Consider the following 57,671-nt stretch of genomic DNA (forward strand, 5'->3'; position numbering starts at 1 on the left):
TCCGCCCCCGGCCCCCGGGGGCCCCCGCGCGCGGGATCGTGACGCCCGGGGGGGGGGGGGGGCCCCCCCGCGCCCCCCCCCCCCGGGGGGGCCCCCCGGGGGGGGGGGGGCCCCCCCCGCGGCCGGGGCCGGGTCTTGTGGTGCTCAGGGGATCAGGGTTCCGGCGTACGGGTCCCAGTCCTCGGGCAGCGGCTCCGGGGCCCGACAGCGGCTCTCCACGACCACCGGCTGGGAGGCGTCCGCCGCGGTGCTGATCGCCTCCATCACGTCGAGGACGTGCAGGGCGAGTTCACACGAGGCCCGGTGCGGCACACCCGCCCGGATCGAGCGCGCCATGTCCACCACGCCGATCCCCCTTCCCGCCACCGCGCCGGCCGCCTTCTCCTGACGGCTCGGGCCTCCGTCCTCGATGCGGGTGGCGCCGTCGAAGTGGTTCGGGTCGGGCATGACCAGCGTGGCGTCCATGCCGGTGATCTCGACGAATCCGAGCCGGAGCTGCGGCGACTCGAAACTGAAGACGGTGGTGGCGGAGCGGGAACCGCCGAACTCGAGCAGGGCCGAGACATGGGTCGGCACGGTGACCTCGAAGTCGGTTCCCGCCCGCGGCCCGGAGCCGATGACCCGGCGTTCCCGGGAACGGGTGGCGACCGCGCTCACCCGGTGCACCGGTCCGAAGACGTTGACCAAGGCGGTCAGGTAGTAGGGGCCCATGTCGAAGAGCGGGCCGCCGCCGGCCCGGAACAGGAACTCCGGGCTGGGATGCCAGGCTTCGGGGCCGGCGGTCTGCATCAGGCTCAGCGCCGAGAGGGGAGCGCCGATCGCGTCCTGGCGGATCAGCCGCAGCGACGTCTGCACACCCGCGCCGAGGAACGTGTCGGGGGCGCCGCCGACCCGCACGCCTGTCGCGGCGGCGGCCTCCAGCAGCTCACGGGCGCTGTCGGTGTCGCCGGTGAGCGGCTTCTCGTTCCACACGTGTCGGCCGGCGGCGACCGCCGCGCGTGCGACCTCGGCGTGCGCGGCCGGGACCGTGAGGTTCACGACCAGTTCGACGTCGGGGTGGCCGAGCGCTTCGGCGACGCCTCCCGAGGCCGGAACGCCGTACCGCTCGGCCTGGGCGCGTGCCCGGTCCTCGTCCAGATCGGCGCATATCAGGACGCGCAGGTCGGGGAAGGCCGTGAGAGCGGTGAGGTACTGGTCGCTGATGACGCCGCACCCGATGACGGCCACGCCCATCGGTCCGCTGCGGTCGCGGGGGTGCTGGTTCACCGGACACCGTCCGAGGTCAGGTAGGCGAGGCTCTGCGCCATCGCGTCGAAGAGGTCGGTCGCGCACTGGTCGAGCTCGACGATGTGCCACTCCGCGGCGGGCGCGGCGGCGAGGATCTCCGGTACCGGCATCCGTCCGCTGCCGACGGCCACCTGCGGGTCGTCCTTGTTGACGGGACCGTCCTTGACGTGGAGGTGGCGCACGCGGTCGCCGAGGCGGCGCAGCAGGCCGGGGACGTCCTGGCCGCCGGTCGCGGCCCAGTAGGTGTCCACCTCCAGCAGCACGTCGGTGTCAAGGAGATCGGCCAGGACCTCCAGCGCCGGCCGGCCGCCGTGCAGGGTGGAGAGCTCGAAGTCGTGGTTGTGGTAGCCGATCCGCAGACCGTGGTCGGCGGCGGCACGGGCGGCCGCGTTGATCTCGGCCGCCACCGCGGCGATCGACTCCCGGTCGGCGAAGCGTTCCGGGGCGACGTACGGCAGGATCGCGGTGTCGGTGCCGACGACGGTGAGCGCCCTGAAGATCTCGGTCTGCCGCTCGCCCGTGACCCAGGCATGCGCGCTGCATGCCTTCAGGCCGAACTCGTCGAGTTCCGCGCGCAGTCCGTGAGGGTCGCCGAGTACGTCGTACGGCTCGACGCCGGGGTATCCCATCTCGGCGAGGCGGCGCAGGGTGCCGCGCCGGTCGGCGGTCATGGCCTTGTCGAGGCCGTAGAGCTGGACGGCCAGCGGGGTGGTCGCGGTCAAGTCGGTGTCTCCTCGGGTGCGGTGGCGACGCGGGTCTGGGTGACGGTGGTGGCGGACGGACGGCCGCCGACCGGGGAGGACGGTCGGGGGCCGGCCGGAGGCAGGGGCCCGACGGATCAGGCCGGAGCATCTCCGAAGTCCCGGACGTGCAGCTGAGCGCCGCCTTCGAGGGCGGAGCGGTGCGCGACCAGCCCGGGGAGCGTGTAGCGCGCGGCGGTCCAGGCGTTGACCGGCGGCAGATTCCCGCTCAGGCAGGCGGAGACGAAGTCGTCGGCGAGGAACTGGTGCGAGCCCTCATGGCCGTTGGGACGTCCGGCGAACTCGGCGGGCAGCCGGCCGATGTCGTGGACGGGCGCGAAACCGCTGACGAACGCGTCGCGCAGCGACGGGTCGATGTCGGCGAGCGAGGCGTCGTCCAGCCGGGCGGTCGGGACCGTACGCATCAACTCCTCGATGTCCTCCGCCTTTTCGCGGTCCTGCCACAGGGTGCTGGTGGCGAGCTGCTCGAAGCTGCCCTCGGTGCCGAAGAACCGGAACCGGGATTCGCGCAGCGGCGAGGGGTAGCCGACACGGCGCATCTCGTTGGTGCGTACGACGCCGCCGTCGGCGGTACGGAACAGGGCGGTGGCGTTGGAGAAGTCGTTGCCCCAGCGGCTGACCGCGCGGTCGAAGACGCCGTCGCCGCGGGTGTCGCTCACGCCGAGGCAGGACACCGACGTGACGTGCGAGCCGGTGACCGCCAGCACTCCGCCCAGGGCGTGGGTCGGGTAGTACATGGGCGGGAAGCTCGCGGTCTCCTTCCAGCGGTCGCCGCCGCTGAAGCGGTAGGCGTCGTAGAAGCCGAGGTCCATGTCGTGGACGTAGTCGCCCTCGGCGTAGAAGATGTCGCCGAACGCGCCCTCGGCCCGGCGCCCCCGGCAGTACACGGCGGCCGGGTTGTAGTAGCTGGTCTCGCCCATCATGTAGGTGAGCCCGGTGCGGCGCACCGCGTCGACGATGGCTTCGATCTCTTGCTCGGAGACGGCCATCGGAACGCTGGAGTAGACGTGTTTGCCCGCCTCCAGGGCCTGGACGACGAGCGGGCCGTGCGTCCAGCGCTGTGTGAAGACGGCGACGGCGTCGACGTCCGAGGACAGCATGTCCTCGTAGGACGCGTAGGTGGTGGCGACGGAGTGGCGCGCGGCCTCGCTCGCCAGGCGCTCGGGCACGGCCTCGGTGAGGCGGACGTCGTGGACGCCGGGGTGGGCCTGGAAGAGGGGGATGAACGCGCGGGCGAACTGCCCGGCGCCGACGACGCCGATGCTGATGGTCACGGTGTTGACTCCTGCGAGGGGATGTGCGGGCTGCGTGCGGTGCGGCCGGGGGTCAGCTCTTCTTGGCCAGGGCCTTCTCGTACTCGTCGCGCATCTGGTCGCCGCCCTGCTTCTTCCAGTCGCTGCGTGCTTCGGCGAGGGCACCGATGGGCTTGCGACCGGTGACGACGGCGATCATGAGGTCGTCGATGATCTGCTTGAGCACGGGGGTCTTGGAGATGGAGGTTTCGGAGTAGAGGTTGACCACCGGGTTGGGCTCACTGACCGGCATGGCGTCGTTCAGGAAGGACTGGGCGTCCCGGGCGACCTGGGCGGGCCGGCCGGCGAAGAAGAAGTTGAGTTCGGAGGGCTGGCACATGTAGGCCATGCTCAGCTCGGACAGCCGGTGCGCGTCGGTGGTCGGCTTCGGGGATCCGTCCTGGGTGTAGGTGAAGTGGTAGTTCTCGACGCCGTAGTTGACGAAGGTGTACTCCTTGCTGCCGAACGGAGCCGCGAAGTAGTCGCACACCCGCAGGATCTCGCGGACCTTGTCCTTGTCGCCGCTCAGCTTCGAGGGAATGCTGTAGTACCCCCAGTAGCCGGTGTCCTGGGAGATCAGCGGCTTGCCTCCGTCGAAGCCGGGCGGCAGCATCGGCTGGAGGTCGGCGCCGGGGCTGTTGCGCTGGATGACACCGAGGTCGCCGCCGACGGCGACCATGCCGTTGAAGCCTTCCGCGTGCATGCCGATCGAGCCGTCCAGGAACTTCTGGCGCTGCTGGTCCCAGGGCATGGTGGGGGCGTCGGGGTGGAAGGCGCCGCCGATCCAGAGCTTGCGCATGTACGCGAGCATCGCCTCCCACTCGTCGGTCTCGTGGTCCTTGACGAGCTTGCCGCTCTTCTGCAAACGCCAGGTGGACGGTACGCGGTACATCGCGGCGAAGAAGCCGCTGTTCAGGTCGGAGAGGCCCCACGTCTTGCCGCCGGAGCCGGCCGGGTGGGACTTGGTGAACGCGGTGAGCAGCGTGTACACGTCGTCGGCGTTCTTCGGCATGTCCATACCGAGCTTCTTGCGCCAGTCCTCCCGGTAGAAGGCGACGTTGTTGACGAGCGGGGTCGGACGGGGCACGCCGAATATGCCCCCGTTGATGGAGCTGTTGCGCCAGGCCCACGCGGGCAGCCGGGCGAGGTTCGGGTAGTCGAGGATGGCCTTCCCGCCGACGTAGTCGGAGAGTTCGGTGAACGCGCCCTGCTTGACGCTGCGGTCGATCGCCGGCGAGTAGTAGTGGTTGACGTTGAACAGGTCGGGCATGTCGCCGCTGGCGATGATGGTCTGGGCGCGGTCGCCGATGTCGGCGCCGCCGACGAGGGTCGGCTTCCAGGTGACGCCGAGCCGCTTCTCCAGCTCCTGCCACCAGCGGTTGCTGCCGTGGCCGGGGGGCTGGGTGGTGGCGAGTTGCGTCAGCGCCGTCATCGTGCCGCCGCGGCCCGGGGCCTTGGCGACCGAGGTGAACTGCTCGGCGGCCGAGGGGTAATGGTCGTACGCGGCGGGGACCCCGACGACGGGGACGCGGTGCTCGCCCGGGATCGGGCTGGGGGACGGGCCGGCGGCCGGGGTTCTGAACGCCTCGCCGGGGGCGTGGCTCGTGCCACCGCCACCGCTGCCGCAGGCGCTGAGGGTGAGTCCGGCACCGATGCCGAGCACGCCGGTCAGCACGGCGCGACGGGAGGGTCCGGAGGACGCGGAGGGTACGTTCGGCAGACTCATGCGCGTGGTCCTTCGTGGTCGGTGAGCGGATGGGTGGACGTGAGAGGTTCGGCGCATGCCGGACCTCGCCGCCGGGTGGGCTGCGTCGTGGAGTGCGGGAGATCCGGGGCCTGCGAGGGGTGTGGTCGGGCTCAGCCCTTGACCGCGCCGACGAGGATTCCCTTGGTGAAGAAGCGCTGCACGAACGGATAGACGATCAGGATCGGCAAGGTCGCCACGACGGTGATCGCCATCTGCAGGGTCTGCGGCTGCGGCAGCGGCTGGTTCGGGTTGGACGCCAGTTGCGTCATCGACTCGCCCTGGAGCACGAACTGGCGCAGCACCAGCTGGATCGGCCACTTGGCCGTGTCGTTGAGATAGATCATGGCGCTGAAGAAGTCGCTCCAGAGCGCGACGGCGTAGAACAGCGAGACCACGGCGATCACGGCCTTGGAGAGGGGCAGCACGATCCGCCAGAGGATCTGCCATTCACTCGCGCCGTCGATGCGCGCCGAGTCGAAGAGCTCGGCGGGCAGGTCCATGAACGCGTTGCGGACCACGACGAGGTTGAAGGCGTTGACGGCGTTCGGGATGATCAGCGACCAGTAACTGTCGAGCATGCCCAACTGCTTCACCAGAAGGTAGTTGGGGATGATGCCGGCGCTGAAGAACATCGTCCCGAGGACGAGCCAGAGGACGAAACGGGATCCCGGAACGTCGCGGGTGCGGGACAGCGAGTAGGCGGTGAGCACGGTCAGCGCCATCGACACGACCGTACCGACGGCGGTGACCAGGATGCTGACGATCAGCGCCCGGGTGACCAGCCCGCCCGCCAGGATGGTCCGGTAGGACTCCAGCGACCAGTGCTTGGGCCACAGGAGCAGGCCGTTGCCCGCCACGTCGTTCTGGTCGCTGAGGCTGACGGCCAGGATGTAGACCATCGGGTAGAGCACGACCAGGCATATCACGGCCAGGACGAGGCCCTTGGCGATCGCCGCGGGCAGCGAGGGCCGCTCGGACCAGGCGGGGCGTTCGGCGCCACCGCGTCGCGGACGCGTGGTGCGGCGGGGCTTGTCGGTCTGCGGGAGGGTGACCGCCGGGCGGGGGCGTGTCGTGGTGCCGGCCATCAGAAGGCCCCTTCCGAACCGGTGCGCTTGACGAGTTTGTTGGCGACGACGACGAGGACGGTGCAGATGGCCCCCTTGAGAAGGCCGGCCGCGGTGGCGAGCCCCCAGTCGCCGCCGACGACGCCCCGGGTGTAGACGAAGGTGTCCAGGACCTGTGCGGTGGCGGCGCCGACGGTCTTCTGCTGGAGCAGGATCTGCTCGAAACCGACGGTCAGGACGTTGCCCAGGCGCAGGATCAGCATCAGGACGAGGACGGCCCGCAGGCCGGGCAGCGTGACGTGCCACATGCGCCGCCAGGGTCCGGCGCCGTCGGCGGCCGCAGACTCGTAGAGCTGGGAGTCGATACGGGTGATCGCGGCCAGGAAGATGATGGTGTTCCAGCCGGTCTCCTTCCAGATCACCTGCGCGGTGATCAGGGACTTGAACCAGTGCGGATCGTTCATGATCGCGAGCGACTGCGTCCCGTGAGCGGTCATCAGGTCGGTCAGCAGGCCGTCACCGCCGAGGAGTTGCTGGAAGATCGCGATGACGATCACCCAGCTGATGAAGTGCGGCAGGTAGACCACGGCCTGGACCCAGCGCTTGATCCGTTCGCTCATGAGGCTGTTGAGCAGGATCGCCAGGGCGATCGGCGCGGGGAAGGCGAAGACGATCTGGAGGAAGCTGAGGACGACGGTGTTCTGTGCCGCGGTGATCAGCTGCGGGTCGCTGAACATCGAGGTGAAGTTGTGGAACCCGACCCACTGACTCCCGGAGAACCCGAGGAAGGGCGAGTAGTCCTGGAACGCCGCGACGTTGCCCAGCAGCGGGACATAGCGGAAGACCACGAAGTACAGCAGGCCGGGCAGCATCATCAGGTACATCATCCGCGCCCGCCACATGCGGGCGGCCAGTGATGTCGCCGGGCGGCCGGGCCGTCGGCGGCCCTTCGCGGACCGCTCGGTGCCGACCGGTTCTCCTTCGGTGGCGACCGGTTGTATGGACATCGTGTTCCTTCCCTGCCTGCCGTGTCCCGGAGGCGTCCGGGTGCGGCGTGAGGTGCGCAGGACCGGCATCACCGGCCCGTCCGAACCAGCGGTCCGACGGTGCCGAGCTGGTTTCGGCGTGGGGCCGAAAGAGTTCTGCGGGTGGACGGGTGCGGCGGAGACGGCTCCGTGCAGCCATGTCCGGAGAGGTGTCCGCCGGTCAGCGTGTGATCTCGACGGCAGTGAGGCTCCGCCCGGCCGCCCCTGCCTGTCAAGGCATCGCGCACAGGTTTCGCCTTGTTTCCGAAAATCAATCCGGTGAGAGGCCGTGGCGGCTGGCGGATCGTGCCGCCGGCGGACGATCGTCCATGTCACGTTCCGTCAAGTCATCGCCACCGGCACCGAGTCGGCGAGACCGTGGGAGACGCACTCAGCCGGCGGGCGGTGCGGTGCTCCCCCGCACGATGAGCTTGGTCGCCAGTTCCATCCGCTGGGGTTCCGAGGAGGTGCGGTCGCGCTGCATGAGGATGCGCACCGCCGTCTCGGCCATCGCGGCGAGCGGCTGACGCACCGTCGTCAGGGGCGGCGCCGTCCACTGCGTGAAGGGCACGTCGTCGAAGCCGACCACGCTCAGGTCGTACGGGACGGCCAGGCCGTGCTCGGCGGCCGCCTTGATCGCACCCATGGCCAGCACGTCGTCGCAGGCGAACACCGCGGTGGGCGGCTCGGGCAGGTCCAGCAGTTCGGCCATGAGGCGGTGCCCCGATTCCTCCTGGAACTCCCCGGTGCGCACCAGCTCGGGCCGGACCGGCACGCCGTTGCGGGCTAGCGCCGCGTAGTACCCGTCCAGGCGCGCCCTGGCACACCAGTGCTCCGGCGGACCGCCCAGACAGGCGATGGCCCGGTGTCCCAGTTCGACCAGGTGCAGCGTGGCGTCGAGCCCGCCCTGCCAGTTGGTCGCGCCCACCATGTGGAATCCGGGCTGCGGTTCGCCCACGGGGTCCAGCAGGACGCACGGGATGCCCGCGTCCAGCAGTTCGCGCTCGGCCGCGGTGAGTGAGTCGAGCACGACGATCAGCCCGTCGGTGCCGCGCCGCAGCACCTGGTCGATCCAGCCGGACTCCGCCGTCCCGCGCAGCTGCCGGGTCGTGATGGCCACGCTGACCGCGTGCTCGGCTGCGGCCTCGACGGCGCCGCGGGCCAGCTCCGCCGACCACGAGCTGGACATGTTGTCGATCAGCATGTCGACGATGCCGACGCGTCGCCGGGTCGACGCCGGCTGGTAGCCGTGGCGGACCAGGAGGCTCTGGACTTTGCTCCGGGTCTGGGCGGAGATGTCACCGCGTCCGTTGAGGACCTTGGAGACGGTGGCCACCGAGACTCCCGCGTCCGCCGCGACCGCGGCGAGGGTAGTCCGGCCCGCCCGGCCGGTGCTCGGCGTGTCGTCTGTCATGTGGCAGTTCCTCTCCTGTGGGCGCGCCGGGATCGCCCGTCCCCGTGGACCTGTCGTCCCGCGCCGCGGTCGGCGCGACGAGTGCCGCTCAGCGTCGCACGGATGTTGACCGTCCCCAACGGGGCTCCTAGACTCCCGTCGGCAACGTTACCGAAACTTTTCCTACATCGGGTGAGCCGAACACGGCGTGACCGTGCCAGAGTTGGCCGAGCGTCGGCACCGGAAGGTGCCGCGGGCCGCCGGCAGTCGAGCACGGGCCGGCCCTCCCCGAAATCAGCTGCGCAGCCCGTGAACGGGTCCGGGTTTGGGAGGTATCACGTGTCCATGGTCCCAGCAGCACCGACCCCGGCCCGGGTCACGGCCGACCGGGCCGTCGCCCTGCCGATCCTCAAGTCCGGCCCGGGTGTTCGACCGGCCCGCGACCCGCGCACCAGACACCCGGCGGATCGGCCGAGACAGTCCGAACGCTTCGTCCACGGCAGGCCGTTCCACGTCGGCCCCCGCACGACCGCAGTCGGCCCCCGCACGGCCGCGGAGACCGGCCAGAAGCGCTTCCGGACCTCTCGAGGAACCGAGGGCGGCTCGCCTCCTGCGGGTGAGCGGGTCTGGCGGCTGGTCTGGTCGATCGGGACGGCGCAGCCGCCACGGTCGGCCGGACCGGCCGACGCCGATCACCGGCCGCTGCTCCCGGCGGGCGCCGTGGCCCTGGTGCCTCCCCACCGCATGGACTGGATCGAGGCGGCGTCGGCCGCCGGCACGCTCGGAGAGGTGGCGTTCTGCTGGCCCGGCACTCCCCCGGAGCAGGCGCAGCCCTGGGTCCGGCTGCCCCGCTCCCCCGATCCCTCGCCGGTGCTTCTGGACTACCTGCTGTGGCTGGGCAAGGCCCGCACCGGACGCTGGCAGGAGATGGCCGCGCAGTCTCTGTGGATGGTGCTGTCGCTCCTGCTGGAGGGTGGCGCGCAGGCGGGCCCGAGCGGCGCTGAGCCGGTGGACGAACCGGCGCTGCGCACGCCTGCCGGGAGCCTCCCCGGCCGTCCGCCCGTGCTCACGGTGCGCGCATCCGACTCCGTCCCCGGTGACGCCGAGGAGCATGCCACGGACCTGGCGAAGGCCGGGCTCGCCAGGGCCAGACCGGAGCTCGCCGCGGCCCTCGGATACGTCCGCGAGGCGTGGAGCCTGGGCCCGCGTCCGCTGACTCTGGCAGAACTGGCCGGCGCCGCGTCCGTGTCCCGGGGGCATTTCGCACGGATGTTCCAGGCGCACTTCGGCATCGGTGCCGTCACCGCCCTGGAGCAGGTCAGGCTCGCCCGTGCCGAAAGCCTGCTGCTCGCAGGAGACCTGAATGTCTCTCAAGTGGCACGGGCCTGCGGGTTCGCCGATCCACTGCACTTCTCGCGGCGCTTCCGCGCCACCCACGGTCTCGCTCCGCAGGTCTTCCGGAAGGATCCCCTGGCGGCGGCGCAGCGGTGCGACGGGCCGGCCGTGCAGACCCTGCTGCGGCTCGTCGGCCTCTGAGCCGGCACGCGCGAAGGCCGCCGCCCGCCAGCACGGCGGACGGCGGCCTTGGCGCCGCCGCGGGCGTCAGTAGACGTCGACGGCGTAGTTCGAGGTCGTGGTCGTGCCCGAGCCGCGCCAGATCTCGTGGCCTGCCTGGACGCTGACGAGATAGAGGTTCCGGTCGAGCCAGCCGACGTTCGCCGAGTAGTCCATGAAGTCACGCAGGCTCAGGTTGCTGACACTGGAGGTCTGCTGGGTCCGCACGAAGCTGATGACCTGCCATGAGCCGTAGCTGCGGTAGACGTCCCAGCCGGCACCGCCCAGGTCGACGGTGGCGACCTTGTCGGCGGAGGAGGGAATGGCGCCGTCGCTGTAGTTGAGGAAGACCATCACCTCGTTCTGCGGCTGGCCGGTCGGGTTCTGGGAGGGATCGATCCACATGTCGTAGATCGAGTCGCCCTTCCAGTCGCTCGCGTTCACGGAGAAGTCCCAGCTCGTCAGGATCTCGTGCTCGTCGCCCAGGCGTACCGGGAATCCTCCGTGGTCGGGGTTGGCGTACCCCCACTGCCAGCCGCTCACGACCGAGGGGAAGGCCTTGATGTGCCACTCGTCGTCCGAGATCGACCCGTTGTTGTACCAGTTGAAGCTGGACGCCCAGTTGCTGCCGCCCTGAGCGTCGTCGTGGGAGACGCACTGGTTGCCGTAGCCCCAGCCGTTGTAGGTGTTGCCCCATTCGCTGTTGTGCGCGTAGTACTTGCCGTACATGACGGTGCCCTCGACGTCGCAGTTCTGCTGGGTGGCGGCCTGCGCCGGGGTGGTGGCCGCGCCCGCGAGCAGGAGGCCCGCGAAGGCGGCGGCGGTCAGACCGGTGCGAAGTCCGGCGGCTCGGCGGAAGAGGTTCACTGGTCGGCTCCCTCGGTTCATGGACTCGGAGTGAGGCGGGAGACGGGCGTGCGCGGCTGCGACCGCCCCGGGACGCTGTGCCGGGCGGCCTACGAGGCCCGTCGGTGTTCCGCTGTCCAGGATGACCGCGCCCCGGACGTCCTCCCATGACGAATGGGCGCGGCCACATGGACGATGGTGTGCCGGTGGGCAGGGGTGTTCAGCGCTCCGAGAGCCAGACGACGGCCGTGACACCACGCGGGTAGTAACGGCTGCCGGCGGCCACACCGGCGATCATCTGGTCGCTCCAGGACCAGCGCGACTCGGTGGGATGACGCAGCCACGCGGCATGCGCGCGGTCCGCCGCGGCCATGTCCTCGTCGTCGGGCAGACCGAGCAGGGCACGGGCGGCGAACTGGCACAGGTAGATCTTCGACAGCCACGAGTTGTCGCTGGTCTCGGAGAGCTTCCAGCCGCCGTCGTCGAAGCGGCAGCGGCCTGAGTCCAGTACGGCCCGAAGATGGTCGCGCAGGACGGTGGCCAGCCGGGGTTCGGACCGGATGTCGGTTCCGGTCAGGTGGGCCAGGGCAAGGCCTTCCACCACCGGGATGATCCGGGCCCCCTCCGGATCGTCCAGCAGCGCGGGCAGGGTGCCGTCCGCGCCGACCGACGCGGTCAGCGTCTTGACCGCGCGGTCGGCCCGGAAGCGGGCCTCCTCGGCCGCGGGGGTGTCGCCGAGCGCGCGCAGCGCGCGCTCCAGCCACCGGTAGGCGGCCCAGCCCTTGACGGCCATGTACGCACTGGAACGGGCCTGTCCGAGCGAGGTGTCGAGGCTGTCGTAGGTGGTGATCTCTGCGCCGCCCGCCACGCGGTCGGAGTCGACAGTCTGCACACCGGTGGCGCCGGGGTCGCGGGCGAGCATGCTGTCCAGGCAGTCGCGCAGCGCCGAGGCCCGTCGGGTGCGCCATTCGATGTCGCCGGTGCCGGTGTAGACAGCGGCGGCCAGCACCCAGTTGAGTAGTTGCTCGCCCGTCATATAGGAGAAGCAGTCGGTGAGGCCGGGGCGTTCGTAGGAGGAACTTCCGGGTGGCGACCAGACGTTGGCGACACCCATGTCGTGGGTGAAGCTGATGCCGTACCGGTCGCTGTAGCTGTACAGCTCCAACTGCCGGTCCACAACGTTGCGCAGCGTCCAAGGGTGCTGGCGGACCTCGAAGAATGAGTGGTCGACGGTGAGGTCGAGGGTGTTCATCATCCGGAACTCCCCCTCGTTGACGACCCAGACGGGTCGCCCTTCGGTGTCCTCCAGCAGTTCGGTGCTGCCGTAATAGCTGCGGATCGCGAGGGCCAGCATCCAGGCGCGGTCCTCGCTGAGCGACGTCGCGCCGAGGTCGTCGGCGGCCCTTCGCCAACGGGCCAGCAACGTCTCGAAGTTGCCGAGCGCCGCGGAAGCCACCGCGTCCAGGTCCGCGTAGTAGCGGTTGTACAGGTAACGGCAGCGGTCGGGGGCGGTGACGTGGTCGGCTTCGTGGAAGCACACCGCGAGTCGGTGGGTGCGGCGTTGTCCGGCCGGTACCTCGAAGACGAGCAGGCCGGTCTGGCCGAGTCCGAATCCTGCCTGCTGGGAGTGTCCGTCGCCGAGGAGGAAGGGGATGTCGAAGCCGATCGCGGCGCGTGCGTCCGGGGCATCGGTGACGATCGCCGTGCGGATGCCTTCACCGACACCGGTGAGGCCCGGTGCCTGCAGGTGGCGCATGCCGGAGTACGGGTCGGATCCCGCGTAACCGACGAACGCACGGAGCGGGGCGGCGCCGGAGGTGTTGTCGACGGTGAACTCGGCGAGCACGGCGGGCAGTACGGCCAGCCGCAGTTCCGGTTCGGCGTCGCGTTGCCCCGCGTCGGGATCGCCGGGGCCGGGGGGTTCGGGCAGGGCCCCGAGCGGCGAGTGGACGGCGAAGTCGAGCGGGCCGGCCGTCCAGCGGTCGGTGACCGCGTCCAGTGTGCGCCGGACGCGGTCGGCGGGCAGCGCGCTGAGCGGGCCCGTCGGCTGGGCGGTGCGCCCGTCTTCGCCGCCCTGGAAACGCGCCAGGGGATCACCGTCGTCGGTGGCGAAGAAGGGCAGCGCGCTGAAGCTGCCGGAGCCTGGCGCGTCCTCCACGGCGATGTACACGTTCTGGCCGGCGGGACCGGCGAGGCCGAGACCGAGACCGCCGCTCGCGCCGGGGTGGCCGAGCGTGAAGGAGGCATGGGCCCCCATCGGGCTGTGCTGGACGTTGGTGAGGTCCACGGTGGTGCGCTCCTGGGGAGAAGGCCGGTCCCACAGACGCGGTGCGCGCGCGTGGCGCGGCAGGCGCACCGCCGGCGGGGTGCCGGAGGGGGTGAAGAGGTTGCCCGGGCGCCGGACTTGTCAGCCGACGATCAGCGGGGCCGGGGTTCGGCGGGCGATCTCGAGGCCGGCCTCGGTGCGGGGCCGGTCACCGGACCGGATCCTCGTGCTCCACCGAGAGGACGCCGTCGTAACCGCCTTCGCACGATGTCCCTGGCCTGAGCGTGGGTCGTAGCGGTCACCGTGCGCGCTGGGAAGGTCCGGGTCGTGCAGCACGGTGGTGACGCGGGTGCGCCCGCCCACTCTCAGCAGTTCCGGTCCATACTGGTCGAACGAGTACGAGCCCGCGGGGCCGTCGAAGGGGAACCCGAGGCGGTTCTTGCGTCCGGTGCCGGCGTGGCTGACGACGAGGGAGCCGAGCGTGTCGCGGTCGGTCTCGAACGACACGGCGGCGCCGTCGTCGGTGTGCACGGCACCGCGGGATTTCTCGAGGCCGCGGATGTCGAGGGCGCGGCCGAATCGGGCGGGGACTTGGGTGATGCGGTGGTCGGTGACGTGTTCCGTCAGGTCGCGCCGGTGGGCGCCGAGGGCGCGGGTGCCGCAGCCGAGCCGGGGATCAACCCGCCGACTTCCCGAGGTGCCATCCCCCATCAAGCCCTGGAGGTAGGGACCGTGCAAGGGCCACAGCCCGGCGTCCGGGTCCGGGGCGATATTGATGACGGCATACACCGCACGGTTCATGCTCTCTTTCAGATGGTCCAGCCCGTGGTCGCGGACCAGCCGGTCGAGCCAGTCGTGCGCCCACACGGAGATCTCGGGCCGCTCGAAGTCAAGGACGAGCTGGTTGCACGGTTCGGCGCTGGGGCGGCCCGGTTCGTTCAGCGCCCAATCGGGGTCGGCCCGGTACAGGTCGCTGTCCGGATCAGCCATCTCGGGTGCACCCCCGACGCCGAAGCTCCTCGCCTCCCCGGAGTGGGTCCGCTCTGCTGTGACGCGCCGACTGCCGCTCCGGGCGGCCGCGCTGCTCCACACCTCGCCCCGGTCCTCGCCCACCTCATCCGCGTCGACAGCCGGCCAGGGGTTCGCCTGGCGGCCGGTAATCCCGAGCCGACTGATGAGCACGGTCTCGGCCCGTGCCAGGGGCTCCCGCGCCGACCGATTCTCTGCACTCAACCCTCCGATCAGGTGGCTGATGCGGTGATCGGACAGCAGGGGCAGAGACCAGCGGGCCGCGGCAAGACGCTGAACCCGGACGAGTTCGTCCTCGCGGCCTTGGTGGCGCATCTCCGCCCAGCGCTCGATGGCGTCACAGTCGTCGCGGAGGCGGTGGTGCGGGCCCAGTTCCAGAGGGGTGAACCGCTCGCCGAGTACCAAGTTCAGCAGGCCCCGGACGACCGTGCGGCCGGTGTGGTCCCACCGTGTGGTGCGGCTGCCGTCGGAGTGGCGCAGCCGAAGGGCCGGGACCCCGAAGCGGGCGCCGCCCTCGGCCGGGTACTCCTCGGCGAGTTCGCCGTCGAAGTTGGTGGCGACCTCCATGACGTACGGCAGGGTCGCGGCCCGCTCCCGGGTGAGTCGGGCGCCCCAGTGCAGGTACCGAAGCCGCCTCTCCTCGTGGAGACGGACGATGTGGGAGCCGGCGGGGGCGCTGGGCATCCACAGACGGGCGGCCGCGTCGTGGTGGACCTCGGTCATGAAGTCCCTCCTTGATGATCGACACCTCGAGCCTAGGTTTCCCGGCGGTGGGGCAGCATGGTGGATCGTGACCGATGGCCGCCGGTGGGAGAGGGTGTGACGGATCGCCGGGTCGGCTGACGGGGTCGGCCGGCCGGTCATTCGGCGGGCGGGTCGGCGTGCCGTCCGATCGCCGCGAGTTCCTCGTCGGTGAAGGAGGTGTTGCCGAGGGCGGCCACATTGTTCTCGAGCTGGGCCACGCTGCTCGCACCGACGAGGGCGGAGGTGACCCTTCCGCCGCGCAGTACCCAGGCAATGGCCATCTGGGCGAGGCTCTGGCCGCGTTCGCGGGCGATGGCGGTCAGTGCGGCGATCCTGACCCGGGTCTCGTCCTTGATCTGGGTCGCGGAGAGAAACGGGCTCGGCCCGGCTGCTCGGGAGCCGGCCGGGACCTCCTTCAGGTAGCGGTCGGTCAGCAGTCCCTGAGCCAGCGGCGAGAACGCGACGGATCCGACACCGAGTTCTTCCAGCGCGTCGAGCAGCCCCTCTTCCGCCCATCGGTTGAAGATCGAGTACGAGGGCTGGTGCACGAGCAGCGGCACGCCGCGGTCGGCGAGGGCACGGGCGGCGGCCCTGGTCTGCTCCGGAGAGTAGTTGGACACGCCCACGTAGAGCGCCTTGCCCTGGTGCACGGCTGTGGCCAGCGCCCCCATGGTCTCCTCGATGGGGGTCTCGGGATCGGGGCGGTGCGAGTAGAAGATGTCGACGTGGTCGAGGCCGGTGCGCCGCAAGCTCTGGTCGAGCGAGGCGAGCATGTGCTTGCGCGAGCCCCACTCGCCGTAGGGACCGGGCCACATGTCGAACCCCGCCTTGGTCGAGATCAGCAGTTCGTCACGGTGCGGGCGGAGGTCGGCCGCGACGATCCGGCCGAGCGACTCCTCAGCGGCGCCCGGCTCGGGGCCATAGTTGTCCGCGAGGTCGAAGTGCGTGATGCCGAGGTCGAAGGCTCTGCGAATGATGGCGCGTTGGTTCTCGAACGGTGAGTTCACCCCGAAGTTGTGCCACATACCGAGGGAGACGCCAGGGAGTCTCAGACCGCTCTGGCCTGCCCGGTGGTACGTCATGGTGTCGTAGCGGGCAGGATCAGGTGTGTGCGGCATGGATGTCCTCTGCGAGAAGGTGGATGGCGGGGATGTCAGAGCGCGGCCGTCAGAGCCACGTAGTCGGTGAGGTCGGCGCCGGCGGCACGGACGTCCGTCCACAGCGCCTGGTCGGCGAGCATCCGCCGGTCGGCGTCTCGGAGCGCGCCGACCCCGCCGTCGCGGAAGCCGATTCCGCGTAGGGCGCGCAGGTCGTCGTCGTCGCGCCCCGGATGGGTGATCAGAACCCGGTGACCGGGACCGGCTTTTCGGACGGCGTCCGGCAGCCAGGCCCCTGGCCGTTCGATGTCCGGTACCTCGTTCGGCGGGCCGTCGAGCGGCGGGACCGTCCGGTCGGCGTCGATCAGACCGTGGGCGGCGGCGACGGCGCGGATGGCCTCCCCCGCGCCGCGCACCCAGCCGACGCCCATGTGCTCGTCGACGTAGCGGACGTCGAATCCCCATTCGCGGGCCCGCAGGAGCTGCGCCTCTATCTCGGCTCTCGCCTCGCGCGGGTCAACTCCCCCGCGCCGGTTCAGTTCCTCGGCGGTCCTGGGCAGGAATCCGTCGGTGTCGACGAGCGAGGGCACGGCACGGGCCGAAAGGACCGGGCGCCAACGGTACTGTTCCCACTCGCTGGTGAGTGTGACGTGCAGACCACGCACGACCTCGGGGAGTGGTTTCAGGATCCGCACAGCGTGAGCGGCGGCGGGGGCTGGAACCATGAGCGAGACACTGCGCGCGGCGGGACCGCGCAGGGCCTCACGGATCGATTCGTTCACGCTCTCGCTGAGCCCTGCGTCATCTACGCGCACCACCAGACCGGTCACTTGGGCCTCTCCGTCCTGGATCGCTCCGTCCGCGACACGCCTCTGGGCCCGTACCGGATCCTGCGGCCTGGCGCCTACCGGTGGACAGCCTGGCCCGTTAGGGCTGGACCGGCCATGGTCCCGGTGATCAACTCCATGGACGACCGTGCCGAATCTGGACCTGGACCGCCCGTCCCCGAGAGCGGCCGGGTCTGCAGGGGAACCTCAGCGTCGATCGCCTGCGCCTCCCCTTTCCACCCCGAACAGAATGCATGCGCAGAGCGAGCGGCACGGCCGTGTCGGTGGTTGAGGGAAGACCGGCCCGCCTCGCTGAGTGGTGCAGGTAGATGGAGGAATGCCGGCACTTCGATGAGGCACCTCAACTGGCTGGCACCGGCCACGTGCTGGGTCATGAGCCCCGCGCTCAATGCGTTCCGTTCAATCACGTACCGGGATTGCCACTTCTGCCCAAATCGTTTTCCCCAGCGGGGTGTACCTGGCTCCCCAGCGCTGGCTCAACTGTGCGATCAGAAACAGGCCGCGACCGCCCTCTTCCGTGGTGGTGGCTCGCCTCATGCGCGGGGATGTGCTACTTGCGTCGGACACCTCGCATATCAGTGTGCGGTCGTGGATGAGTCTGAGGCTGATCGGTCCGGTAGCGTGCCGTATCGCGTTGGTCACGAGTTCACTGACGATGAGTTCGGCAACGAAGGAGATCTCTGCCATGTGCCATATTTCCAGTTGATGAGCAGCCTTTTCTCTCGCTGCGTGAACCGACGGGTAATCGCCGGGTATGTCCCATGAGACAACGCAATCAGAACTGAGCGAACGGGTGCGGGCGATGAGGAAGGCGACGTCGTCGAACGGGCGGTCCGGCAGCAGCGCGCTTATCATCGTGTCGCAGATTTCCTCCAGCGGACGATCGGGGTGAGCCAGAGCAAAACACAGACGCTCGTAGCCGATGTCGACGTCCCGTGCCGCCGCTTCGATGAGGCCGTCGGTGTAAAGGGCGATGATACTGCCCTCGGGCACCTGGATTGTGGTCGACTCGAAAGGGAGACCTCCCAGCCCCAAAGGCGGGCCGGCAGGGATCTCGGGAAATTCGACAGGATCGTTCAGGTGCGCTATGGCCGGGCCGGGGTGACCGGCTCGTGCGGCGACGAGTGTGCGCTCGATGGGATCGTAGACTCCGTACAGACAGGTAGCGCCGACAATCAGTTCCCCGTTGGTCGCGGCGTCCGCTTCATCGGATATGCGCACCACGTAGTCGTCGACTTTGGCCAGCAGTTCGTCGGGCGGCAGTTCAAGGTCCGCAAGAGTCTGCACAGCCGCCCGCAGTCGCCCCATGCTGGCTGCTGCGTGGATACCGTGGCCGACGACATCGCCGACCACCAGCGCGACTCGGGCACCCGACAAAGGTATGACGTCGAACCAGTCGCCGCCGACGCCGGTCTCCGCATCGGCCGGGAGATAGCGGTGGGCGAAGTCGGCAGCGCTCAGATCGGGCAATTCGTGCGGAAGCAGGCTTGTCTGGAGGGTAAGTGCCGCCTGCTGCTGCCGAGCGTAGCGCCGGGCGTTGTCCACGCATATGGCCGCTCTGCTTATCAGCTCTTCGACGAGGAGCAGGTCGTCCTCGTCGAAGGGATGAGGATTCTCCCAGCGCATCAGGGTGACCACGCCCATGCCGACACCGCGCGCCCGAAGTGGCACCGTAAGGTGCGTGTGCACGCCGAGCCGTACGAGCCTGCACCAGCGCAGCGGGTCTTTAACGAGCCAGGGTGTGAAAGGTGTGATCGCTTCGCGGATGGGCTTTCCGGTCAGGAGGCAGCGTCTTTGGGGGGATTCTTCTGGGTAATGGGCTGGTGCACCGATCCTGATGACGACCTCGGGGTGGTCTTCTTTTATCGACAGGTGTGTGGCCCGGCAGAGAATGTCTGAGGTCTGCACGGAGCCCGTCGGCGCATCCAGCGGCATTTGCACGCTGTCGAGCAGATCGACGGCTACGAAGTCAGCCAGGCACGGAACCAGCACCTCTGCGAGTTCGTGCACCGTACGTTCCAGGTCCAGGGTGGTTCCAATACGCTCGCTCGCCTCGTTGAGCAGCGAAAGCCGGTGGCGTGCCGGGTCCTCACCAGGGATATCCAGCTCGGTGTGACAGACCCCGAGCAGGCTTCCCTCGATCCGCAGGGGAAACGATGAGCGTACTTTGACGCGGCACCTGCCCTGTTGGAGCGATTCGACACTCTCCACCGTCGTTGCCGAGCATCCTGTCTTCAGAACTTTTTCCGCCTGATACAGGACGGCGGGCGAGGGTTTCCCCTCTGTGCTCATTTTCCCTTCGTGCATGTCTTCCATTTCGGCGAGCGCGACATTCGCCCATTGGAAGGTGAGATCCGAGCTGAGCGCGGCGACTCCGAAGGGCGATTCCTCGAGCAGGCACTGCGCGGCCGCAGCTCTGAACTCGCTGGCGCGCAGCGAGATCGGATCTTGCATCGCGACGAGCCATGCGGACGCCCCGTCGCAATCAAGCTCAAGGGTGCGTACCGCAAGGCGAAGGGGCTGCCCTCCGCTGTGAAGAGCGTGGATAACGCCCTCCAGCCAGCCGCGCTCCGCCTGCCGCAGTCCTGACGGAAGCGCGCTCGGACCCGCCTCGTGGACCAGCAGGAGATTCGCCGGGTGTCCGAGTACCTCACTCGATGTGTGACCGAGCAGCTGCTGCGCGGCACCGCTCCAGTAGGAGATCTTTCCTCGCGAGTCGACGATCAGCAGCGCTGCCGCTGAGATGTCGAACGTTCCGCGGTGGGGAACCTGACGGGTTTCGCCTCTGTCATGCATGGCTCGTCCGGTTTCGATCTGGGTGCGCGATCTCATGGTGGTGTCGAGCGAGAGCGGACCGTTGCGGCCGGGGCGCCGAGGGGTCGCTTACTCGGGCGTCGTCGAGGCTTCCCCCGACGGGGTGCCGGGGGCCTTCAACCGCTACGTTCCCAGGATCACGGCGATGGCGGCAGGCGTCCAGCGGCGGAATGACACCCCTCAGCACCCTCCGCGAACCCGGTGCCCGGACTGCTGCATCCGGCGGGCGGTCGAGCACCGAAAGGTATCCACGGCGGCGAAGCAGCGACGATCAGCCGGGAGGTGGCGCATGCTCGTAGAAGGCGCGCGGATCCTGGTACCCGGAGCCACCGGGGAGATCGGCGGGGCGCTTGCCGTCCGTCTGCACGACCTCGGTGGCAAAGTGGCGCTCGCCGGACGCGACGGCACTGCCCTGGCCCTGGTCGCGGCGGCATGCGGGGACGCCCCCGCCCGGACGTTCGAGGCCTGGGATCTTGACTCGTGCGCACGGACCGTGGACTGGGCGGCCACCACGCTGGGCGGCCTCGACGGCGCCGTGGTCTGTGTCGGCGTCGCCGCCTTCGGTCTGGTGTGTGAGGTCGGTGACGCGGTCGGAGAGCACCTTGCGGCGGTCAACGCCCTGGCCCCCATGGCTTTCCTCCGCGCGGCCGCTAGACATGTCGGCGAGGGCGGCGTCCTCGCCGCCATCACCGGGATCGTCGCCGAGGCGGCACCGGCGCGGATGGCCGACTACGCCGCCGCCAAGGCGGCACTGTCCACCTGGCTGACGGCGGTCCGGCGGGAGCACCGGCGCAGCGGGGTGACCATTCTGGAGATCAACCTGCCTCACATGAACACCGGCTTCGCCGAGCGGGCCGTCGTCGGGCAGGCTCCGCCGCTGCCCTTGGGAATGCCCGTCGAGCGGGCCGTGGAAGCCATCGTCGAAGCCCTCTCGTCCGGGGCCGTGCGAGTGCGCCCCGGCTCCGGTACGTCGCTCGACGTCATCCGGTAAGGCTGTCATGCCGGCGGAGCGCCTTCCAGACGAGGAGGTCCGGGCCCCCGGCGCACCATCGCATCTGCCGGCGGAGCCCCTGACACCGTTGCCTCCCCGACCCGTGTGCCGAGCGTTGTTCCAGCAGCGCTGGCGTGATCTGGTCTTCTTGCACTGGCCCGCGGACCCGGTCGAGGTGGCCCATCTGCTCCCTGCCGGTACCGTGCCCGACCAGCACCGGGGCCGCACCTACGTCGGCCTGGTCTTCTTCCACATGCAGGACCTCGCGTTCGGCCGTACTCCGCCCCTGCCGTATCTGGGATCCTTCAACGAGGTCAACGTCCGTCTCTACTGCCGCGACGCGCTGGGACGACGCGGTGTGGTCTTCCGGTCCCTCGACTGCGACAGGCTGCTGCCGGTACTGACGGCCCGTATCGCTTTCGGATTGCCGTACGGATGGTCCCGGACACATAGCCGTTGGTTCGGCAGCCGGCTGCTGTACACCACCGGGCGGCGCGACGGGGTGGGCACGGGGGCCCGGGTGTGGATCGATGTGGCGGACGCACCGGTGGCGCCGGGCCCACTGGAAGAGTTCCTCACCTGCCGGTGGGGTCTGCACGAGCGGTTCCTCGGCCGCACCTACTACCTGCCCAACGCACACCCCACCTGGTCCTTCCACGCGTGCACCCTGATGGGCTGGAGCGACGACCTGATCGCTCGGGCGGGACTGTCCCCGCCGGTCGGGGATCCCGTGAGCGTGCTGTACTCCCCGGGCCTGCGAGTACGGTTCGGGCCGCCGCTGGCGCTCCCGGGATCCGCCGTGTAAGTCCCCTGATGCGCCCGGTCCGCGCCCGAGTGGCCGGGCGCCGCGTACTCGCCTCCGCGACGAGGACGTCGTACCCGACAATTGGCAGCAACCTCGGCGATCGTCTGGTCGTCCAGGCGGTTTCGTTTGGATCAAGGTGTGGGTGAGCGATGACGGCGTTTCCGGGGTGGCACGCTGGAGCGATGCGACCTGGAACCGACGTGCCCGAGAGCGGCCTGCGGCATCTGCTCAATGAGTGGGACCCGATCGGCGTCGCTGACGAGGTGCAAGACGAGTACGACTGCATGCTCGTCCCTCTCCTTCAGCGTCTCCGGCGTGGCGCCGACCAAGCGGAGATCGGCGAGTTCCTCCGGCATGAGCTGGTAGATCACTTCGGTCTCACCCCTCTTCCGTCAGAGCCGGAAGCGATGGCTGCCAAAGTGACCTCCTGGTGGACGGTTGCCGTCGAGACCGATGGCACCGGCTGCGTGTAGTCGCTCCCTCCGGATCGTCTGCTCGTCGTCCGGGTGTGCCGTTGACTGACGCGCAGTGAGCGCGGATCGAGCCGTTACGGCCGGCCCGGCCATCGAAGGCCCACGGGAGCGGGTGTTCACCGCGCTCGTGGCACAGGCCGACGCCGACGAAGAGCTGAACTGGGTCGTCTCGGTGGACTCCACAATCGTGCGAGCCCACCAGCACCCGGCCGGAACCCGCACATAGGGGCCCCGGCCGGCGAGCCGGACGACCACGCCATCGGGCGGTCCCGCGGCGGACTGACCACCAAGATCCATATCGCAGCCGATGGCAACTGCCGGCCCTGGCCTTCCACCTCGCCGCCGGACAGGCCGGTGACGCGCCCGGCTGCGCTGACGTGATAACCCGACTGCGTGTTCCCCGACTAGAGATCTTTAAGGGTGCGGGTTACGTCGGTTGGATTGACTGAGCGCTTGAGCGAGTGGGTGCGTCAGCCGGCGACGGGAGCGCTACGTCCCGACGGCGCGGGGTCGGCGGTGGGTCTTGGCGTCCGGCGACTCTGGGGGCTGTTATGTCAGTGGGGCCGGTTATGTTGCTGCGCATGACAAGTTGGATTGACTGCGGCGTCATAGCGTGGGTGGAAGAAGAACGGTACCGGGAAGACGAAACCGTCCTGGTCTACTTCAAGGGGACCAGCCTGGCCGCCATGGCTGAGGGCCTGTCCGCGCAGCAGCGGCCGCCGTTCGCCTACGGCAACGACACGGTACCCGGCGACTGGGGCGTGATCGTGCACCACATGTTCAACCGCGACGACTACGACGAGATCGACTACCGCGAGGTGTGCCCCCAGGGCGCTGAGCTGATGGTGTTTGTTCCCAACCCGTGCGTTGCCAAGGCCCACGGGCCCAAGGCGTACCACTACGAGGACGGCCAGATATCGTCCTGCATCGACTACGAGGATCCCGAGTACGTCGGAGAATTCTGGCCCAACAAGATGGCCCCCCTCATCACGGCGGCCGGACTGGACCACCAGAACGAGACCTACGAAGAGCAGCTGACCCAGCTGATCTGTGACCACCTTGGGCTGCCCGCACTGGATCGCGACACCATCACGGTGGACCGCAACCTGGTGGCCTCCTACTTCTAGGAGATCTGTGACGGCCGAAGTTACGGCAGTTGGAGGTCGAGCCCGGTCTTAGCGATGAGGCCCTCGATGAGGCGAGGGCGGTACTGCATCCGTTTCAGCCGCGTCCTCACCAACGCGGTGAGCTGGTCGAGGCTGTGCTTGGTGAGGTTGGCCAGCGACCTCTTCAGGTGCGACCACACGCCCTCGACGGGGTTGAGCTCGGGAGCGTACGGCGGCAGCTGGTAGACGGTCAGCCATAATCGGGCGGCGATCAGCTCGCGCATGGTGCGGCTGACGTGCGTGTTCAAGTTGTCCCATACCAAAACGATGGGACCGCCGAGCTGCTGGTGCGCGGCATCCAGCAGGCGGGCGTAGTCGGTTTCGGTGAAGCCCTTGCGACGGCCCTTGGCGGGACCCCGGTCGAGGTGGATGCGGTAAATCAGCCGCGGCCGGTGGCCGGCCCTGATGCAGATCAGCGCCGCCATGGAGACGCGCTTGGTGCCCTGGGTGGTGACCCGCACGACCGGTGTGTGGCCCCGGCGGCCCCAGGTGCGGCCCTTGGGCGGCCTCAGGCCCTGGCCGGCCTCGTCCTCGAAGCAGACCCAGGCGCCCAAGTCCGCCGCCCTCTTTTTACGACGGGCCACTGCTCGTCCTTCCAAGCGGCGATCTTCGCCTCGTCCCGCTCGGTGGCTCTGCGGGAGGGCACCTGCACGCTCCAGCCGATGCGGTGCAGCAGCAGGTCCAGCCCGGCCAGGGTGTACTCGACACCGAACCGGCGGCGCACGATCTCGACGATCCTCGACAATGTCCAGCACTGGTCGCTCCAGCCCGAAGCGGCCGGGCCAGCATCCAACACGGCTTCGAGGAGTCGGAGTTGTTTCGCATCGAGCTTGCAACGGGCGCCACTGGGGCCCTTGGAGGCCAGAGCCTGCCGACCACCCGAAGCAAGCGCCCGCCGCCACCGGTTCGCCGACATCCGCGTCACCCTGAACCGCCGGGCCACCTCCCGGTCACTGGCCCCGGCCTCGATCAGATCGGCGGCTGCGAACCGGACCTGCTCACGCCGAGACCGTTCCTCGGCCGTCAGTCCACCGCCATCGGGATACCTCACCCTCCCGGCATAGCGCAGACCACAACCGCCGTCACGACCCGACGTAACCCGCACCGTTAAAGATCTCTAGCGTGCTCGAACCCTTTTCCTCTAGGCGTTCGCCGCACTGGCCGACCCGGCCACTCGCACCTATTTCCAAAGGAAAGGATCCGCTAGGGAAAGCAGCGCGCCAAGGCCGTCCTCTGCCCTCCACGGGTGACGGCGAGTCCGTCAAACGTCCCCTACAGCAACCCTGCGCTTGGGACTCCCGGTTTTCCGGGTCAGGTGTCCCACTCCCCGGTCACACGCCCCCTCCCGGTCGGGGTGATTCATGACAGTAGACCCGAACACCGCTCCCCCCGTTCTCGGCGATGAACGCGCACCTTGCGGTAAGCAACTTACGCCGAGGAAAGTATCGAGCCGGGAACGGCGCCTCGGGGGCCGAGCCGAGGACGCCAGTGGAGGGAGTAAACGACGCACCCGCGGGCCACAGCTGGCGGTCAGCCACCGGACGGCAGCCAAGTGATTACTTTCGTTGACGTAAGTCTGCCTGATGCCCTAGCGAGGCCAATGATTCGCTTGAAAGCTAGGCGGTCGCGTCGTAGGATGATCGCGCCTCAGGAAATCACCACCTCGTTGGCGGCGGATCCTGGAGTACCCCTTCACAGGGGTCAAGGGAAAGTAGTAATAGCGTCGGTCTCCTGTCCAGGCGGCCACCGTGACGCGAGGGCACCCACAAATTCCAGGGTTCCCGGCTGCTTTCTTCACGCAAGGATCATCCGGGACTCATCTCCCGGAGGGGCGAATTCATGTACGATCTTGAGCGAAACAAGCAGGTCGTCGTCGACTACTATCAGACGGCATTCCAAGGGGACCCTGAAAAGGCGGTCGCCGACCATTTCGGCCCTGTCTACATCCAGCACAATCCCGACGCCCAAGACGGCTCCGAGGCCTTTATCGGCTTTGTGCGCTGGCTGCGCGGCGAGTACCCGAACCTGCGGCTCAACATCAAGCGGGTCATCGCCGAAGGGGACCAGGTGGTCACTCACGCCCATCTGGATCTGGAGCCCGGCAACCCTGACAACCCCGGTCGCGCCTTGGCGGACTTCTTTCGCTTGGAGAACGGCAAGGTGGTGGAACACTGGGACGTCATCCAGGAAGTCCGCCAGCAGTCCGCGAACAACAACGGCATGTTCTGATGCATCCCGCAGATTGTTCGCAGGTACCTACACGAGCCCCGGCGGAATGATCGAAGGCGTCTTCACTCCTGTGACGCGAGCATGGAACGACCTGATGTGACCTGCCAAGCAGGATCGGTTCCGATCTGGCAGCTCGCAGTGCCGAACGAGGGCTGCACTGCGAGCTCGGGTCAGCTGACCGCCTCCGCTGTCTCCCCCTCAGTGAGGGTCAGGGCGGTGGAGGTGACCCAGTCCACGCGCGGGGGAACCACCGCGTAGGCCTGCCGCTCGACCAGGCCATCGGCCTCCAGCGTGCGCAGAGTGCTGGCCAGCATTTTCTCGGAGACGCCTGTCAACAGCTGACGTACCTCACCCGATCGCATCGTGTCACTGGAAAGGGCGAGGAGGACCAAGACCCCCCAGCGGCTGGTGGCATGGTCGAGGTCCTCTCAGCGCGTTGAGGACGACAGTGGCATTGAGGACGGCTTCGTACCCGGCAGCCTGAGCATCTGCCGGTGTGCGGTGGTCCGTCGTGGGGCCGGGCGGCCCCACGACGCCGGTGACTACGACACGGCCGACAATGCCGTCCACTGCCACGATGGCCATGAGAACACCACTCCGGCACCGCGATGGACGCGTTCGTCCGAACAACGTCGATTGCCTTCGTGAGTCGGGCTTCGATGTGTGGGGCCGGTCCGGACGGGCTTACTGCCTCCATTTTTGGTTGGCGCCGCCGTTGCAGTCCCACAAAACGAGTTGGGTGCCGTCGGTGGTGGAGCCAGCCGGGTCGTCGAGGCAGCGGCCGGAGACCGGATTGCGGTATCCCCCGTTGTAGGGCTGCCATTGTTGATTGGCGCCGCCATTGCAGCCCCACAGCTCGATGCGGGTGCCGTTGGCGGTGCCCCCGCCGGTGGCGTCTAGGCATTTACCGAGGGCGGCCAGGGTGCCATCCGGAACAGCCGTCCAGTTCTGGGCGACGGTGTTGTTGCAGGACCAGAGCTGCACAGCGGTACCGTCAACGCTGGAGCCGGCGTTGACGTCCAGGCACTTGCCGGGAACGCCGGACCGCACGGGGGCACCCACCGTCACCGGACTGCCGATCCAGCCGGCGGCGTCGGCGGCCTGGACACCGCCATTGAAGGCAGCTGCCATCTTGCTGTAGCCGCTGTCATTGGGATGCAGGGCATCCGCGAGATCGGAGCTGGTCAGCGCGCTCATGTCGACCAGGCGCACATGTTTGCCCGCCGCCTGTCTGGCCTGCACGATGCCCGGGAGTTTGGCGTTGAACGCCGGCCGGTTGGGCTCTTCGGCCGCGTTCGTCGAGATGATGAGCGTACCGACCAGCACCGTCGCGTCGGGGGCGTCCCGGTTGATCTGATCGATGAGCGCCGCGAGACGCTCGGTGGCCGTGGCGACCTGGTAGTTCTGGTTGAGGTCGTTGGTGCCGATCTCCAGCGTAATCACGTTGGGCCGATAGCGGGCCAGCACAGAGTCGGTGATGCTGGCGACCTGGTCGATGCGCCAGCCGGAGTGGCCCTCATTGTCCGGATCGGACATCGTGCCGTTGCGGCCCGACCCGACGAAGTCCTCCGGGTGGCCTTCGGCGGCCAGTTGGTTCCACAGCGCCGAACGGTAGCTGTCACCCGTGCTGCTGCCTATGCCCCAGGTGATCGAGTCGCCCAGCGGGAGCACCCGCAGGGTGGACGGTGCGGCGGCAGTCTTCGCGGAGGAAGTGCCCGTGGCCGAGGGCGCGGTACTCGCCGTGGCCGGCAGGGCACCGCCCAGGCTCAACGTCGCGGACAGAACGGCGACCGCGGTGGCGAGTCCTGTCGTGTACGTCTTCATGATCGGACCTCACAGGTGGGGGACGAGGTTGGCTGTGGGGGTGCGCGACGGGCCAGCCGGATCGGGAACTCTGTCAGCGCGCGATCCGGTACGGCGCCACGAAGGTCGGCGGATGCCGGCCGGCCCGGAACCGATGTTCCGGCGGATGCCCGAGAGCCCGGGCAGGAGCGACGAGGGGCGTCCGCCCGGGCTCGTTCAGGGCTGGGTCTGGGAGACGGCGGCGGTCAGGAACTCGCGGGCAAGTTCCATCGCTGGTTGCTTCCGCCGTTGCAGTCCCAGATGTCTAGCTGGGTGCCGTTCGCGGTGTTGAAACCGGGGATGTCCAGGCACCGCCCCGACGCGGGGTTGACCAGCGTGCCGTTGTCCAGGGTCCACTGCTGGTTCCCTTGGCCGTTGCAGGTCCACAGGTCCACCAGCGACCCGTTGACGGTGCCCGCACCGACGACGTCCAGGCACAGACCACCGGTCTGGAGCGTGCCGTTGTTCAGCGTCCACTTCTGCGCCGAGCTGCCGTTGCAGTCCCACAGATCAGCGATCGCCCCGGCGTTGGTGGATGCCTGATAGTCGTCGAGGCACTTGGCGGTGTTCAGCCCGGAGGTGACAGGACCGGTGACGCTGCCGCCGCCTCCACCCCCCGTGCCCGGGGTGATGGACAGATTGTCGAACTGGTCGGTGCGATATCCCTGGATACCCAGGCCGGCCTGTCCGGTCTGGAAGGAGGTGTCGCTCACCGACCCGAGCTGGCCGCCGTCGAGCTTGGCGCTGATCATCGAGCCCTGGAAGGTCAAGGACAGGTTGTGCCACTTGCCGGTGCCCAGCGCGGTGGTGGTGCCGGTGGCCAGGGTGTGGTTCGAGCCGTCGGTGTACATCTTCTCGATCCACCACTGCCCGGTGTCACGGATCCGCAGGTAGTAGGCGTTCATGTGCGACTGCGGGCGTTGCTGGGTGTTGGCCCGGCCGAGCAGCTCCGTGGTGCCGGCACCACGCAGGTAGACGTCGGAGCTGACGGTGTAGTTGGCCCAGGTGGAATCGCCGATCAGCGCGTAGGAGTCGGAGTCGTCCTGCCACTCGATGGGTTTGACCGGCGCCATCTGCTGCACGCACTGCCCAGTCCGTCCGGTGCAGGGCTGGGCTTCGAAGGAGCCCTGCATGTCGGACAGGTACTTCGCCTCGGTGCCGTTGCCGTAGCCGTCGAAGTTGTCGGAGTACGGCAGTGCCAGCGCGTGCGCGGCCGGCGCGGCCGCGGTGCCCTTGCCGCCGCCGGCCACCGTGGTGACGGTGTAAACGTAGCCGGGCTGCATGGTCAGCGAGAACGAGCCGTTGGTCGGCGTGATGTCCTGGGTGTGGATGAACGACGTCGCGTTGCTCGGGCTGTTGACGTTGGTCGCCCACACGTGGACGGTTCCGGTGGCCAGCCCACCCTGGACGCGGAAGTTGGCCGTCTGTGACGAGGTGGAGGTCGTGGTCTCCAGGATCGTGGAGTAGTCGGAGCCGGTGTTCGACCTGACGGTGACGTAGGTGCCGTTGTTCTCGCTGCCGCCGAGATAGCCCGAGGCGGAGTCGATGAACTTCCAGCCCGGCTGGGTGAACTGGGTGACCTGCGCGGTCGCCCAGGTGCTCGCGCCGATCTGGTAGTTGCCCGACCACGGCGATCCGGCAGTGGCCAGACCGACGGTGTTATACGGAAGGTTCGGGTAGATTGCCGCAATCAGGGGCCAGTTGAAGTAGCTCACCATCTTCGCGTCGATATAGCCGCGGGTGATGGACCTGATCAGCGCCGGCGCACCGGTGTTCATGTCCTGCGAGCCGTTCTCGCTGTCCCACAGCGGCTTGCCGTTGTTCTTCGCCGCCGTGGTGCTGGAGCAGCTCTTGGCGTCGCCGCCGTCACCGCCGTTGCAGGAATAGTGCGTACCAATGATCGATACGGCGTTGTTGAAGGCGGAGTTGCCGGCCATGTCGTCGGCCACTCCCCACCCGGAGTCGTCGGCGACCAGCTGCACGCTGTTGTAGCCGTGCGAGTCGAGCGCGGAGCGCAGCTGGACGAACCAGTTCGCGTCGTGGCCACGCTCGTTCCAGCCGCCGAGGTACTTGATCTTGAGGTTGTGCTGCTTGGCGCAGTCGAGCCACGAGATCAGGTAGTTGATGGTGTCGGTCGACCAGAATCCGCCGTTGATCCACCCCGGTGCGGCCCACGCCAACCCGTACAGCCCGATGTTGGGGTTTCGGGCCACGGCCTGCTCACCGAGCCAGAACTCGTAGCCCGCGTTGCAGTTGACGGTGCCCCGAGAATGCTCGATCGACGGCTCGGAGCCATCCGTGGAGTTGGCGTCGCCGCCGATCTCCAGCTTCAGCAGTTGCAGGTTCGCGCCGTATCCCGGCCTGAACATGTAGTCCAGGATCTGCGACTGCTGCGCGGCCGGATAGTCCGTCAGCAGACGAGAGTTACCTCCACCGCCGCTGATCGCGCCGATCCCGTCGAACTGCCGGCCCCCCTGAGAGCCGTCCACGGTGATGGACGTGGTCGCGGCCTGCGCGGGAACGCTGCTGACCGCGAGCACAGCCGCGAGTAACGCCAACACCCACAAGGGGGCTAATCTCCACAGTCGAGACATGAGAGACATCCTTTATCGGAGGGAATGCCACACGGCGTACTGTCGTGCTCATTTGACGGTCAAGACTCCTAACAAGAGAACAAAAATAAACAGTCGGCTCGCGACTCGACTGCCCACAGGGACAGTAGGGCGGCTTCCGAACCACCAACGGAATGCGGCGTACCGGTGTGAACTGACAACGTTGTCGCCGAAATCCGAGAGCGCGTGCGTCAATCGGTCGAACCCCATCGCTGCCGACTCCGACCTGCCAGCGCACGCCGACACCGGGGAGAGAGCGCTCTCGAAGCTAATCAGAGATCATGTCCGCGTCAATGGTCTGGACTTATGGTCGGATGCCTCCTCCGCGCCCGCCGGCCGCGAGCCCCCCCCCCCCCCCCCCCCCCGTCCTCGCACTCCCGCCATCCCGGAAGCGCCGACACGCATCGCGGCGCAGCATCCTCCCTCCGACCATCGAAGGAAACCGGTTCGCACGCGCCCTGGCTGCGAACTAGGGCGTGTTGCGAAAGTCCCGTCGTTCGCCCGGAGGGCGGGCCGCGCGGCGTCAGGTGCGTGCTCTGGGGGTCCCCCCGGCCGGAGGCTGGGGGAGTGCCGGGCGGAAGTCCTCGTACTGGATGTACTTGGGCTTTCGCCCGGTGCGGCGAGAGTGCGTGCATGGCGTCGCGCGGCAGACGGGACTTTCGCAACACGCCCTAGACCCTCGCGATCAGCGCGGCACACACCGCGAGGGCTGCGCGAACGGGGCGCTCGGCGCCCCGGGTTCATACGCTCAATTTCCAACGACTTTCATCCGATGTCTGTTGAGTCGTGTGCGCTCTTTCGGTCGATTGCGTTGACAGCCGTTGAGGAACTGCCCTTTGCTGTGCGGGTCTCACCCCCACCGGTGCAGCAAGAGCCGTGCCGTTCCGCACCTGGAGCCGCTCATGAACCGATGGCGTATCCCACTGGCGAGTTGCCTTCTTCTCTTGGGTCTCTCCGCCCCCACCATTGCCGCGCACGCCGCCGCGCCGACGGCGGTGGCCGATCCCGCCTCCCTGGCCAACCCCCTGCTGGGGACGTCCAACGGTGGCAACACCTTCCCCGGCGCCGATACCCCGTTCGGGATGGTGTCGTGGAGCCCCGACACGACTTCCAGGCCGCCCGGCGGTGACTACACGTATTCTGACAACGTTGTCACCGGCTTCAGTCTGAACCACATCTCCGGTCCCGGTTGCGGCGCGATGGGCGACATCCCCGTCCTGCCGACGGTCGGAAACGTCGACGGCGGGGCGACCCAGACGTTCAGCCACGCCAATGAATCGGCGAGCGCGGGTTCTTACGCGGTGACCCTTGGCAACGGCGTGAAGACCGAGCTGACCACTACGGCCCGCTCCGGCATGGCCCGGTTCACCTTTCCGGCGAGCACCCAGGCGAACCTGCTGTTCAAGCTGAACGCGGACAAGGCCACCAACCTGCACTTCACCAAGGTCAGCAGCACCGAGGTCAGCGGGTCGGTGGACGCCGGCCTCTTCTGCGCCTCGGCGCCTTCGTACACGGCGTACTTCGACATGGTCTTCGACCAGCCGATGACCGCCACGGGCAGCTTCAACGGCGGTGACTCCGTCACCTTCAACACGACCGGCAACCGGATCGTCCAGGCCAAGGTCGGACTGTCCTACGTCTCGATCGCCGGGGCGACGGCCAACCGGCAGTCGGAGAACCCGAACTGGGACTTCACCGGCACCCGCACGGCCGCGCACAACGCATGGAACAGTGTGCTGGGCAGAATCGCGATCAGCGGCGGCACCTCCGACCAGCAGAAGGTGTTCTACACCTCGCTGTACCACGCGCTGCTGCACCCGAACCTGCTCAGCGACGCCGACGGCCGCTACGTCGGCTTCGACCACCAGGTGCACACCGTCTCAGGAGCGCAGAAGGCGCAGTACGGCACCTACTCCGGATGGGACATCTACCGCACCCAGGCGCAGCTGGAGGCGCTGGTCGCCCCGCAGCAGGCGTCCGACAGCGCGCAGTCGCTGGTCAACGACTACGCACAGGCCGGGTTCTTCCCGAAGTGGTCGCTGAACTCCGCAGAGACCCAGGTCATGAACGGCGACCCGGGTCCTGCGATCGTCGCGGACTACTACGCCTTCGGCGCGAGGGACTTCGACACCGCTACCGCCAAGGCCGACATGGTCAAGGAGGGCACGACCGCCAATCCGATCCGGATGGGCCTGGACCTGCAGACCAAGTACGGCTACCTACCCTCGGACGGGTCCTACCCCAAGGACTTCTACGGCTCGGTGGCCACGCTGCTCGAATACAGCGCGCAGGACTTGGCGACCTCCGCGTTCGCCGGCGCCCTGGGTGACACCACCACCGCCTCGCAGTTCGCCAACCGCGCTCAGGACTGGCGCAACGTGTTCAACGCCGGCTCGGGCCTCATGCAGCCCAAGCTGCTGAACGGCTCCTGGAAGTCCGGGTTCAACCCGACCAGCAGCGACCAATTCGTGGAGGGCACGTCCTGGCAGTACACCGGCGCCGTGCCGCACAACATCCGGGGACTTGCCGACGCGATGGGAGGCAACAACAAGTTCGCCGCCTACCTCGACAGCGTCCTCTCGGACTTCCACGGCTCCGGCGGCTCGCACGCCGACCTCGGCAACGAGCCCTCCATTGAACTGCCCTGGGAGTACGACTACGTCGGCCGGCCATGGAAGACCCAGAAGATCGTCCGCCAGGTCCAGGACCAGCTCTGGCCGAACGATCCCGCCAACTGGGGCGTCGGCAACGACGACCTGGGCACCATGAGCGCCTGGTACGTCTGGTCCGCCCTCGGCTTCTACCCCGAAACCCCCGGCACCGCCGACCTCGCCCTCGGCAGCCCCCTGTTCACCAACGTCGACGTCACCCTCGGCAACGGCAACCACATCGTCGTCAACGCCCCTGCCGCAGCCGACAACGCCCCTTACATCCAGTCCGCCACGCTGAACGGCGCCTTCTGGAACAACGCCTACCTCCCCCGCTCCTTCGCCACTGGCGGCGGCACCCTCGACCTCACCCTCGGCACCACCGCCAACACCACCTGGGCCACCAGCGCTTCCTCCGCCCCGCCCTCCTATAACGGCGACGGCGGCAGCAGGCCTCCCGGCCCGCCGGTCGGCTCCACCGGCCTGGTGACCACCGACAACGGTGGCAAGTGCCTGGACGACAATGCCGGTTCGAACACCAACGGCAACAAGATCCAGATCTGGACGTGCAACAACTCCACCGCCCAGCAGGTCACCAAAGGCGCGGACGGCACGCTGCAGATGCTGGGCAAGTGCGTGGAGGTCACCGGCAACGGCGGCACCGCCAACGGCACCCTGATCGAGCTGTGGGACTGCAACGGCGGCAACAACCAGAAATGGACCTACAACCCGAGCAGCAAGGTGCTGGTGAACCCTCAGTCCGGCCGCTGCCTCGACGTCCCCAACGCCAGCACCACCGACGGCACCCAACTGGAGATCTGGGACTGCAACGGCGGCAACAACCAGAGGTGGAACCTGCCCTCCTGACCGCCGGGCGATGCCTGCCGACCGTTCAGCTGCCCGTTCCGGAACGACAGGCCGCTGCACGGCCCCGGCACCCCCGCGTCTTGGCCGGGACCACACCTGCTACCCCCACCAGGAGTGCAACGACGATGAACACACACACGCACGGAAGATGGGCCGCTCGGGCGATCGTCGCCCTGCTCGGACTGCTGCTGGTGATCCCCGGCACGGTCAGCGCACAGGCCGCGCCGACCCCCGCGGCAAACAGCATCGCGGTACTGATGAAGTCGTACGACGCGAACAGCGGCCGCATCGACGCCAACGGCTGGTGGACCGCCGCGGTGTCCCTGAGCACCGTGATGACCTACGAACAGGGCAGTGGCGACCGGGAGTACGACTACGCGATCTCCGGCGCCTTCGCCAAGAACAGCAATTTCACCAACGACTACATCGACGACACCGGCTGGTGGGCCCTGGTCTGGCTCCAGGCCTACGACATCACCGGCAACACGAACTACCTGAACATGGCCAGGACCACTACCAACTACATGCACAACTACTGGGACTCCCAGTGCGGTGGCGGCGTCTACTGGAGCACCGCCAAGCAGTACAAGGCCGCCATCGCCAACGAGCTCTTCCTCGCGGCGACGGCCGGCCTGCACAACCGCATCGCGGGTGACACCACCTACGGCGGCTGGGCGAGCGACGAGTGGAACTGGTTCAAGAACTCCGGCCTGATCAAGGGCGACCTCGTGCAGGACGGGCTCAACGTCCCCAACTGCACATTCAGCACGGCGAACTACTCGTACAACCAGGGGGTCGTCCTCCAGGGGCTCATCGAGCAGTCCCGCGCCACCGGCGACACCTCGCTCCTGAACTCGGCCACGACGATCGCCAATGCCGCGGTCGCCCGCTTCAACCACAACGGCGTGCTCTACGACGGGTGCGAACCCGACTGCACCGGCGACGGTTCGGCCTTCAAGGGCATCTTCGCCCGCTACCTACGGTCCCTGGCCACCGCCACCAAGAGCACGGCCTACGACACCTTCCTCGCCACCACGGCGAACTCCATCCTCGCCAACGACACCAACAGCGCCGGCCAGCAGGGCAACTCCTTCGTGGGGCCGTTCGCCCTGTGGACCCCCAGCACCCAGACCGCCGCGGCCGAGGTCCTGGTCGCCGCCCTCGGACTGACCACCACACCGCCGCCCACCAACTCCAGCGGGGTACTGCGCGGGCAGGAGTCCTCGCGGTGCGCGGACGTGCCCGACGCCGGCCAGACCAACGGCACGCGGCTCGCCCTGTGGGACTGCAACGGCGGCGGCAACCAGACCTGGACGACGGACAGCTCCGGCCGGCTGACCGTCTACGGCAGCAAATGCCTGGACGTCAACGGAGCCGGCACCGCCGACGGCACGGCGGTCCAGATCTGGGACTGCAACAACACCGGGGCCCAGACCTGGAGCATCCGCTCCGACGGCACCGTCGTGAACACCGGGTCCGGAAAGTGCCTGGACGCCACCGGCCACGGCACCGCCAACGGCACGCTACTGGAGATCTGGACGTGCAACGGCGGCAATAACCAGAAGTGGAACAGGACGTGAGGCAGCACTGAGCCCGGGGCGCCCCCAAGGACGCCCCGGAGCTGTCCCGGTTGTTCTTCGACGAGCTCGCGCCCCGCGCTTCGCGGCCGGCCGCTTCCGCGGCCGCGGCGCAGACGAGATGGAGGACATCGTCCAGGTCGGCATGATCGGTCTGATCGTGATCGCCGGGCTCGACGACCGCGAACGGCGCATCATCCACATGCGGTTCGTCGACGAACCCACCCAGGCCCAGATCGGCGAACATCCGGACGTCTCCCAGATGCACGTCTCCCGACTCCTCCGTGACGACCAGCGACCGGGCCGTCTCGGGTGTCACCGGGGACGGCCCGGTCGGATCAGGAACGCCTGCGCCGCACGAGCACGAGCACGCCGGCCCCCACGGTGAGGACGCCCGCGGCGATGCTGAGCGGTACGACTGGGTCAGACCCTCCGGTGTGCGCCAGCGGTTCGCTGCCGCCCTGGGCCGCGAGGCCCGAGTCGGTGGTGCCGGATGTCGTGCCCTTGCCGCCGGAGGTGTCCGTACCGGTCTGCGCGCCCGGGTCCCCGGCCGCGTCCGGGTTCTCCTGCCCCGGCGCCGACGCCCCACCGCCGTCCGGGACGGTCCGCGCGGGGGATCCGAAACTGTACGCGCCCCGGTCCGGTGCGCCGCCCGTACGGGTCGCCCCCGTGAAGTCGGTGGTCGCGGCCGGGAACGGGGTGGCGGAGCCGATCGCGGGCGAGCCCTTCATGAGACGGAAGTCCGCGTTCGGGCCCGTGCCGGGGGCGGTGAACTTCGGGTCGGCGATGATGTCGTGCGGGCCCATGGCTTCCGGTGCCTTGCCGCCGAAGTAGACGTTGTAGTCATAGGTGACGTCCACGTTCCGGGACGTGCTGTTCGTGGCCTGGCCCGGCCGGCCGTAGGCGATGTTGTCGAGGAGCCGTACGTCGGTGCTGTCGACGGCGTAGATGTTGGCGTAGGGCGTGGTGATGCGGGCGCTGCGGCCGTTGAGGTACGCCGTGTTGTGGACGATATCGACGTGCTGGCTCTTGTAGGAGTGGATACCTGAACCGCCGTTGTCGTAACTGATGTTGTCGGCGACCAGAACGCGTCCGTTGTAGGCCGGCCTCCCTCGCCCGGGATCACCCTTCGTCGTGTCGACGATGATGCCGTTGCCGTCGGAGTAGCAGCGACAGCCTTCCCACTTGACCTTGGTCTCGTTGTCGTGGACACGGTTGCCAGTGATACGGATCTTGTACGTTCCGGGGTCTCCGCCGTCGGTGGCGTGGGGCGTAAGGACGGAGATGCCGCTGGCGCCGTAGACGGTGTACCAGGCGTTGGAATGGACGTGGTTGCCGATGATGTCGACATGGTCGGCCTCGATCGCGGAGATCCCGCCGCCCGCGCAGTCGTGCACCAGGTTGCCGATGATGTCGACATGGTGGGGGAAGGCGCCGGACTCCCGGTTCTTCTCCACTGATATGCAGTTGGTGTTGTACGTGGGGTCCGTCTTGCTCGACAAGCGTTCGGCGTCGGCCAGGGACAGCGCCGCATTGTTGCCCCTGACCTCCAGGTTCTTGATGACGATGTAAGACGCGCCGTAGACGCTGATGCCGTTCCAGGCCGCCCGCGGGTTCAGGACCGGCCGCTGGCCGGGATAGGCCATGAAGGTGATGGGCGCTCCCGGACGCCCCGATCGTTTGACGGTCAGCACGTTGGAGCCCTTTCGAGGCTCGGTGTACGTGCCGTTCATGACGGCGACGACGTCGCCCGGGCCGGCCAGGTCCGCGGCCTTCTGGAGGGTGCGGAACGGTGATCCGGTCGATGTGCCGGGGTTGGAGTCGCTGCCGCCGGAGCTGACGAAGTACGTGGGGACGAGGGGCTTCGCGGGCCGGGACGTGTGGAAGCTCGCGGTGGCAGGGGAAGGGGCGGGAGTACTGCTCTCCACGGCGGCGGGCGTCTTCTTGGCCGTCGACGGACTCACCCGGGCGGCCGTGCTTCGTGTGCCTGCGGAGTACCCCGCGCCCGACGGGACCATGACGAGGCCCGTCACCACGAGCGCGGCCATCCCGGCGGCGACGGTCGCGCCCGTCGCCTTGGCGGAGAGCCCCCCGAGGACACCGTGGTCGCCGCGGAGGCGGCTGGTCGCGCGACGGCCGTGCTCGCCGGACGACGGCCGGTGAGTGGTGTGCCGGACGGCTGCAGCCGGGTGGAAGTGGCCCCCGGCGCCGACGGCTCCGGCCTCGGCCGGGTCGCCCGCGCGACCGGGTACGAGCAGGGGCAGACCGGTGAGCAGTCGCTCCGGCGAGACCAGTCGTCCGACGGGATGACCGCATCTCTCGCAGGAGCGCAGGTGCCGAGCAATCCGCTTGCGCAGCAGGGTGCTGGGAGTCGGGTCCCCCGGGCCCGCGAGCTCGGTCAGCTTCGCGCACCGCGGAGTACGGGACAGCGCTCGCACGACTGTCCGCGCCACGTCCAGCTGAGTCTTCATCCGCTTGATCTGGACCGCCAGATGAGCCACCGGAAGGCTCATAGTCGCCGCAATGTCCTTACGGGACAACCGTCCGCACGCCTCAAGCCACCAGAGCGACAGCAGGTCCCGGTACGAGGTGTCGAGCCACGCGGTCGCCGCGGCGACCTGCCTCTGCTCGACAGAGAGCGACTGCCGCAGCAGAAAGAGTGTCGCGAAGTCGGGTTCCGGCGCGTGCCGTTCGTCGGCGTGCTCCAGTGTCGTCAGACGGCCCGACCGAGCCCGGCGCCGGGCGTCGGTGAGCTGGCGGACCGCGATGGCCACCAGCCAGGAGCGAAACTTCGCCGTGTCTCGCAGGTCCGGCAGCGCGCGGATCACCGCGACCATCGTGTCCTGCACGATGTCGTCGACGTCGAGGTCGCTCTCAGCTGCCCACCCGATCACGTTGTAGACCAGCGGCAGGGCGCCCGCGGTGAGCCGTTCGAGGGCCCCGGCGTCCCCGTCGCGAGCCGCCTCGACCGTGCGGCGGTCCGGAAACTTGTCGGTCCTGACGGACACGTCATCTCGCATGCGATACATCCTCAGACAAGAGCAGGTACGGCTGCTCTGGTGGGCGTTTCTTCGCAGCAGGAGACGAGCGGGTCCCCCAGGCATAACACTTTTCGCCTCGCGGGCCACCCTGCCGTCCTCCTCGCCGGACGACCGCCCCTCAGCCCAGCGGTGCGCACGCGTTCGCCGCCATGCTCAAGCCGGTCGGCATCCAGGTCGACATCAAGAAGGCGGACGAGGCGGACTTCGCCAAGATCCTCAGCGATCGGGACTTCGACCTCTTCCTCTCCGGCAACCGCTCCACGGACCCCTTCGGCGCCCGCTACCTGTACCAGTTCTACGGCACCGACAGCGACTCCAACCTGACCGGCACCGGAACCGCCGAACTCGACAAGGAGATCCACGCGGCGTCTCAGATCGCCGACCCCGCGAAGCAGACGGCCCAGGCCAACGCGATCGAACGCAAGGAACTCGCGCAGTACGCCTTCCTGCCCCTGTACAGCGGCCCCTCCGTCTACGGCGTCCGGAAGGGACTGGCGAATGTCGGCGCCACGATATTCGGCACTCCTCTGCCCGAGACCGTCGGCTGGCAGAAGTGACCCTTTGAAGGACCGGCGCAGGCGGACGTAGTGGCCATGGCCTGGCCTTCGACGAGCGGGCGATCCGAGGCGGCAAGATCGAGGCGCCCACTTCGCCGTCCCTCGGCCAACGCGGGGACCTTCTCCGGCGCCGGCGCCTCGCTCCAGGGGCTGATCGCGGTCGCGTCGAAGAAGGACAGCGGTCTCGCCAAGCCGATCGCCGACGCCATCGACTACCTGATCGACCACGGGCGGTACGCCCAGTGGCTGGCCGCCTGGACCCTGTCCGACGAGGCCGTCGCCGAGTCCGAGGTCAACCCGGCCGGACTGCCGCTCGGCAACTCGTGATCCGCTGCCCGGCCGGATCACGATGACCGCGTCCCCCGACACCGGCCCGCCGCCGTCCGTTCCGGCGTCGGGCCGTCGGGGGCCGGAACGCTCACCGCCACCCTCATGGCCGCCACCCTCGTCGTCCAGCCCTGCTCCCCGTGGCTTTTCGCCCGGCTCGGACGCAGACGCTCGCTCGCCCTGAGCGGTGCCCTGCTCGGGCACCCCTGCCTGGTGCTGCCCGCGGCCTCGACGGCTGCCCGCGCTGACCGGCGTCGCGGCCGTATCCCGACGCGCTGCCTGATCCATTCGCCGTTGGTGTCGACCATCTGCGCGATCTCCTCGTTGCTGCCCCTTCTGCTGGTGCTTGTCGGGGTGACAGGCGAAGGCGCCCGAAGTTTCGACGTCGTCGGGGCTTCCTGTTCCACGCTCACCTCAGGGCGACGCCCCGAGCGGCGGATGCAGATCGCTGACGGTGCCGTGCACGCGTATGTCAGTAGTCGAAGTTCTCGAACCGCACGTACTCCCCCGACGTCCATTCCAGGACCGACGTCCTCAGGCCGGGACCGGCGCACACATAGAAGCGGCGTTTGCCTTCGGCGCTCTTGTCCAGGACGTCGCCCTTGCCGATCCGGCGGGTGTGGACGACGGCACCGAGCCGACGCACGATCTCGAGTTCCGTGTCGTGTCTGCCGTCGAGAGGCTGGGTGACGAACAGCTCCGTCACCGCCGCCAGTCCGTCGATCCGTCCCAGGACGTCGACTGCGAGCAGCAGGTCATCCGCTTGCAGGCTCCACAGAACCCTCATCCTGCGGCCGGACTCCAGCACGGGCTGCGCCTGGGTGATGAGGGGCGTGATCCCCACTCCGCCGGCCACCACGACGATGTCGTCGTCGACGCAGGGGTCCTTGGCTTCCTCTGCGTACCTCACTTCGTCTTCGCCGCCAAAGCCCAGAACGGCGGCGGAGAGCTGCCTGCCGGGTTTCCAGTTGGCCAGGAGCGATGTGACAGGCCCGTTTCTCCGGACGGTGATGCTGAATTCGGCCCCGTGCAGCGGCCCCTGCTGCTCCGCTCCCGCATCCGGTGCCTCTGGAACGGCTACCGGGGGACTCGAAATCGTGAAGGTTCTGACGTAGTCGTCGTTCAGGGACCCGGGGTCATGGTCGCGCATGTGCGACCATCCGCGGTCGAGCGTTCCGGAGAAGTCCAGGGTGATGTGCTGCCCGGCGCGCCACGGCAGTAGGTGCTGGAACTCTGCTCTCGACGACGCGGTGGAGGGGGCGTCGAGGCGGAAGGTGTACCGCGAGATCGTCGGCGTCAGATGCTGTGCGCTGACCAGCGTCGCCCGCGCCTTTCCGACCGGCCGCCCCTCCGCGTCGACATCGTCGGCCGAGTGGGGACCCGCTCCGCTGCTTTCGTCGGCCAGTCTGCGGACCGGCGGGTTGTAGGGCGACTGGTCCAAGAGCCGCCCGCGAAACGGCAGTCCGTCCTTCACGAATCGCGCCGCTTCCACCGTCACCCGGACAGCGAGCCTGCTGCGTGTGATCAGCGAGGCGGCGTCAGCGCCGACCATGACCTCTGCCCGTCCCGTGAGGTAGAGGACATCCCCGGTCTCGAAGTCGGGGAAGGTGATTCCTACAGCGGGGTCGGTCTTGATGTTTCCCAGCGTCTGGTAGAAGCGGTTCCCCGAGTACTCGGGGTACACCAGGACGACGCCGTCGGTGTCGGAATTGCTCTGCACGCGCACGAATCCGGGTGCTCCACCCCGGTTGTTGGTGTCCATGCTCTCGGCGCCATGCCTGCTGGAGATGAAGAAGATGTCGGATCTGCCGATGAGCCGTACCGCGTCAGGCGGCAGCGGGAGCCGGTCGCCTGCCAAGACCGGAGAGGGGGCATGCGGCCGGACGGCTTTCCTGTTCAGGTACTTCGGACCATCGATCCCGAACGGACCCGCGCCACGATCGTGCAGGCCGCGACCCAGGTGCTGTACGAGCGCGGGCTGGACGGCATCGGAGTCGCAGAGCTCTGCACGCGTCTCGGGGTGTCCAAGGAGACGCTCTATCGGCACTTCGGCACCAAGGACGGCCTCGTCCACGCTGTGCTCGAGACACGAAGCGACCGCGTCATCGAGTGGCTGACCGATGCGGTCACCTCAAGCGGGGACGTCCCTGCCGACCAGCTCACAGCTCTGTTCCAAGCTCTTCAGAGCTGGTACGACGGTCCCGACTTCCGTGGTTGCGCGCTGATCAACGCGGCCACCCAGCACCACACGGACGCCGTCCGCGCCATCACGGCCCGACATGGCGACCGCTACCTCGCTCTGCTCACGGGCATCGCAGAGAGGGCCGGCGTCCCGGATCCGCGGCGACTTGCAGGCCAACTACTCATCCTCGCGGAGGGCGCCACCGTCGTGGCCGACCACCACGGCGCCGCGAGGGCCGGCGACCTCGCCGGTCAGGCCGCTCTGGCCCTCCTCGCCGCAGCCGGGCGATCCTGACCCGAGCAGGCACAGCCGAGTTCACAAGCGTCTCGCGTGCAGAGCCGCCTGATCGATCCGGACCCTCACGGCATGAGGCGTCCCTCCTCGCTCTGCGGATCGTCCGGACATGGCTCGGTGCTGCGGCCCAGTCCTGGAGCGTGACCTGCGGACCCTGGCGACCCTGCCAGCGTGACCTGCACTCCGGTCATGCGGTGCGCTCGGACGGCATGACCGAGCCGAGTGCGGGCAGAGCCGTTCGCCGACGCGCAGCCTGTTCGGGCGGTCGTTCCGCTGACCTAGACCATGGTCAAGAGGTGATTGGCGGGGCCGTAGTCGTTCTTCCAGGCCTGCGGCGGGCCGTCGCTGGTCACCGTGCACCACCGAACTGCATGCGCAGATAGCTGTCGAAGACGCGTCCGCCCAGAAGCCGACGCGTGTGGACAAGTGCCTTGGCGGCTGGAGTGACCACGTAGCGCGTCCGGGGGTGCGTCGCCGTGAGGGCACGTTCTATGGCCTTGGCGACCGCCTCGGGGCCGGCCGACAGTAGGCGGGAGCGGTACGAGGCGGCCATCTGCTCATCGACTGCGGCGTTGAGGCGGCTGTAGGGACTGCCGTGCCGGGATGATTCGGCAAGGGTGTGGGCGGCGGTGTCTCCGAACGCGGTGCGGATCAGGCCCGGTTCGATGAGGCTCACCTTGATGTTGAAGGGAGCGGCCTCGAAGCGCAGGGCGTCGGTGAGGGCCTCGACGGCGTACTTGCTGGCGTGGTAGTAACCCCCGCCGGGGAAGACCATGCGGCCTCCCATGGAACCCACATTGACGATCCGGCCGCTTCCCGCGGCGCGCATGCCGGGCATGACGAGCTGCGTCAGACGGGCCAGGCCGAAGACGTTGGTCTCGAACTGGCGGCGTACGCCGTCGAGGCCGGTCTCCTCGATCGTTCCGTATTCGCCGTAGCCGGCGTTGTTGACGAGAGCACCCACGCGGCCGTGTTCGGCCTCGATGGAGGCGACTGCCTTGCGCATCGATTCTTCGTCGGTGACGTCCAGTTCCAGCAGACGGGCCCCCTCCGGAGCAAGGAACTGGATGCTGTCGAGGCGACGGGCGGTAGCGTAGACGGTCAGATCCGTGCGGCGAGCAAGACGCTCGGCCGCGGCCCGGCCGATCCCGGACGAGGTCCCGGTGACGAGTACGGGGATGGTCATGATGACTTCCTTAGAAGGATGAGCCGGTCGGTGTGAACTGGGTGGCTGCGCGGATGCGGCTCCGTGTCTCCTGAGGCTCGAGTCGTTCCCCAGGAGGCTCTCTTCACGGCCGGAGGGCGTCGATGCCTGTGGTGATCAGGGCGACGCCGTCGCGCAGGAGGCTCTCGGTGGAACGTGGGCCGTGGACACCTGTTTCCAGTCCGCGGGTGAACGCCAGCAGGATCTCGGCAAGGCTTGCCACGTCGCTGTGCGGATGCTCGGCCGCCAGGACAGAGGCCAGCAGCTCTCGCATGGCGCCGTCGAAGAGCTCGATCTTGTCTGCCGAAAGCCTGGAGTCCGGGCCGAGGAGCTCGGCGGCGTGCGCGGGACTGTCCTGCCACAGGCGTGCCACGAGCGCGAGCTTGCAGGCCAAAGCAGCCGACAGGCGCTCGGTGAGCGACCCGGGGCCGCCTGCGGCCAGCGTGGCCTTGGACAGAGTGTCGCCCAAGAGGCGCTCCGCCAGACGCCGGAAGGCGTCTTCCTTGTTCCGCACGTACTGATACACCGCGGGTCGGGACATGCCCGCTTGCCGGGCTATGTCGTCCATCGTCGTGCGCCGTACCCCGTGCCGGGTGAAACAGATGTAAGCCGCATCCAGGATGGCGTCGACTTTTTCGTCCTCCAACATACTGACAAGTATTGCATCGAATGTCAGAACGTTGCAGGGCGGCATCGTCGTCGCATGCGTGACGTGCGACACCCGGCCGGCCTCAGGGGGCCGGCTCATGATCGAGGCCGCGAGTCGCGTCAGAACCTGACGGGCTGCACCCTCGGTGGTAGCCCGCCGGCCTCCTCATCGGGTTACGGGACGGTCCGTGCGGCCGCGGTGCCGGATCCGGTGCGCGGCCATTGCGATCGTGGCGATCACTGCCGCGGCGGCGAGGGCCTGGCCGCCGTAGGTGAGAACGTGCCGGAGGGAAGGAGCCGCGATGTATCCGGCCGTGGCCTCGGCGCCGGCCCACAACGACGCGGCGAGCAGGCTGTAGGGGGCGATGCGCCGGTAGGGCAGGCGCGTCGCCCCCGCCAGGTGCGGGGTCAGGGTCCGTACGACGGGAACGAAACGGGCGAGGAACACGGCCTGTCCACCGCGCCGGGCCATGAGGGTGTGTGCCCGTTCCCAGGCGACGGCGGGGATGCGCCGTCCCAGGCGGCCGGTACGCAGGCGGCTGCCCAGCAGATGCCCGGTGCGATGGCCGAGGGCGTCACCGGCCACGACCGCGCCCGCGGCGGTGGCGATGACCAGGACGAGGTTCAGGTCGCCGACGTGAGCCAGGGCTCCGGCGGCGAGCAGAAGGGTCAGGGTCGGGACGAACGCGCCGAGCAGCAGTACGGACTCGGCGACCACTGCGGCGGCCAGGATCGCGTAGGCAACGGGCACGGGAACCTGGCCGATGAGTCCGGTCAGCGTGTTCACCGGACCACCGCGGACGGGATGACCGGCGCCACCGGTACCGACGCACGAGTGGGGCGGCGCAGCTGCCAGACGTCGGCCGGGGGCAGGTTGCCCCAGACGGTCCAGCAGCCGGTGGCATACCGGCGCCGGTAACCGGCGAGGACTTCCTCCACGGCGCGGTGACGGCGGGCCTCCGCGCGGGAGGCGGTCAGCGCGCGGGCGTACCGGGTGCCGCGGTAGGCGAAGTAGGTGAGGACGCCGCCGGGGTGGAGCATCTCCATGTACCGCTTCATGATCGTCTCGACCTGGGCGGGAGTGAAGTTGGTGAACGGCAGTCCGGAGACGATCACGTCGTACGGGCGACCGGTGTCGAGCTGTTCGACAAGGGCGTGGTGGACGCGGACCCGTTCCCCCTCGCCGGCCAACCGCGGATGGGTGCGGACGAGGTGGCGCAGCCGGGCAGCGAAGCGTGCGTTGGCCTCGACGATGTCCAGCCGGCTGCCCGGGGAGAGGCGGGAGACCAGGGTGCGGGTCACCGATCCGGTGCCCGCGCCCGCCTCCAGCACGTTCAGGGGCCGTGCTCCGTTCTCCTGGACCGGGTCGGTGAGCAGGCGGGCGAGTGCTCTGCCGCTGGGAGCGATGGCTCCCGTGGTGCGCAGATCGCGCGCCGCTTCGATGAGGAACATCCAGCCCTCGGCGTTGCGCTGCGCGAGAACACGGTCGTGTGAGGTGGTCCAGTGATCCATGTCTTCGACGCTAGAGACGCTCGCTCCCCTGCGGATCATCCCTTGTGCGACCGCCTTCCCCTACGAAAGTAGGGGGTCGCCCCGGCAGAAGGTCGGCAGTGAAACCGGCGGCCGCCTGTCTACGCTGCACAGGTGAACCGGGAACGCCATAGCTGGGCCGAGTACGGGCGCTACGGACTGGTGGTGCTGCTGACCTTGGGTGCCGTGCAGAACGGGGCGTCGGCTTCCGACGGTCATTACGTCACCCTCCGTAGCGCCGTGGCGCTGGCGTGCGGGGCGGCTCTGCTGTGGCGCCGGAGGCTCTGGTGGGTCGCCCCGACGCTGACGACAGCGGCCACCGGTGTGTGGGGGTGGCCCGTGCTGCCGTTGTTCCTGGTCGCCCTCTTCGACCTCGCCGAACGGCGGCGTGTCCGGGCAGCCGTGGTCTGCTCGGTGGTCGCGCTCGTCGGCAATGCCGTCCTGCGGCCGGCCGCGTCCTTGTGGATCCCGCAGCAGTACGGCTCGACGCTCTTTCTGCTGCTGGCCGTGATCGGCGGACTGTGGATGGGCAACCGGCGCCGCCTGGTCCAGGCGCTCCATGCGCAGGTGGAGCATCTGCGGACCGAACGGGAACTCCGGGAGCAGGCCACGCGGATGGCGGAGCGTTCCGCGATCGCCGCTGAGATGCACGATGTGCTCGCCCACCGACTCAGCCTGATCGCTCTCCACACCGGTGTCCTGGCCACCAAGAAGGACACGCTGCCCGAGCATCTCATCGAACGGCTCAGCCTGCTGCGCACCGCCTCGACCGACGCCCTGACCGACCTGCGCGACGTGCTCGGCGCCCTGCGCACCGCCGAGCCGGCGCATGCCGCGGATCCGCCCGCACCTGTCCTGCGTGACGTCGAGGAAGTGATCGGGCAGGCGCGGTCGGCAGGACAGAGAGTCAGCGTGACGGTGGAGGGCAGCCCGGCACAGGCGCCCGCCGCGCACCGGTTGGCCGTCTACCGGCTCGTCCAAGAAGCGTTGACCAACGCCCGCAAGCACGCTCCGGACGCACCGGCTGACGTCCGCATCGCCTACGCGCCACCCGCCACCCTTGTCGAAGTCACCAACCCGCCCGGTACCGGCCTGGCGAGCGGACAACCGGTTCCCTCCGGTTTCGGTTTGATCGGCCTGCGTGAGCGGGTCGAAGCACTCGGCGGGCGCCTGAGCGCCGGGCCCGGCGGCGCCGGAACCTGGCGCCTTGCCGCCCGCATCCCCCACCCTGTCACCCAACAGAACGGTCCCCGCACGTGATCCGCGCCATGGTCGTCGACGACGACGCCCTTGTCCGCCTCGGACTGACCGACCTCCTCGACAGCGACGACGCCATCGAGGTCGTCGCACAGGCCGTCGACGGGCTCCATGCCATCGAGCAGGCCACCGCTCACCGCATCGACGTCGCACTGGTCGACGTCCGCATGCCCCGCATGGACGGTATCGCCGCCACCAAGCGCCTGCGTGCCCTGGCACACCCTCCGAAGGTCATCACCCTGACCACCTTCGACCTCGACCAGTACGTCTACGACGCGCTGGCCGCGGGCGCCGACGGCTTTCTCCTCAAAGACACCGACCCGGCCGAAATCCTCCGCGCCGTCCACCTCGTCGTCGCCGGCTCCGCCATGCTCCACCCCACCGCCGCCCGCCGCCTCATCGACCTCTACCACCACACGAGCCGCCCGCAGGCCACCCGGGCCCAGGCTCGCGTGGACGCCCTCACCCCACGCGAACGGGACGTCCTGTCCCTGCTCGCCCGAGGAGATACCAATGCCGACATCGCGAAAACCCTCGGCATGCAGGAAAGCACCGTGAAATCCCACGTCAGCCGCATCCTGACCGCCCTGGGGGTCACCAACCGTGTCCAGGCCGCACTCCTGGCCCGCGACGCGGATCCCTCACTCTGAGCTCCGCTCCGGCCTCACCACCATCGAAAGCCCCCGGGCCCGGGCACAGCTGGGCCGTTTCCGGAGCCGCTGGGAACGGCCTGGACCCCGGTTGTGGCGAGGTGTGTCCGGAGTGCCGCAGACTTCTGGCATGCAGCCCGAGCGTCCCGTGCCGACCCGTCGTCCGGTCACGACTTCCCCTCCCGACCCGCCCCGGGTGGCGTGGCGGAGGGAGATGCGTGAGCGGGTCCTCGAAGAGGCGTGGCAGCTGGCGTCGAGGGAGGGGTGGGACCGGGTGCGGGTAGGTGATCTCGCCGTGCGGGCCGAGGTGTCGCGGCCGTCGATCTACGCCGAGTTCGGGGATCGAGCGGGGATAGGTGCCGCGCTCGTGGAGCGCGAGTCGGGTCGCTTCCTGCTGGGGGTGGCCCAGATTCTCGGGATGCACCGGCATGATGTGGCCGCGGCTTTGGAGGCGGGCGTGGCTCACGCTCTGGCGGAGAGCACTCGCAATCCCTTCGTCCGTGCGGTGATAGGGGCGGCACAGGGCGGCACCGACGCTCTTCTTCCGTTCCTCTCCAGCCGGGCCGAACCGGTCTTCTCACAGTCCTGGGACCTCGTGAACGCATGGCTGGCCGAGGTCGCGCCCCACGTTCCCGCCGAGCTGCGCCTCGAAGCCACCGACCTCACCGTCAGGCTGACGATCAGTCACATGCTCCTGCCGTCTGCCGACGCGCAGGCCTCGCCCGCGCGGGTGGCCCGCGCCGCGTGCGCCGTGCTGGGGCATGGAGGGCCGGTCACGGCAGAGCGGAATCCGGCACAGGCCGAGGCCCACGGCGTATCCGGATCGTAGCTGCCGTCGGCCCCCTGGCTGCTCCCTCGGCGTGGGCGGCCGGCGGGAACACCGCGGCGGGGTCGCCCTCGGCCGGACGCTGCCACCGCGACGGTCTGCCGGTGGTGCACGCTTCGGTCCACGGCTGCGTGGAGACGAAGAGTCATTCGTCGGAGCCGGCCACTGCTCGGGCGCCTCCCGTCGAGCGCATGCTGACGCGTGTCACATCGTCGTCGTAGTGCGCCAGCAACCGGGGATCCATGATCCTGCGCCACAGGGGCGGGATCCAGGCCAGCACGATCATCGTGGCGTAGCCGGAGGGCAGTTGAGGTGCCTCATCGAAGTGCCGCAGGGTCTGGTAGCGACGCAGCGGGTTGGCGTGATGGTCGGAATGACGCTGAAGCTGGAACAGGAACAGGTTGCTGACCGTGTTGTTGCTGTTCCAGCTGTGTCGTGGCGCGACCCGTTCATAGCGCCCGTCTGGCAGTCGTCGACGCAGCAGCCCGTAGTGCTCCAGGTAGTTGACCGATTCCAAGAGACAGAAGCCGAGGACAGCCTGCAGGGCGAGATAAGGCAGCACCGTCCAGCCGAACACGGCGGTCAGGGCTGAGAAGAGGGCTGCCGACAGCGCCCAGGCGGTGAGGATGTCGTTGTGCGGGCTCCACACCCGGCGCCCTCGCCGGGTCAGCCTGCGGCTTTCGAGAAGCCAGGCGGAACGGGCACCGCCGATCACCGTGCGGGGCAGGAACTGCCAGAAGCTTTCGCCCATGCGAGAGCTGGCGGGGTCTTCCGGAGTGGCGACCCGTATGTGATGGCCGTGGTTGTGTTCCACGTAGAAGTGCCCGTACCAGGTCTGGGCAAGAGCCATACGACTCAACCGGCGTTCCAACTTCTCCCGCTTGTGGCCCAGTTCGTGGGCGGTATTGATGGCCACACCGGCCACGACCCCCGTGGTCGCGGCCAATCCGACGTGATCGGCGAGGGACAGTCCGGCACGGGACCAGACCCCGCACGTCCACACGAGGGAACCGAACTGCAGAGGCAGGTAGAGATAGGTGCACCACCGGTAGTAGCGATCGGCCTCCAGCCGCTTCATCACCGCCTCGGGGGGATTGGCGGCGTCCCGCCCCAGGGCGGTGTCCAGAACCGGAACCAGGACGAAGGCGAAAGCGGGCCCCCACCACCAGAACACACCGAGACCGGTGAGCCCGACCAGGGCTCCGGCCTGGAAGGGAAGCGTGGGAACGGCCAGAGCGATCAGCCACAGGCAGCGTCTGGGGCCTTTCCATCGGATCGATTCGACATCTGCCTGTCCCGACACGAGGCCTCCTTCGCACATGGGGGCGTGCTTCCGCCGGACCCGCCCGGGACCCGGCGGAAGCACGCTTTGTGGGGAGCCCTGAGAGTGCCACCACTGCTACGTCGCTGACAAAGGTGGCGCCGTGTCAACGTTCTGATGGGCCGTCAGTATCGGTCTCGTGCTCTCCCCCGCGATCCGGGCGGCACCACGGGCCGCGAGGTCGACCACGGTGCACGCCGATGCCGGGCCATCACCGCCGCCTCTGCGGCCTGCATCCAGGAGCGCTCCCGTAGCGGAAGAAAGGGGGCGGCTGACGAATCTCAGCCCGCCGGCCGAACAACCGCGCGGAGGCGACGATGATTGAAGTAACACGCGTAATAACCCTTCGGCATCCTCTCGCCGACGTCGTACGCTATCTCTCCGATTTCTCACACACCGAAATGTGGGACCCAGGCACTGTTACCTGCGAGCAGATCGGCAGTGCGCCGGTGGCCGTCGGCACCGAGTGGCACAATGTGTCACAGTTCCGGGGCCGCCGCACGGAACTGGATTACACACTTACCCGCTTCGAAGAAGATCACCTCACTTTCGTCGGCCGCAACAAGACCGCCACATCCACGGATGATCTGCGTTTCGAGGAGCACACGGAAGGCACGAGGCTGACCTACAGGGCACGAGTGGACTTCCACGGGCTGGCTCGGATCGCCACCCCTCTCCTGAAACGCGAATTCGAGCGCCTCGGCGACGAGGTGTCCGGGCGACTGCCGCAAGCGCTCGACGAGGCCTTGAGCCGCCCACCGAGGAGCGACTCGCCCCAGTGATCACGCGGAGCACGTGACTACCGGAGCCGGGTCGGATTAATTACTTTCCAAAGGCCTTGGTGATCGTCAAGAAATTTTTGCCGCAATCGCTTCTGCGAGACGTGTGGTGGGGCGTCCGATGAGGCGGCCGAGATCGTCACCGCCGCCCTCGGCCAACCCGGCTGCCACAGCGGCTACATCCACGTTCACGAGCATGTCCGCGATTTCCGAGGGCAGGCCCGCCTTCTCGAGAATGCCCTTGTAGACGTCGCCAGGCACATCCACGTATTTCACGGGCTTTCCGGTCTGCCGCGCCAGCTCGGTGGCGTATTCGGTCAGCGTCCACGCCTCGTCCCCGCTCAGCTCGTACGCCCGGTTCTCGTGGCCGCCCTGAACCAGAACGGCCACCGCCGCAGCGGCGAGGTCCGCGCGAGTTGCTGAACCTATGCGCCCATCCGCCGCGCTGCCGACGAGGCCGTGCTCCAGCTGAGCAGGAATCTGGTCCGTGTACACCTCGGTGTAGAATGCGTTACGCAGCAGTGTGTACGGCACTCCCGAGTCGAGGATGATCTGTTCGGTCGCCTTGTGCTCGTCGGCGAGGGCGAAATTCGCCTGCGGGCAGCCGAGGAGGCTCGTGTACGCGATGCGGGCCACTCCGGCGCGTTTGGCCGCTTCGACCACGGCAGCATGGTGCGGCACCCGCCGGCCGATCTCGCTGCCCGAGATCAGCAACACGACATCGCCCTCACGAAATATGCCGTTCAGCGTGCCGGGTTCGTTGTAGTCGGCCGTCTGCACCTCGACACCGGCCGCGGCGAGTGAGGCGGCCTTGGCCGGGTCACGCACGACCGCGACGATCCGCTCGGCGGACACCTCCGCCAGAAGCCCCTCGATCACCAGTTTGCCCAGCTTGCCGGAAGCTCCCGTGACCACCATACGCATGAGATATCTGACCCATCTGTCATTCGAAACGTGACTCTGACGCTATGAAAGGGGGGAATTCAGGAAGCGGACGCCAATTCCGTGGCCGCCCGTGCTTCGCGGTCGCGTTGCAGGAGCGGAGGGATGGACAGAGCGGCTGCCCCCGCGGCGAGCAGCAGGCACGTGATGACGGCGAACCCGTGCACGTAGCCCCCTTCGGTCGGAACGCCCGCGCCGTTCTGACTGCTGGCGATCACACTCGCGAGCACTCCCGAGCCGATGGCGCCACCGATGGTCCGCAGGTTGGCGTTCGTTCCGGAGGCCACTCCTGTCTGCGACGCCGGTACGGCGGCCACGACCACGTTGGCCAGGAGAGCGAGTGTGAGTCCGATGCCGAAGCCGTTGACGCTCGTGCCCAGGTAGAGGTGCCACGCCTGGTCGTGCCGGAAGACGAGGAGGGCGGTGCCCGTGGCGCCGGTCAGTGCTCCGAGCAGTATGAGCCGCTTGGCTCCGAACCGCTGCGCCGCCGGAGCGGCCAGCAGTCCCGCCACGAAGCTCAGCAGACACCCGGGCAGCATCATCAACCCTGACTCGCCGGCGCTGAAGTCGAGACCGAAGCCGGCCACGGCAGGCGAGGTCTGCGCGAGTTGTGGTACCAGACTGCTGAAGGCGTACAGGCCGAAACCCGTGAGGAGGGCCACGAGGTTGGCGGCCCACACACCCGGCCGCCGCATCAGCTTCAGGTCGATCAGCGGTACGCGACAGGTCGTCTCGACACGGATCCAGGCCGTCAGCAGCACGATCGCCCCGGCGAGCAGGCCGAGGACCGCCTGGGAGTTCCAGCCCCAGCGCGGAGCCTCGCTGATGGCGAGGACGAGCATGATCAGCCAGGTGGCCAGCAGGACGGCCGGTATGACGCTGATCCGTTCACGGCTTCGCGCCGGCGACGGCGGCACGAACCGGAAGGCGACCCCGGCGGCCGCGGCACTCGCCAGGCACGGCAGCCAGAACAGCGCTCCGTAGCCGAGCGCGTCGACGATCGGTCCCGCCACGACGGTGCCGCAGCCGATGCCGAAGGCCAGTAGCGACGAGACGAAGCCGATGGCGAAGGGCCGGTTCTCGGGCGGGAACTCGTCACGGATGATGCCGAACGAGACGGGGAGGATGCCTCCGCCGACTCCTTGGACGGCACGACCGGTGATCAGCCAGCCGAGGTCGGGTGCCAGCGCCGAGACGGCGCAGCCGACGGCCAGGACGGCCAGGCACCCGACGAGCACCCGGTTTTTGCCCCACGCGTCGCCGAGCCTGCCGAGAATCGGGGTACAGACGGACGCCGACATCAGATAGGCGGTGAGCAGCCAGGTGATCGTGGCCGGGTCGGTGCCGTACTGCCGGGCGAGGCCTCCCATGACCGGGATGATGAGGGACTGGACCAGTGAGAAGGCCGTGACGCCGACCGCCAGCACCGTGAACGTCAGGCGGTGGGCGGCGGGCGATGGGTCGGGAGCCACTCAAACCGTGCCGACGAACGAGGCGACCATGCGGTTGAACTCGGCCGCGTGCTCGATCTGGGCCCAGTGGCCGCACCGGTTGAGCAGCACCAGGCGCGAGTCGGGCACCACCGTCGTCAGGCGCAGGCTGTTCTCGAAGTGCACCACCCGGTCGTCGCGTCCGTGGATGGCCATGGTCGGAGCCTTGATCCCGCCCAGTTGGGGGGTGAGGCCGAAGAACGCGGCCATGGGCGACTCGTGGGGCGGAACCTGCGCACCTTCCAGGAAGCTGCGCAGGTGCTCGGGGTGTGCGGTCGCGGCGGCGGAGCGCAGTGCGGCGAGTTCGTCGGTGGCCATGGCGGGGTCGAAGCACATGATGCGGACGAGACGCTTCATGTTCTCGGCGGTCGGCTCCTGGTAGGCCTCGATGAGTACCTTCAGTCCCTCGCTGGGTCCGTTGCCGGCCGAGAAGAGGTTGGGTCCCGGGCAGGGGGCTCCCATGGTGACGAGATGGCTGACCCGGTCGGGGTGGCGGATCGCGGTGGAGATCGCGGTCATGCCGCCCATCGAGTTGCCGACGAGTGCGGCCCGGTCGACGCCAACCTCGTCCAGGAAGTCGATCAGGGCGTCGACGTGGTCGCGGCCGGTCTCGGCTGTCTGGGTGTCGCTCTCGCCCCATCCGGGCATGTCGACCGCCAGTACGCGGTGCCCGCTACTGAGGGCTTCGATGGTGGGGCGGAAGTTGCTCCACCCGGTCGCTCCGGGACCGCTGCCGTGCAGGAGGACGATCGGGTGTCCCTGGCCTGCTTCGTGGTAGTGGATGCGAAAACGCTTGGTCTGTACGAACCGGCTGGTGCTCTGGGCTGTCAGGGCCGGGGATGCGGAGGTCACGGGCAGTGCTCCTCGTACTGGGACGGTCAAGTGGTGGAATCGCCCGGGCGCGGTTCGGCCTGAACCGCGCACCAGGCCTGGGGGTACCGGTTCCGCTCAGGGTCCGGGGCGGCGTGGGGTGCCGAACGAGCTGATGTCGAAGACGGTCCCGGTCACGCTGGCCGAGTTCCGGCGTGATGCCAGCAGCACGTAGGTGCCGACGTAGTCCTGTGCCGTGATCTCGCGCTGAAGGGCCGAGTGGTTGATCATCAGTTCGCGCAGCGGCAGGGCATCGGTGATCTTCGTGTCGCTCAACCCGAGCGAGCCCGGACCGCGCAGGTCGGTCGCCATGCCGCCGGGTGCCACGCCGTTGACCCGGATCTCGGGGGACAGCTCGAAGGCGAGTTGCTTCACCAGTCCGGTGCCGGCGTGCTTGGAAGCGGTGTACAGCGGACCGCCGCCGCCGGGGAAGAACGACGCGTTGGACAGGGTGAAGACCATGCTGCCGTGCGACGTGCGCAGAGCCTCGGCGGATGCCCTGGCACCCAGCAGGTAGCCCTTGACGTTGACGGCGAACAGTTCGTCGAAGCCCTTGGCCAGGTCCTCGGGTGAACTGTCCAGCAGGGACCGGGAGAAGTCCCAGACCCCGGCGTTGCCGATGAAGACGTCCAGTCCGCCGAAGGCACCGACGGCGGTGTCCACCGCGGCCGCGTTGTCGGCGGTCGAGGTGACGTCCCCCTGGACGGTTCGCACTCTGTCGCCGAACTGCTCAACGACGTCGGCGAGTTTGTCCGCCGAGCGGTCGAAGACGGCGACGCGGGCGCCCTCCTCCACGAACCGCTCCACGATCGCCCGGCCCATGCCGGACCCCCCGCCCGTGACCAGGACGGAGGTGTTCTCCAGCCAGCCCATCTCAGTCCTCCTCGGGGAGGGTGTAGGCGACGGGCAGGTTGACCAGCACGTCGTCGCCCTCGGCCCTGATCTCGTGGACCTTGACGGCGTTGACGGCGGGCGGGCAGAGCGACCTCCCCGAGCGGAGGTCGAACTTCGCCATGTGCAGCGTGCACTCGACGACACAGTTCTCCACCCAGCCTTCGGCGAGGGAGAAGTCCTCGTGGGTGCAGGTGTCGTCGATGCAGAACAGCTCGTCCTCGGAGCGGTAGACCGACACGGGAGGGACGGTCGCGATGCGCAGCCCCTCGTCGTCCTCCAGCTCGGACAGAGCGCACAGCCGCACCCAGCGGGTCTGCACGTCGGTCATGGTCATGATCTCTCCTGTCACGTTTCCTCAGGCCGTCGCTGGACGACGGTCAGAAGAAGATGCTGACGCTGGGTGCGAGCAGGGTGGTCTGCTCGAAAACGATCTTGCGGTCGGCGATCCGGTACGGGTAGCCGAACTCCGCCTCCGCCGGGCGCAGCACGTCGAAGCGCTCACCCGCGAACCAGTCCTGGTGGCGCTCCAGTCGGCTGCGGTAGACCCAGAAGTTGGTGCGCACATCGAGGGTGCCGTCGGCGCGCTCGTCGATCCGCACGTTGGTCAGCAGGCGCCGGGTGCGGGACGGTGGCTCCTCGGACCAGTGGATGCCGGAGACGATGGCACGGATGCGGCCGCGCAGTTGGTCGTAGTCGTCGGAGACGTGTGCGCCGGCCCCCAGCGGGGACAGCTCCTGGTGACGCTCCCGGATGGTGCGGGTCATCCGGGTGGGGATCCAGTAGTGGGCGTCCTCGGCCCAGAGGGCGAGCCAGTCCTGGTAGCGGTGGTCGTCCAGGAGTTCCGCCTCGGCGAAGAGGAACTGCTCGACGCGGTGCTGGAGTTCCAGCGGCGTGGTCCGCAGCGCGGACGCCGCCGTGGTCTCCGGCTGCTGCTCGGTGGTGGTCATACGGATTGCACCTCCTCCTCGGAGGCCCGGCGGGCGGCGTCGAGCTCGGTGATGCCGGCCCAGGAAACGCCGAGCATCAGGTCCTTCCAGCGCTGGTAGAAACCGCGGGCCGCGGTCTCGCTGTACACGTCGTTCGACCTGCCGGGCAGGCCGTGGGTGTCGCGCTCCTCGTAGCCGAGGCCCATCTGCGCGTTGAAGGTGTTCTGCCGGGCCTTCCAGCCGCGCAGCACCATCTGCACCTCGGTCCAGTTCTCGCCGTCGTCGGTCTCGAAGACACCGGCGGGGCTGAAGGTGAACTGGCTGCTCTTGACGATGTCGTCCTTGACCGCCTGCGGCGCGTCCTTGGGGACGAACGTCCACGCCCAGACCTCGATCTGTCCGGGGCCGCGCGGGTGCCACACCCGCATGGTGTTGGACTGGCCGAGCCAGGAGAAGTTGGGGAAGCAGGTGTTGTGCGCGAAGACCTTGTGGGCCCGCTCGACACCGATGTTCGCGAAGACCTTGTCGCGGTTGGCGATGTTCCACGCGTTGAACGAGGGGCCGTACTGCGGGTTCGGGCCGAACTCGGGGATCCAGAAGGAGCCCGATCCGTGGCCGTTGCCGGCGAACTGGCGGCCCGGGGCCTCCTTCGGCGGGGACATCATCCCCTGCAGCGCCGGGTCCTCGAACATCGCGACGGCGGCGGAGGCGTGCGAGATCGGCGCGTGGTACATGTCGCTGGCGAACTGCTCGGCCGCGAACTTCCAGTTGCAGTCGATGACCCACTTCATCGGGCCGGGGACCAGTTCGATGCCGCCGTCATACATGTCGAGGACGGTGTCGAGGTAGTACGCCATCTCGCCGAGGTACTCCTCGAACTCCGGCACGTCGGCGGACCAGGTGCCGAAGATCAGGCCCTTGTAGTTGGTGACCCGCGGGATCTTGAGCGCCCCCCACTTCGACTTGTCGATGTCGTTGCGGTAGGCGCGGTCCTCCTCGGGAACGTTGATCAGGTTGCCCTCGAGGTCGTACGCCCAGCCGTGGTAGCTGCAGGTGAAGGTCTTGCTGGTGCCCTCGTCCGCGCGGCAGATCCGCATGCCGCGGTGGCGGCACTGGTTGAGGAACGCCTTGACGCTGTTGTCGCGCTGCCGCACGACGAGGACCGGGTCCTCCCCCATGTACGTCTGGATGAAGCTGCCGCGCTTGGGCAGCTGCGACTCGTGCGTCAGGAACAGCCAGGAGCGGCCGAAGACCTGCTCCAGTTCGCGCTGGTAGACGTCCGGGTCGGTGTAGATCCGCGGATCCAGCAGGCCGCCGGCGGGGTCGAAGGAAGAGATGTCGATCACAGGTGGCCTCCCTTACAGGCTCGGCGCGGCGTCGGCGGAAGCCGGCGGCGCGGGCGGCGGGGCCGTGAACTTGTGCCCCCAGTTGCTGGGGGAGCTGTAGTGACCCACGGTCCAGTCGGCGTCGTCGATCAGCAGGCCGTTCCAGCCGTACTCGACGTCGAAGCCCGAAGGGGTCTTCACATAGAAGGAGGTCATCCGGTCGTTGGTGTGCTCGCCGATCGCCATGGTCAGCGCCTCTGGTGACGCGGCCACCAGGTCCAGGGCGCGGCCCACGGAGTCGAGGCGGTCCACCTCGATCATGAGGTGGCCGATGCCGGACGGGGCGCCGGGGAAGGTGGCCAGCGCGATGGTGTGGTGGCGCGAGTTGCAGTGCAGGAAGATGCCCTCGGAGACACCGAAGTCGATGGTGTCGCTCAGCCGGAAGCCGAGGACGTCGATGTACCACTCCGAGGCCTTCTGAGCGTCGGACGACAGCAGGAAGGTGTGTCCGACACCCATGTCGCCGGTCACGAAGTTCACCCCACGCGGCGAGACGAACGCCCGGTGGTCCGTGTGCTGGCCGTAGTACGCCTCAAGGGTGTTGCCGTCGAGGTCCTCGAAGGTGAACAGCCGCCGGACCTGGCGTCGCTCGGCCAGCTCGGGATTCTCCGTCACCTCGATGCCTTGGGCGCCCAGCCGCGCGGCCAGCGCGTCGAGCCCGGCCGCGTTCGCCGTCTCGAAGCCCAGCGCCACCAGGCTGGTGGGGCCGCCGGGTTCGCCGTCCTCGACCAGGATCCGGTAGGCCCGGTCGTCCATGCGCAGCCGCAGCTCGCTGTCGGTGGAGCTGTCGGAGACCTGTGCGCCGAGGATGTCGGCGCCATAGCGGCGCCACTCGGCGACCGGGCCCCTCACGACGAGGTAGCCCAGGGCGTGGATGGTGGACATGCACTTCACCCTTCGTTGGATGCTGTGTCTTGGTCTTCACGGCGGTACTGCCGCTGCGCGGGCTCGATACCGGTCCTGCGTGACATCGAGGACCGCTCGGCCGCTCCGGGATCGGTGCCCGGTGGGTACGTCTCCCGAGTCTCGGTCCGAATCAGGCGCAGGGACACGCACGGTTCCGGAGACCGGAACGGAATCTGTTCGCCACCCGACATGCGCCCGACACGAGCACGTCACAAACCCCGCCCCTTGCGACGCGTCAAGGCCGCGGCGCCGCTGTGACCTCGGAAAACGGCGCATTCCGGCGACCGACACCAAGGGCAGGCATGGCGGTCGTCCCGGCCGCGCGGAGGCAGCCGCGGGCATCTGCTTCGTCCGAGTGGACCGGCCACTGCGGCGACACGAAGACGCCCGTGTGCGGCACCCGAGGTCATCGGGTGCCGCACACGGGCGTCCGTGAACGCCGGATCCGCGAAGGGGCGGCGCCTAGCGTGAACTGAGCTCCAGCGCGACGTCGATGATCATGTCCTCCTGGCCTCCGACCACTCGCCGCCGGCCCAGTTCCACAATGATCTCCGCTTCCGGCACGCCGTAGCGGGCCGCGGCCCGACGCGTGTGCAGCAGGAACGAGCTGTAGATGCCGGCGTATCCGAGGAGCAGGCTGCCCCGATCGAGACGGGGGAGCTTGC

The 57,671-nt window shown here is 68.6% G+C and carries 47 protein-coding genes and 5 pseudogenes (1 of these 52 running past the window's edge); 17 read left to right on the forward strand and 35 right to left on the reverse strand.

Going from position 1 to position 57,671, the window contains the following annotated elements:
- Positions 1-144 precede the first annotated feature (144 nt).
- The 7 genes from ACIQOE_RS07835 to ACIQOE_RS07865 all read right to left on the reverse strand — a co-directional run bounded on the left by ACIQOE_RS07835 (position 145) and on the right by ACIQOE_RS07865 (position 8,590).
- A complete protein-coding gene (locus ACIQOE_RS07835) occupies positions 145-1,266 on the reverse strand; it encodes a Gfo/Idh/MocA family protein (RefSeq protein WP_401410372.1) in 1,122 nt (373 codons plus the stop codon).
- Entirely contained in the window at positions 1,263-2,009 is a 747-nt protein-coding gene (locus ACIQOE_RS07840; protein WP_363020607.1) for a sugar phosphate isomerase/epimerase, read from the reverse strand. Before ACIQOE_RS07840 ends, ACIQOE_RS07835 begins: the two co-directional genes overlap by 4 nt.
- A 116-nt stretch (positions 2,010-2,125) precedes the next feature.
- Positions 2,126-3,322 carry a Gfo/Idh/MocA family protein gene (locus ACIQOE_RS07845; RefSeq protein ID WP_401410374.1) on the reverse strand — a complete coding sequence of 399 codons (1,197 nt, stop codon included), beginning with the start codon at positions 3,320-3,322 and terminating at the stop codon, positions 2,126-2,128.
- 52 nt (positions 3,323-3,374) lie between these two features.
- The gene (locus ACIQOE_RS07850) at positions 3,375-5,066 is read right to left on the reverse strand and encodes an extracellular solute-binding protein (protein ID WP_401410376.1); all 1,692 of its coding nucleotides are present in this window, start codon (positions 5,064-5,066) and stop codon (positions 3,375-3,377) included.
- A gap of 131 nt (positions 5,067-5,197) precedes the next feature.
- Positions 5,198-6,172, reverse strand: coding sequence for a carbohydrate ABC transporter permease (locus ACIQOE_RS07855; protein ID WP_401410378.1), 975 nt, complete (start codon positions 6,170-6,172; stop codon positions 5,198-5,200).
- On the reverse strand, positions 6,172-7,158 hold the full coding sequence (locus ACIQOE_RS07860; RefSeq protein ID WP_363020611.1) for an ABC transporter permease subunit: 987 nt from the start codon (positions 7,156-7,158) through the stop codon (positions 6,172-6,174). The genes ACIQOE_RS07855 and ACIQOE_RS07860 overlap by 1 nt, the downstream gene beginning before the upstream one ends.
- Positions 7,159-7,567: 409 nt before the next feature.
- Positions 7,568-8,590 carry a LacI family DNA-binding transcriptional regulator gene (locus tag ACIQOE_RS07865; protein WP_401410381.1) on the reverse strand — a complete coding sequence of 341 codons (1,023 nt, stop codon included), beginning with the start codon at positions 8,588-8,590 and terminating at the stop codon, positions 7,568-7,570.
- 324 nt (positions 8,591-8,914) lie between these two features.
- Here ACIQOE_RS07865 and ACIQOE_RS07870 point away from each other — a divergent pair, with 324 nt between their 5' ends.
- Positions 8,915-10,105, forward strand: coding sequence for a helix-turn-helix transcriptional regulator (locus ACIQOE_RS07870; RefSeq protein WP_401410383.1), 1,191 nt, complete (start codon positions 8,915-8,917; stop codon positions 10,103-10,105).
- A gap of 66 nt (positions 10,106-10,171) precedes the next feature.
- On the opposite strand, the gene ACIQOE_RS07875 is transcribed toward ACIQOE_RS07870, so the two are convergent.
- The 6 genes from ACIQOE_RS07875 to ACIQOE_RS07900 all read right to left on the reverse strand — a co-directional run bounded on the left by ACIQOE_RS07875 (position 10,172) and on the right by ACIQOE_RS07900 (position 19,785).
- Positions 10,172-10,990, reverse strand: a complete 819-nt coding sequence (locus tag ACIQOE_RS07875) for a GH12 family glycosyl hydrolase domain-containing protein (RefSeq protein WP_363020614.1) — start codon at positions 10,988-10,990, stop codon at positions 10,172-10,174.
- 199 nt (positions 10,991-11,189) lie between these two features.
- Positions 11,190-13,256 (reverse strand): glycoside hydrolase family 52 protein, encoded by a 2,067-nt coding sequence (locus ACIQOE_RS07880; RefSeq protein ID WP_401410385.1) that lies wholly within the window; start codon positions 13,254-13,256, stop codon positions 11,190-11,192.
- Between the two features lie 120 nt (positions 13,257-13,376).
- The gene (locus tag ACIQOE_RS07885) at positions 13,377-14,987 is read right to left on the reverse strand and encodes a glycoside hydrolase family 36 N-terminal domain-containing protein (RefSeq protein WP_401410387.1); all 1,611 of its coding nucleotides are present in this window, start codon (positions 14,985-14,987) and stop codon (positions 13,377-13,379) included.
- Positions 14,988-15,124: 137 nt separating this feature from the next.
- Positions 15,125-16,126: an aldo/keto reductase gene (locus ACIQOE_RS07890; protein WP_401410389.1), complete on the reverse strand. Its 1,002-nt coding sequence runs from the start codon at positions 16,124-16,126 to the stop codon at positions 15,125-15,127.
- A 35-nt stretch (positions 16,127-16,161) separates the two neighbouring features.
- Positions 16,162-16,935: a ChbG/HpnK family deacetylase gene (locus ACIQOE_RS07895; RefSeq protein WP_401410391.1), complete on the reverse strand. Its 774-nt coding sequence runs from the start codon at positions 16,933-16,935 to the stop codon at positions 16,162-16,164.
- Positions 16,936-17,352: 417 nt separating this feature from the next.
- Positions 17,353-19,785, reverse strand: coding sequence for a SpoIIE family protein phosphatase (locus ACIQOE_RS07900; protein ID WP_401410393.1), 2,433 nt, complete (start codon positions 19,783-19,785; stop codon positions 17,353-17,355).
- Positions 19,786-20,056: 271 nt separating this feature from the next.
- On the opposite strand from ACIQOE_RS07900, the gene ACIQOE_RS07905 reads away from it, so the two are divergent.
- The 5 genes and pseudogenes from ACIQOE_RS07905 to ACIQOE_RS07925 all read left to right on the forward strand — a co-directional run bounded on the left by ACIQOE_RS07905 (position 20,057) and on the right by ACIQOE_RS07925 (position 23,163).
- On the forward strand, positions 20,057-20,758 hold the full coding sequence (locus ACIQOE_RS07905) for an SDR family NAD(P)-dependent oxidoreductase (protein WP_401410395.1): 702 nt from the start codon (positions 20,057-20,059) through the stop codon (positions 20,756-20,758).
- A gap of 7 nt (positions 20,759-20,765) precedes the next feature.
- Complete coding sequence (locus tag ACIQOE_RS07910; RefSeq protein WP_401410397.1) at positions 20,766-21,563, forward strand: YqjF family protein; 798 nt, start codon at positions 20,766-20,768, stop codon at positions 21,561-21,563.
- 182 nt (positions 21,564-21,745) lie between these two features.
- Positions 21,746-22,036: a hypothetical protein gene (locus ACIQOE_RS07915; RefSeq protein WP_401410399.1), complete on the forward strand. Its 291-nt coding sequence runs from the start codon at positions 21,746-21,748 to the stop codon at positions 22,034-22,036.
- Between the two features lie 88 nt (positions 22,037-22,124).
- Positions 22,125-22,360: pseudogene (locus tag ACIQOE_RS07920) on the forward strand (IS5/IS1182 family transposase); the annotation flags it as partial.
- A 257-nt stretch (positions 22,361-22,617) separates the two neighbouring features.
- Positions 22,618-23,163: a hypothetical protein gene (locus ACIQOE_RS07925; RefSeq protein WP_365555823.1), complete on the forward strand. Its 546-nt coding sequence runs from the start codon at positions 22,618-22,620 to the stop codon at positions 23,161-23,163.
- 20 nt (positions 23,164-23,183) lie between these two features.
- On the opposite strand, the gene ACIQOE_RS07930 is transcribed toward ACIQOE_RS07925, so the two are convergent.
- The 3 genes and pseudogenes from ACIQOE_RS07930 to ACIQOE_RS07940 form a co-directional block, all read right to left on the reverse strand.
- Positions 23,184-23,714, reverse strand: a complete 531-nt coding sequence (locus tag ACIQOE_RS07930; RefSeq protein WP_365556279.1) for a transposase — start codon at positions 23,712-23,714, stop codon at positions 23,184-23,186.
- The gene (locus tag ACIQOE_RS07935) at positions 23,711-23,998 is read right to left on the reverse strand and encodes a winged helix-turn-helix domain-containing protein (protein ID WP_401411537.1); all 288 of its coding nucleotides are present in this window, start codon (positions 23,996-23,998) and stop codon (positions 23,711-23,713) included. The genes ACIQOE_RS07930 and ACIQOE_RS07935 overlap by 4 nt, the downstream gene beginning before the upstream one ends.
- Positions 23,999-24,076: 78 nt before the next feature.
- Positions 24,077-24,307: pseudogene (locus tag ACIQOE_RS07940) on the reverse strand (helix-turn-helix domain-containing protein); the annotation flags it as partial.
- Positions 24,308-25,041: 734 nt separating this feature from the next.
- On the opposite strand from ACIQOE_RS07940, the gene ACIQOE_RS07945 reads away from it, so the two are divergent.
- On the forward strand, positions 25,042-25,431 hold the full coding sequence (locus tag ACIQOE_RS07945) for an ester cyclase (RefSeq protein WP_401410401.1): 390 nt from the start codon (positions 25,042-25,044) through the stop codon (positions 25,429-25,431).
- Between the two features lie 170 nt (positions 25,432-25,601).
- On the opposite strand, the pseudogene ACIQOE_RS07950 reads toward ACIQOE_RS07945, so the two are convergent.
- The 3 genes and pseudogenes from ACIQOE_RS07950 to ACIQOE_RS07960 all read right to left on the reverse strand — a co-directional run.
- Positions 25,602-25,829 (reverse strand): annotated as a pseudogene (locus ACIQOE_RS07950) (winged helix-turn-helix transcriptional regulator); the annotation flags it as partial.
- 286 nt (positions 25,830-26,115) lie between these two features.
- The gene (locus tag ACIQOE_RS07955) at positions 26,116-27,255 is read right to left on the reverse strand and encodes a ricin-type beta-trefoil lectin domain protein (RefSeq protein ID WP_401410403.1); all 1,140 of its coding nucleotides are present in this window, start codon (positions 27,253-27,255) and stop codon (positions 26,116-26,118) included.
- A gap of 224 nt (positions 27,256-27,479) precedes the next feature.
- Positions 27,480-29,813, reverse strand: a complete 2,334-nt coding sequence (locus ACIQOE_RS07960) for a ricin-type beta-trefoil lectin domain protein (protein WP_401410405.1) — start codon at positions 29,811-29,813, stop codon at positions 27,480-27,482.
- Between the two features lie 974 nt (positions 29,814-30,787).
- Between ACIQOE_RS07960 and ACIQOE_RS07965 the strand changes: the two genes are divergently transcribed.
- The 3 genes and pseudogenes from ACIQOE_RS07965 to ACIQOE_RS07975 all read left to right on the forward strand — a co-directional run.
- Positions 30,788-33,400, forward strand: coding sequence for a lectin (locus ACIQOE_RS07965; RefSeq protein ID WP_401410407.1), 2,613 nt, complete (start codon positions 30,788-30,790; stop codon positions 33,398-33,400).
- A 125-nt stretch (positions 33,401-33,525) separates the two neighbouring features.
- Positions 33,526-34,980: a glycoside hydrolase family 76 protein gene (locus tag ACIQOE_RS07970; RefSeq protein WP_401410409.1), complete on the forward strand. Its 1,455-nt coding sequence runs from the start codon at positions 33,526-33,528 to the stop codon at positions 34,978-34,980.
- 157 nt (positions 34,981-35,137) lie between these two features.
- Positions 35,138-35,365, forward strand: a pseudogene (locus tag ACIQOE_RS07975) (sigma factor-like helix-turn-helix DNA-binding protein); the annotation flags it as partial.
- On the opposite strand, the gene ACIQOE_RS07980 reads toward ACIQOE_RS07975, so the two are convergent.
- Positions 35,316-37,997, reverse strand: coding sequence for a sigma-70 family RNA polymerase sigma factor (locus tag ACIQOE_RS07980; protein ID WP_401410411.1), 2,682 nt, complete (start codon positions 37,995-37,997; stop codon positions 35,316-35,318). The pseudogene ACIQOE_RS07975 and the gene ACIQOE_RS07980 overlap by 50 nt on opposite strands.
- A 170-nt stretch (positions 37,998-38,167) precedes the next feature.
- Here ACIQOE_RS07980 and ACIQOE_RS07985 point away from each other — a divergent pair, with 170 nt between their 5' ends.
- Complete coding sequence (locus tag ACIQOE_RS07985; protein ID WP_401410413.1) at positions 38,168-38,575, forward strand: hypothetical protein; 408 nt, start codon at positions 38,168-38,170, stop codon at positions 38,573-38,575.
- A 105-nt stretch (positions 38,576-38,680) separates the two neighbouring features.
- A pseudogene (locus ACIQOE_RS07990) lies at positions 38,681-38,902 on the forward strand (ABC transporter substrate-binding protein); the annotation flags it as partial.
- Between the two features lie 472 nt (positions 38,903-39,374).
- Here the strand turns inward: ACIQOE_RS07990 and ACIQOE_RS07995 are convergent.
- Positions 39,375-40,760 carry a pyridoxamine 5'-phosphate oxidase family protein gene (locus ACIQOE_RS07995; RefSeq protein ID WP_401410415.1) on the reverse strand — a complete coding sequence of 462 codons (1,386 nt, stop codon included), beginning with the start codon at positions 40,758-40,760 and terminating at the stop codon, positions 39,375-39,377.
- 15 nt (positions 40,761-40,775) lie between these two features.
- On the opposite strand from ACIQOE_RS07995, the gene ACIQOE_RS08000 reads away from it, so the two are divergent.
- Positions 40,776-41,378: a TetR/AcrR family transcriptional regulator gene (locus ACIQOE_RS08000; RefSeq protein ID WP_401410417.1), complete on the forward strand. Its 603-nt coding sequence runs from the start codon at positions 40,776-40,778 to the stop codon at positions 41,376-41,378.
- Between the two features lie 349 nt (positions 41,379-41,727).
- Here the strand turns inward: ACIQOE_RS08000 and ACIQOE_RS08005 are convergent, their stop codons facing one another.
- The 4 genes from ACIQOE_RS08005 to ACIQOE_RS08020 form a co-directional block, all read right to left on the reverse strand.
- Positions 41,728-42,564 (reverse strand): oxidoreductase, encoded by an 837-nt coding sequence (locus ACIQOE_RS08005; RefSeq protein ID WP_401410419.1) that lies wholly within the window; start codon positions 42,562-42,564, stop codon positions 41,728-41,730.
- A 103-nt stretch (positions 42,565-42,667) separates the two neighbouring features.
- The gene (locus ACIQOE_RS08010) at positions 42,668-43,231 is read right to left on the reverse strand and encodes a TetR/AcrR family transcriptional regulator (RefSeq protein WP_401410421.1); all 564 of its coding nucleotides are present in this window, start codon (positions 43,229-43,231) and stop codon (positions 42,668-42,670) included.
- A gap of 165 nt (positions 43,232-43,396) precedes the next feature.
- Entirely contained in the window at positions 43,397-44,017 is a 621-nt protein-coding gene (locus ACIQOE_RS08015; RefSeq protein WP_401410423.1) for a DedA family protein, read from the reverse strand.
- The gene (locus tag ACIQOE_RS08020) at positions 44,014-44,742 is read right to left on the reverse strand and encodes a class I SAM-dependent methyltransferase (protein WP_401410425.1); all 729 of its coding nucleotides are present in this window, start codon (positions 44,740-44,742) and stop codon (positions 44,014-44,016) included. Before ACIQOE_RS08020 ends, ACIQOE_RS08015 begins: the two co-directional genes overlap by 4 nt.
- Positions 44,743-44,874: 132 nt before the next feature.
- On the opposite strand from ACIQOE_RS08020, the gene ACIQOE_RS08025 reads away from it, so the two are divergent.
- The 3 genes from ACIQOE_RS08025 to ACIQOE_RS08035 all read left to right on the forward strand — a co-directional run bounded on the left by ACIQOE_RS08025 (position 44,875) and on the right by ACIQOE_RS08035 (position 47,496).
- Positions 44,875-46,020 (forward strand): sensor histidine kinase, encoded by a 1,146-nt coding sequence (locus tag ACIQOE_RS08025; protein ID WP_401410427.1) that lies wholly within the window; start codon positions 44,875-44,877, stop codon positions 46,018-46,020.
- Positions 46,017-46,667 (forward strand): response regulator transcription factor, encoded by a 651-nt coding sequence (locus ACIQOE_RS08030; protein WP_363019597.1) that lies wholly within the window; start codon positions 46,017-46,019, stop codon positions 46,665-46,667. Before ACIQOE_RS08025 ends, ACIQOE_RS08030 begins: the two co-directional genes overlap by 4 nt.
- A gap of 130 nt (positions 46,668-46,797) precedes the next feature.
- On the forward strand, positions 46,798-47,496 hold the full coding sequence (locus ACIQOE_RS08035; protein ID WP_401410429.1) for a TetR family transcriptional regulator: 699 nt from the start codon (positions 46,798-46,800) through the stop codon (positions 47,494-47,496).
- 142 nt (positions 47,497-47,638) lie between these two features.
- On the opposite strand, the gene ACIQOE_RS08040 is transcribed toward ACIQOE_RS08035, so the two are convergent.
- Positions 47,639-48,796: an alkane 1-monooxygenase gene (locus tag ACIQOE_RS08040; RefSeq protein WP_363019595.1), complete on the reverse strand. Its 1,158-nt coding sequence runs from the start codon at positions 48,794-48,796 to the stop codon at positions 47,639-47,641.
- 335 nt (positions 48,797-49,131) lie between these two features.
- Here ACIQOE_RS08040 and ACIQOE_RS08045 point away from each other — a divergent pair, with 335 nt between their 5' ends.
- Positions 49,132-49,596, forward strand: a complete 465-nt coding sequence (locus ACIQOE_RS08045; RefSeq protein ID WP_401410431.1) for an SRPBCC family protein — start codon at positions 49,132-49,134, stop codon at positions 49,594-49,596.
- Positions 49,597-49,662: 66 nt separating this feature from the next.
- Here ACIQOE_RS08045 and ACIQOE_RS08050 read toward each other — a convergent pair whose 3' ends face one another.
- The 9 genes from ACIQOE_RS08050 to dmpG form a co-directional block, all read right to left on the reverse strand.
- Positions 49,663-50,517: an NAD(P)H-binding protein gene (locus ACIQOE_RS08050; RefSeq protein WP_401410433.1), complete on the reverse strand. Its 855-nt coding sequence runs from the start codon at positions 50,515-50,517 to the stop codon at positions 49,663-49,665.
- A 59-nt stretch (positions 50,518-50,576) separates the two neighbouring features.
- Positions 50,577-52,007 (reverse strand): MFS transporter, encoded by a 1,431-nt coding sequence (locus ACIQOE_RS08055; RefSeq protein ID WP_401410435.1) that lies wholly within the window; start codon positions 52,005-52,007, stop codon positions 50,577-50,579.
- A complete protein-coding gene (locus tag ACIQOE_RS08060) occupies positions 52,008-52,877 on the reverse strand; it encodes an alpha/beta fold hydrolase (protein WP_401410437.1) in 870 nt (289 codons plus the stop codon).
- Between the two features lie 96 nt (positions 52,878-52,973).
- Positions 52,974-53,768 (reverse strand): 3-(cis-5,6-dihydroxycyclohexa-1,3-dien-1-yl)propanoate dehydrogenase, encoded by a 795-nt coding sequence (gene hcaB, locus ACIQOE_RS08065; protein ID WP_401410439.1) that lies wholly within the window; start codon positions 53,766-53,768, stop codon positions 52,974-52,976.
- Between the two features lies 1 nt (position 53,769).
- A complete protein-coding gene (locus ACIQOE_RS08070) occupies positions 53,770-54,123 on the reverse strand; it encodes a bifunctional 3-phenylpropionate/cinnamic acid dioxygenase ferredoxin subunit (protein WP_363019586.1) in 354 nt (117 codons plus the stop codon).
- Positions 54,124-54,166: 43 nt separating this feature from the next.
- Entirely contained in the window at positions 54,167-54,736 is a 570-nt protein-coding gene (locus ACIQOE_RS08075; RefSeq protein WP_363019585.1) for an aromatic-ring-hydroxylating dioxygenase subunit beta, read from the reverse strand.
- Positions 54,733-56,061 carry an aromatic ring-hydroxylating dioxygenase subunit alpha gene (locus ACIQOE_RS08080; protein ID WP_363019584.1) on the reverse strand — a complete coding sequence of 443 codons (1,329 nt, stop codon included), beginning with the start codon at positions 56,059-56,061 and terminating at the stop codon, positions 54,733-54,735. Before ACIQOE_RS08080 ends, ACIQOE_RS08075 begins: the two co-directional genes overlap by 4 nt.
- Before the next feature lie 12 nt (positions 56,062-56,073).
- A complete protein-coding gene (locus ACIQOE_RS08085; RefSeq protein ID WP_363019583.1) occupies positions 56,074-56,985 on the reverse strand; it encodes a VOC family protein in 912 nt (303 codons plus the stop codon).
- A gap of 483 nt (positions 56,986-57,468) precedes the next feature.
- Positions 57,469-57,671, reverse strand: the end of a protein-coding gene (gene dmpG / locus ACIQOE_RS08090; RefSeq protein ID WP_401410442.1) for a 4-hydroxy-2-oxovalerate aldolase. Its footprint extends 877 nt past the window's final position; the window shows 203 of its 1,080 coding nt (coding positions 878-1,080); the start codon falls outside the window, past its right edge; the stop codon is at positions 57,469-57,471.

The organism is Streptomyces sp. NPDC091282, assembly GCF_044757385.1.
Lineage (GTDB): Bacteria > Actinomycetota > Actinomycetes > Streptomycetales > Streptomycetaceae > Streptomyces > Streptomyces gramineus.

Coding starts and splice junctions, on each gene's coding strand:
- ACIQOE_RS08070 (WP_363019586.1), bottom strand. CDS start 54,123: ATGACCATGACCGACGTGCAGACCCGCTGGGTGCGGCTGTGCGCTCTG.
- ACIQOE_RS07850 (WP_401410376.1), bottom strand. CDS start 5,066: ATGAGTCTGCCGAACGTACCCTCCGCGTCCTCCGGACCCTCCCGTCGC.
- ACIQOE_RS08005 (WP_401410419.1), bottom strand. CDS start 42,564: ATGACCATCCCCGTACTCGTCACCGGGACCTCGTCCGGGATCGGCCGG.
- ACIQOE_RS08000 (WP_401410417.1), top strand. CDS start 40,776: ATGCGGCCGGACGGCTTTCCTGTTCAGGTACTTCGGACCATCGATCCC.
- ACIQOE_RS07870 (WP_401410383.1), top strand. CDS start 8,915: ATGGTCCCAGCAGCACCGACCCCGGCCCGGGTCACGGCCGACCGGGCC.
- ACIQOE_RS08010 (WP_401410421.1), bottom strand. CDS start 43,231: ATGTTGGAGGACGAAAAAGTCGACGCCATCCTGGATGCGGCTTACATC.
- ACIQOE_RS08085 (WP_363019583.1), bottom strand. CDS start 56,985: ATGTCCACCATCCACGCCCTGGGCTACCTCGTCGTGAGGGGCCCGGTC.
- ACIQOE_RS07915 (WP_401410399.1), top strand. CDS start 21,746: ATGCGACCTGGAACCGACGTGCCCGAGAGCGGCCTGCGGCATCTGCTC.
- ACIQOE_RS07885 (WP_401410387.1), bottom strand. CDS start 14,987: ATGACCGAGGTCCACCACGACGCGGCCGCCCGTCTGTGGATGCCCAGC.
- ACIQOE_RS07970 (WP_401410409.1), top strand. CDS start 33,526: ATGAACACACACACGCACGGAAGATGGGCCGCTCGGGCGATCGTCGCC.
- ACIQOE_RS07855 (WP_401410378.1), bottom strand. CDS start 6,172: ATGGCCGGCACCACGACACGCCCCCGCCCGGCGGTCACCCTCCCGCAG.
- ACIQOE_RS08075 (WP_363019585.1), bottom strand. CDS start 54,736: ATGACCACCACCGAGCAGCAGCCGGAGACCACGGCGGCGTCCGCGCTG.
- ACIQOE_RS08035 (WP_401410429.1), top strand. CDS start 46,798: ATGCAGCCCGAGCGTCCCGTGCCGACCCGTCGTCCGGTCACGACTTCC.
- ACIQOE_RS07900 (WP_401410393.1), bottom strand. CDS start 19,785: ATGAGATCGCGCACCCAGATCGAAACCGGACGAGCCATGCATGACAGA.
- ACIQOE_RS08050 (WP_401410433.1), bottom strand. CDS start 50,517: ATGCGTATGGTGGTCACGGGAGCTTCCGGCAAGCTGGGCAAACTGGTG.
- ACIQOE_RS07955 (WP_401410403.1), bottom strand. CDS start 27,255: ATGAAGACGTACACGACAGGACTCGCCACCGCGGTCGCCGTTCTGTCC.
- ACIQOE_RS08020 (WP_401410425.1), bottom strand. CDS start 44,742: ATGGATCACTGGACCACCTCACACGACCGTGTTCTCGCGCAGCGCAAC.
- ACIQOE_RS07860 (WP_363020611.1), bottom strand. CDS start 7,158: ATGTCCATACAACCGGTCGCCACCGAAGGAGAACCGGTCGGCACCGAG.
- ACIQOE_RS07865 (WP_401410381.1), bottom strand. CDS start 8,590: ATGACAGACGACACGCCGAGCACCGGCCGGGCGGGCCGGACTACCCTC.
- ACIQOE_RS07965 (WP_401410407.1), top strand. CDS start 30,788: ATGAACCGATGGCGTATCCCACTGGCGAGTTGCCTTCTTCTCTTGGGT.
- ACIQOE_RS07910 (WP_401410397.1), top strand. CDS start 20,766: ATGCCGGCGGAGCGCCTTCCAGACGAGGAGGTCCGGGCCCCCGGCGCA.
- ACIQOE_RS07925 (WP_365555823.1), top strand. CDS start 22,618: ATGACAAGTTGGATTGACTGCGGCGTCATAGCGTGGGTGGAAGAAGAA.
- hcaB (WP_401410439.1), bottom strand. CDS start 53,768: ATGGGCTGGCTGGAGAACACCTCCGTCCTGGTCACGGGCGGGGGGTCC.
- ACIQOE_RS07980 (WP_401410411.1), bottom strand. CDS start 37,997: ATGCGAGATGACGTGTCCGTCAGGACCGACAAGTTTCCGGACCGCCGC.
- ACIQOE_RS07945 (WP_401410401.1), top strand. CDS start 25,042: ATGTACGATCTTGAGCGAAACAAGCAGGTCGTCGTCGACTACTATCAG.
- ACIQOE_RS07985 (WP_401410413.1), top strand. CDS start 38,168: ATGCTCAAGCCGGTCGGCATCCAGGTCGACATCAAGAAGGCGGACGAG.
- ACIQOE_RS07890 (WP_401410389.1), bottom strand. CDS start 16,126: ATGCCGCACACACCTGATCCTGCCCGCTACGACACCATGACGTACCAC.
- ACIQOE_RS08045 (WP_401410431.1), top strand. CDS start 49,132: ATGATTGAAGTAACACGCGTAATAACCCTTCGGCATCCTCTCGCCGAC.
- ACIQOE_RS07905 (WP_401410395.1), top strand. CDS start 20,057: ATGCTCGTAGAAGGCGCGCGGATCCTGGTACCCGGAGCCACCGGGGAG.